50 protein-coding genes, 2 tRNA genes and 1 riboswitch (1 of these 53 only partly in view) are annotated in these 56,724 nt (G+C 58.9%); of the genes, 18 read left to right on the top strand and 34 right to left on the bottom strand.

Annotation, left to right across the window (positions count from 1 at the left end; translation table 11 throughout):
- The 17 genes from KGB14_RS17150 to KGB14_RS17070 all read right to left on the bottom strand — a co-directional run.
- Positions 1–22, bottom strand: partial view of a hypothetical protein gene (locus KGB14_RS17150; protein WP_223487942.1) — the 5' portion only. 218 nt of this gene lie to the left of the window's left edge; the window shows 22 of its 240 coding nt (coding positions 1–22); it begins with the start codon at positions 20–22; its stop codon lies beyond the left edge, outside the window.
- A 390-nt stretch (positions 23–412) separates the two neighbouring features.
- Positions 413–1,276 carry a phage integrase N-terminal domain-containing protein gene (locus KGB14_RS17145; protein ID WP_223487941.1) on the bottom strand — a complete coding sequence of 288 codons (864 nt, stop codon included), beginning with the start codon at positions 1,274–1,276 and terminating at the stop codon, positions 413–415.
- Between the two features lie 913 nt (positions 1,277–2,189).
- A complete protein-coding gene (locus KGB14_RS17140; RefSeq protein WP_223487940.1) occupies positions 2,190–2,549 on the bottom strand; it encodes a DUF6124 family protein in 360 nt (119 codons plus the stop codon).
- Positions 2,550–2,659: 110 nt separating this feature from the next.
- Positions 2,660–3,025 (bottom strand): DUF6124 family protein, encoded by a 366-nt coding sequence (locus KGB14_RS17135; protein ID WP_223487939.1) that lies wholly within the window; start codon positions 3,023–3,025, stop codon positions 2,660–2,662.
- A gap of 505 nt (positions 3,026–3,530) precedes the next feature.
- The gene (locus KGB14_RS17130) at positions 3,531–4,691 is read right to left on the bottom strand and encodes an STY4528 family pathogenicity island replication protein (protein WP_223487938.1); all 1,161 of its coding nucleotides are present in this window, start codon (positions 4,689–4,691) and stop codon (positions 3,531–3,533) included.
- Between the two features lie 106 nt (positions 4,692–4,797).
- Positions 4,798–6,654, bottom strand: coding sequence for a tyrosine-type recombinase/integrase (locus KGB14_RS17125; RefSeq protein ID WP_223487937.1), 1,857 nt, complete (start codon positions 6,652–6,654; stop codon positions 4,798–4,800).
- Between the two features lie 237 nt (positions 6,655–6,891).
- Positions 6,892–6,965, bottom strand: a tRNA-Gly gene (locus KGB14_RS17120).
- A gap of 162 nt (positions 6,966–7,127) precedes the next feature.
- On the bottom strand, positions 7,128–8,012 hold the full coding sequence (locus tag KGB14_RS17115; RefSeq protein ID WP_223487936.1) for an alpha/beta fold hydrolase: 885 nt from the start codon (positions 8,010–8,012) through the stop codon (positions 7,128–7,130).
- A 315-nt stretch (positions 8,013–8,327) separates the two neighbouring features.
- Positions 8,328–9,020, bottom strand: coding sequence for a pseudouridine synthase (locus KGB14_RS17110; protein WP_223487935.1), 693 nt, complete (start codon positions 9,018–9,020; stop codon positions 8,328–8,330).
- A gap of 33 nt (positions 9,021–9,053) precedes the next feature.
- The gene (locus KGB14_RS17105; RefSeq protein ID WP_223487934.1) at positions 9,054–9,272 is read right to left on the bottom strand and encodes a cysteine-rich CWC family protein; all 219 of its coding nucleotides are present in this window, start codon (positions 9,270–9,272) and stop codon (positions 9,054–9,056) included.
- A gap of 92 nt (positions 9,273–9,364) precedes the next feature.
- The gene (atzF, locus tag KGB14_RS17100; RefSeq protein WP_223487933.1) at positions 9,365–11,143 is read right to left on the bottom strand and encodes an allophanate hydrolase; all 1,779 of its coding nucleotides are present in this window, start codon (positions 11,141–11,143) and stop codon (positions 9,365–9,367) included.
- A 15-nt stretch (positions 11,144–11,158) separates the two neighbouring features.
- Complete coding sequence (gene uca / locus KGB14_RS17095) at positions 11,159–14,800, bottom strand: urea carboxylase (protein ID WP_223487932.1); 3,642 nt, start codon at positions 14,798–14,800, stop codon at positions 11,159–11,161.
- A 306-nt stretch (positions 14,801–15,106) separates the two neighbouring features.
- Entirely contained in the window at positions 15,107–15,760 is a 654-nt protein-coding gene (locus KGB14_RS17090; protein WP_223487931.1) for an urea amidolyase associated protein UAAP2, read from the bottom strand.
- An 11-nt stretch (positions 15,761–15,771) separates the two neighbouring features.
- A complete protein-coding gene (locus KGB14_RS17085; protein WP_223487930.1) occupies positions 15,772–16,497 on the bottom strand; it encodes an urea amidolyase associated protein UAAP1 in 726 nt (241 codons plus the stop codon).
- A gap of 12 nt (positions 16,498–16,509) precedes the next feature.
- Entirely contained in the window at positions 16,510–17,298 is a 789-nt protein-coding gene (locus KGB14_RS17080) for an ABC transporter ATP-binding protein (protein ID WP_223487929.1), read from the bottom strand.
- Positions 17,295–18,110 carry an ABC transporter permease gene (locus tag KGB14_RS17075; protein ID WP_223487928.1) on the bottom strand — a complete coding sequence of 272 codons (816 nt, stop codon included), beginning with the start codon at positions 18,108–18,110 and terminating at the stop codon, positions 17,295–17,297. Before KGB14_RS17075 ends, KGB14_RS17080 begins: the two co-directional genes overlap by 4 nt.
- A 17-nt stretch (positions 18,111–18,127) precedes the next feature.
- Positions 18,128–19,195: a putative urea ABC transporter substrate-binding protein gene (locus KGB14_RS17070; protein ID WP_223487927.1), complete on the bottom strand. Its 1,068-nt coding sequence runs from the start codon at positions 19,193–19,195 to the stop codon at positions 18,128–18,130.
- A 62-nt stretch (positions 19,196–19,257) separates the two neighbouring features.
- Positions 19,258–19,358: riboswitch (guanidine-I (ykkC/yxkD leader) on the bottom strand.
- Positions 19,359–20,105: 747 nt separating this feature from the next.
- Here KGB14_RS17070 and KGB14_RS17065 point away from each other — a divergent pair.
- Positions 20,106–20,561: a hypothetical protein gene (locus KGB14_RS17065; RefSeq protein ID WP_223487926.1), complete on the top strand. Its 456-nt coding sequence runs from the start codon at positions 20,106–20,108 to the stop codon at positions 20,559–20,561.
- Positions 20,562–20,613: 52 nt separating this feature from the next.
- Here the strand turns inward: KGB14_RS17065 and KGB14_RS17060 are convergent, their stop codons facing one another.
- Complete coding sequence (locus KGB14_RS17060) at positions 20,614–21,726, bottom strand: enoyl-CoA hydratase/isomerase family protein (protein ID WP_223487925.1); 1,113 nt, start codon at positions 21,724–21,726, stop codon at positions 20,614–20,616.
- Between the two features lie 132 nt (positions 21,727–21,858).
- Here KGB14_RS17060 and ung point away from each other — a divergent pair, with 132 nt between their 5' ends.
- Positions 21,859–22,551: a uracil-DNA glycosylase gene (gene ung / locus KGB14_RS17055; RefSeq protein WP_223487924.1), complete on the top strand. Its 693-nt coding sequence runs from the start codon at positions 21,859–21,861 to the stop codon at positions 22,549–22,551.
- A 115-nt stretch (positions 22,552–22,666) separates the two neighbouring features.
- Here ung and KGB14_RS17050 read toward each other — a convergent pair whose 3' ends face one another.
- Genes KGB14_RS17050 through KGB14_RS17030 form a run of 5 tightly spaced genes read right to left on the bottom strand, consistent with a single transcriptional unit; the run spans position 22,667 to position 28,043 of the window.
- Positions 22,667–23,707: an AbrB family transcriptional regulator gene (locus KGB14_RS17050; RefSeq protein WP_223487923.1), complete on the bottom strand. Its 1,041-nt coding sequence runs from the start codon at positions 23,705–23,707 to the stop codon at positions 22,667–22,669.
- A complete protein-coding gene (locus KGB14_RS17045; RefSeq protein WP_223487922.1) occupies positions 23,700–25,214 on the bottom strand; it encodes a tripartite tricarboxylate transporter permease in 1,515 nt (504 codons plus the stop codon). The genes KGB14_RS17050 and KGB14_RS17045 overlap by 8 nt, the downstream gene beginning before the upstream one ends.
- 1 nt (position 25,215) lies before the next feature.
- Positions 25,216–25,674, bottom strand: coding sequence for a tripartite tricarboxylate transporter TctB family protein (locus KGB14_RS17040; RefSeq protein ID WP_223487921.1), 459 nt, complete (start codon positions 25,672–25,674; stop codon positions 25,216–25,218).
- Positions 25,675–25,732: 58 nt separating this feature from the next.
- Positions 25,733–26,710 (bottom strand): Bug family tripartite tricarboxylate transporter substrate binding protein, encoded by a 978-nt coding sequence (locus KGB14_RS17035; protein WP_223487920.1) that lies wholly within the window; start codon positions 26,708–26,710, stop codon positions 25,733–25,735.
- Between the two features lie 40 nt (positions 26,711–26,750).
- A complete protein-coding gene (locus KGB14_RS17030) occupies positions 26,751–28,043 on the bottom strand; it encodes an OprD family porin (RefSeq protein ID WP_223487919.1) in 1,293 nt (430 codons plus the stop codon).
- Positions 28,044–28,278: 235 nt separating this feature from the next.
- Between KGB14_RS17030 and KGB14_RS17025 the strand changes: the two genes are divergently transcribed.
- Positions 28,279–28,950: a response regulator gene (locus KGB14_RS17025; protein ID WP_007898613.1), complete on the top strand. Its 672-nt coding sequence runs from the start codon at positions 28,279–28,281 to the stop codon at positions 28,948–28,950.
- Positions 28,943–30,331 carry a sensor histidine kinase gene (locus tag KGB14_RS17020; RefSeq protein WP_223487918.1) on the top strand — a complete coding sequence of 463 codons (1,389 nt, stop codon included), beginning with the start codon at positions 28,943–28,945 and terminating at the stop codon, positions 30,329–30,331. Before KGB14_RS17025 ends, KGB14_RS17020 begins: the two co-directional genes overlap by 8 nt.
- A gap of 43 nt (positions 30,332–30,374) precedes the next feature.
- Here KGB14_RS17020 and KGB14_RS17015 read toward each other — a convergent pair whose 3' ends face one another.
- Positions 30,375–31,196, bottom strand: a complete 822-nt coding sequence (locus KGB14_RS17015; protein ID WP_223487917.1) for an HDOD domain-containing protein — start codon at positions 31,194–31,196, stop codon at positions 30,375–30,377.
- A gap of 35 nt (positions 31,197–31,231) precedes the next feature.
- On the bottom strand, positions 31,232–32,173 hold the full coding sequence (locus KGB14_RS17010) for a YgfZ/GcvT domain-containing protein (protein WP_223487916.1): 942 nt from the start codon (positions 32,171–32,173) through the stop codon (positions 31,232–31,234).
- 148 nt (positions 32,174–32,321) lie between these two features.
- Here KGB14_RS17010 and KGB14_RS17005 point away from each other — a divergent pair, with 148 nt between their 5' ends.
- Together KGB14_RS17005 and KGB14_RS17000 are read left to right on the top strand one after the other, a co-directional pair.
- Positions 32,322–32,576, top strand: coding sequence for a succinate dehydrogenase assembly factor 2 (locus KGB14_RS17005; RefSeq protein ID WP_175376188.1), 255 nt, complete (start codon positions 32,322–32,324; stop codon positions 32,574–32,576).
- A complete protein-coding gene (locus KGB14_RS17000) occupies positions 32,560–33,012 on the top strand; it encodes a protein YgfX (protein WP_223487915.1) in 453 nt (150 codons plus the stop codon). Before KGB14_RS17005 ends, KGB14_RS17000 begins: the two co-directional genes overlap by 17 nt.
- Here the strand turns inward: KGB14_RS17000 and nadB are convergent.
- On the bottom strand, positions 32,981–34,597 hold the full coding sequence (gene nadB / locus KGB14_RS16995) for an L-aspartate oxidase (RefSeq protein WP_223487914.1): 1,617 nt from the start codon (positions 34,595–34,597) through the stop codon (positions 32,981–32,983). The genes KGB14_RS17000 and nadB overlap by 32 nt on opposite strands.
- A gap of 557 nt (positions 34,598–35,154) precedes the next feature.
- On the opposite strand from nadB, the gene rpoE reads away from it, so the two are divergent.
- The 4 genes from rpoE to KGB14_RS16975 all read left to right on the top strand — a co-directional run bounded on the left by rpoE (position 35,155) and on the right by KGB14_RS16975 (position 39,001).
- Complete coding sequence (gene rpoE / locus KGB14_RS16990) at positions 35,155–35,736, top strand: RNA polymerase sigma factor RpoE (protein WP_003172477.1); 582 nt, start codon at positions 35,155–35,157, stop codon at positions 35,734–35,736.
- 30 nt (positions 35,737–35,766) lie between these two features.
- Complete coding sequence (locus tag KGB14_RS16985) at positions 35,767–36,354, top strand: sigma-E factor negative regulatory protein (protein WP_223487913.1); 588 nt, start codon at positions 35,767–35,769, stop codon at positions 36,352–36,354.
- A gap of 8 nt (positions 36,355–36,362) precedes the next feature.
- On the top strand, positions 36,363–37,325 hold the full coding sequence (locus tag KGB14_RS16980; RefSeq protein ID WP_223487912.1) for a MucB/RseB C-terminal domain-containing protein: 963 nt from the start codon (positions 36,363–36,365) through the stop codon (positions 37,323–37,325).
- A 248-nt stretch (positions 37,326–37,573) separates the two neighbouring features.
- A complete protein-coding gene (locus KGB14_RS16975) occupies positions 37,574–39,001 on the top strand; it encodes a DegQ family serine endoprotease (protein ID WP_223487911.1) in 1,428 nt (475 codons plus the stop codon).
- Positions 39,002–39,078: 77 nt separating this feature from the next.
- On the opposite strand, the gene KGB14_RS16970 is transcribed toward KGB14_RS16975, so the two are convergent.
- Positions 39,079–40,512, bottom strand: coding sequence for a M48 family metalloprotease (locus tag KGB14_RS16970; RefSeq protein WP_223487910.1), 1,434 nt, complete (start codon positions 40,510–40,512; stop codon positions 39,079–39,081).
- A gap of 98 nt (positions 40,513–40,610) precedes the next feature.
- Here KGB14_RS16970 and KGB14_RS16965 point away from each other — a divergent pair, with 98 nt between their 5' ends.
- Together KGB14_RS16965 and KGB14_RS16960 are read left to right on the top strand one after the other, a co-directional pair.
- Positions 40,611–40,850 carry a sulfurtransferase TusA family protein gene (locus tag KGB14_RS16965; protein ID WP_095630963.1) on the top strand — a complete coding sequence of 80 codons (240 nt, stop codon included), beginning with the start codon at positions 40,611–40,613 and terminating at the stop codon, positions 40,848–40,850.
- A 31-nt stretch (positions 40,851–40,881) separates the two neighbouring features.
- A complete protein-coding gene (locus KGB14_RS16960) occupies positions 40,882–41,952 on the top strand; it encodes an AI-2E family transporter (RefSeq protein ID WP_223487909.1) in 1,071 nt (356 codons plus the stop codon).
- Positions 41,953–42,049: 97 nt separating this feature from the next.
- Here the strand turns inward: KGB14_RS16960 and KGB14_RS16955 are convergent, their stop codons facing one another.
- Entirely contained in the window at positions 42,050–42,523 is a 474-nt protein-coding gene (locus KGB14_RS16955; protein ID WP_223487908.1) for a peroxiredoxin, read from the bottom strand.
- Positions 42,524–42,533: 10 nt separating this feature from the next.
- Positions 42,534–43,094, bottom strand: coding sequence for a glycine cleavage system protein R (locus KGB14_RS16950; protein WP_008034925.1), 561 nt, complete (start codon positions 43,092–43,094; stop codon positions 42,534–42,536).
- Positions 43,095–43,420: 326 nt separating this feature from the next.
- Between KGB14_RS16950 and dapA the strand changes: the two genes are divergently transcribed.
- The 5 genes from dapA (at position 43,421) to KGB14_RS16925 (ending at position 47,110) form a co-directional block, all read left to right on the top strand.
- On the top strand, positions 43,421–44,299 hold the full coding sequence (gene dapA, locus KGB14_RS16945; RefSeq protein WP_007898664.1) for a 4-hydroxy-tetrahydrodipicolinate synthase: 879 nt from the start codon (positions 43,421–43,423) through the stop codon (positions 44,297–44,299).
- 17 nt (positions 44,300–44,316) lie between these two features.
- Complete coding sequence (gene bamC, locus KGB14_RS16940) at positions 44,317–45,432, top strand: outer membrane protein assembly factor BamC (protein WP_223487907.1); 1,116 nt, start codon at positions 44,317–44,319, stop codon at positions 45,430–45,432.
- Positions 45,433–45,436: 4 nt separating this feature from the next.
- Entirely contained in the window at positions 45,437–46,195 is a 759-nt protein-coding gene (locus KGB14_RS16935; RefSeq protein ID WP_223487906.1) for an MBL fold metallo-hydrolase, read from the top strand.
- Between the two features lie 28 nt (positions 46,196–46,223).
- The gene (gene purC / locus KGB14_RS16930) at positions 46,224–46,937 is read left to right on the top strand and encodes a phosphoribosylaminoimidazolesuccinocarboxamide synthase (protein ID WP_095630959.1); all 714 of its coding nucleotides are present in this window, start codon (positions 46,224–46,226) and stop codon (positions 46,935–46,937) included.
- An 83-nt stretch (positions 46,938–47,020) separates the two neighbouring features.
- Positions 47,021–47,110: transfer RNA gene (locus KGB14_RS16925), tRNA-Ser, on the top strand.
- Positions 47,111–47,221: 111 nt separating this feature from the next.
- On the opposite strand, the gene KGB14_RS16920 is transcribed toward KGB14_RS16925, so the two are convergent.
- A complete protein-coding gene (locus KGB14_RS16920; protein WP_263294657.1) occupies positions 47,222–47,881 on the bottom strand; it encodes a tyrosine-type recombinase/integrase in 660 nt (219 codons plus the stop codon).
- 253 nt (positions 47,882–48,134) lie between these two features.
- Here KGB14_RS16920 and KGB14_RS16915 point away from each other — a divergent pair, with 253 nt between their 5' ends.
- Positions 48,135–49,295 carry an IS30 family transposase gene (locus KGB14_RS16915; protein ID WP_223487905.1) on the top strand — a complete coding sequence of 387 codons (1,161 nt, stop codon included), beginning with the start codon at positions 48,135–48,137 and terminating at the stop codon, positions 49,293–49,295.
- Between the two features lie 108 nt (positions 49,296–49,403).
- On the opposite strand, the gene KGB14_RS16910 is transcribed toward KGB14_RS16915, so the two are convergent.
- The 4 genes from KGB14_RS16910 to tssI all read right to left on the bottom strand — a co-directional run.
- Positions 49,404–49,625: a hypothetical protein gene (locus KGB14_RS16910; RefSeq protein ID WP_095131298.1), complete on the bottom strand. Its 222-nt coding sequence runs from the start codon at positions 49,623–49,625 to the stop codon at positions 49,404–49,406.
- Between the two features lie 2 nt (positions 49,626–49,627).
- Positions 49,628–54,502: an RHS repeat-associated core domain-containing protein gene (locus KGB14_RS16905; protein WP_223487904.1), complete on the bottom strand. Its 4,875-nt coding sequence runs from the start codon at positions 54,500–54,502 to the stop codon at positions 49,628–49,630.
- Complete coding sequence (locus KGB14_RS16900; protein ID WP_263294658.1) at positions 54,502–55,224, bottom strand: DUF4123 domain-containing protein; 723 nt, start codon at positions 55,222–55,224, stop codon at positions 54,502–54,504. The genes KGB14_RS16905 and KGB14_RS16900 overlap by 1 nt, the downstream gene beginning before the upstream one ends.
- Before the next feature lie 4 nt (positions 55,225–55,228).
- The coding region (gene tssI / locus KGB14_RS16895; RefSeq protein WP_223487902.1) for a type VI secretion system tip protein TssI/VgrG at positions 55,229–56,724 on the bottom strand (1,496 nt) is incomplete at its 5' end.

Below are 56,724 nucleotides of genomic sequence, written 5' to 3'. Positions count from 1 at the left end.
CCAGCCAAAGTTCATGCTTCATATTCATAGCTCGTTTTTGCCCGGCTTTACGGTGCCCGAAAAGTAGATCGAGTGGTCACTCTTGGCCGGTAGTTGCGCGTCGGATTGAAAGGCCGCTCTTGGCCGATTCTGTTGAAAAAGTCGGCCATGGTTTCCACGGTAGAAAAGTACGCGCTTGAGATAGAAATCTTTACATTGAGCAGGGGATTCCGGGCTCAGATTTCGCGTAGCGGCGCGCAAAAAACGCATTTTCAGCGGTCAGTATGTGGACGGTCTGGAAGAACCGACTTTTTCAACAGAATCGGCCGATTGCTGCCTGTCGCGAAAAGCAGCTAACGACTGTGGATTCAACCGGGTATTGCCACGAAGCGTTTGTGGGATTGCAAGAAATTCGTCTCTCTCACAGCCTGAACTATCTGCCAAGATACGTTGCAGTGATTTGTGTCCTCTCGTGCCCAAGCTCGCGGCTGATAGTCTGTCGAGCATGGGCGTCTTCAATTCGCTGCGCTGCACTCAATTCCCTGGCTGATAAACCACCTGCTGCTGGTGCCTTCCAACCGGTCAAAGCCTCATACCGGTTTTGCGCATACCGGCGACGTAGCCCGTGCATATGGCTAAAACCCGCCGCCTTGCATTGGCCATCGTAGACGTTGCGTTGCTGGATGTAGTTTTTGTGTGCTGGGATCAACGATCCGACTCCCGCCAGGCGATGCGCTGCTTGTAGCACCTCGCGTTGTTCCGATGTAGTAATCGGCACAGACCTTTCTCGCCCGCCTTTCGTCCACGAGCCCTTGAGAAGAATGTAATCCCCTCGATCCGCATACCCAGGTTGGAATTTTATCGCTTCCTCCCGACGTAACCCGAATGCAGACTGCAGCTGAAGACTCATGCGCACGTAGGAGTCGGTAATCTGGTCAAGGCCTGATCCCAGTTCCCGGGCTTTGTTGATGTTCGTAATGTAGCGCCGGTCAGCCACGCCAAGTTGCGTATTGTCCGCTGGGAGAATGCCGGCCTTGCCGATCTTCTCGGCCCACCACCGAAGATGAGAAAGCCGATTTTTGATGGTGCCAGTTGACAGGCCTTCGCTTTGCCAACAGTCCAGCAATGCAAGGGCGTGCTTGCCCTTAAGCGAGGAGGCCCTCATCTGCCGGAAGCCGGCCTCGCGCAGTTGTCGCGCGGACAATGCCAGTGAGCGCATACGGTCGGCCTGTGTGGTATGGCTGCCATCGCGATTTCGCCGGCAAAGCTGCTGCAGGGTGTAGGTCAAGTCGTCCATATTCCACCATCGGGGCATTAGCCGATGCTTGTTGCGTTGTCCTGAGTTTCATTGGTTAGTGTTGATGCCAACTCGCTAGGCGAGATCCCGTGAGGGCAAGGGCGTGGTGTTCAGGAGACACCAGTGTCTCGAATGAGGCGTCCGTCTTGCTTCCTGCTGGAAGGCCGAACGGAGTTCGTGCGAGATGAACGGGCTTATAGCGTCGATGAGTTCTCCAATTAAGTGAGTGGGATTGGGCAGGTTGCGGCAGTCCTGTGCATTGCACACAGGACCGCCACTTGGGACAGAGCGCCAGCGGCGCATAGAGGAGTGAATCCGAGAGACAAAGTTGGCTCCGCCCCATGGGTAGGGGTCGGTATGCTGAGGGAGCCTGGCATACCTGGGATGGGACCCATCCATCCTTTCGGGTGGATCAGCCGCTTGCAGGGTCCTGCGCTGTTGGGATGACGACACACGATGCCTGTCGTCGTTGGCGTTACCAGGTGAGTGTAAGGCGACCATCATCATGTACGTCGCACCCAATGGGATCTTACGGTTGCCCGTATTGTTGGGGGCGTGCGTGGGGCCGTCACTGCGGCTTGCAGTGACGGCCTATCTCAGACATCCGTGCCGGGCGACAGCTATGGGCGCTGTGTCAGGTAGGTATTTGCCCGCGGCTTGGGGCACTGACGCGGCCTTCGGCCTTGTCGGCTGCCTGCGCAGAAGCGGCATGGTCCCCATGCCACGCCTGCCCAGGCAGCTTGTGTGCAAAGCGGATCTTTCGTGGACAGAGTGGGGATGGCGCGACTCTAAAGACTTTGACGCTGTATGGCGCTATTCCGAACCCCTTTCTTGATAATTAAAAGGCGGTCAGCTACGCGAGCTGATCGCCTTTTATCTCACTGCAGAGCATTCCCGCAGACGGATGCGACAACTACTCTTTTAGCTCGACGTTATCCAACGCCTGGTTAACCGCCAACTCCCCCAACATGATCAGCTGCGCAATGCCAATAGCGGTTTTGCGGTGTGAGGTGTCGAGTGACGCGGCGAAATTGTTGAGCATGATGGATGCGCAACCCAGTGTTTCGCAGGCGTTGGCCAGCAGTGATTCGGTGTCGTACACCGGGTTAGCCAAATACATCGGCTCGGGTTTATTGGTACTGGCCATGATTAAAGCCGCCGGATTGAGGTAGTGATCGAGGGCGCGGTTAGCCGCGTCGTTGAGCTTCTTCGAATTGATCGATTCGTACGGGGAGGTCGGGTCTGTGACTGGTGGTTCAGGTATCTTGGGCATCAGCTGAAACTCCGAGTAAGAGCCAGAAGGATTGAAGCGTCACGGTCGCGACCGTTAACGGCTTCTGCGCAGTGAGTGGGGCAAGCCCCCCTCACTCAACTGTCTGGCAACTAACGCGGGACGCGGTAGTTATCCAGAACGCGATTAACCACTAGCTCACTCAACATGATCACCTGTTGCAGCATCAGCATCGCTTTGCGCTGTGAGTCGTCCGCAGAACCGGCGATATCGCGCGCCATGTCACTGGCGGACGACAGCGATTCGCAGGCCTCGACGAGCAGCGTTTCATCATCAACGGTGGGATCGACGAGAAAGATTCTGCCGGGCTTACGCGAAGGTGTAGACGTCTTCTGTGCCCCAGGGGTGAGGTAGAAGTTGATCGCACGGTCTTTCGCCGTTTTTATATTCTGGGCTTCAAGAGCAGCGTCATAGGGGATCGGATCGGTATCCGGTGGGTTGGGCGTAACTTTGAACATAGATGAACTCCTACTGCAGATTTTAAGGAGCCATCACTCTCGCTACCAAACGAGGGTGGCGGCCATACGCGGGTTGGTAGACCGGCTGCAATAGGAAACCCGGCGCTCGCAAAGGAGCCCCACGCATGACCACCATATAAAGCTGAGTCCCCAAAAATAGAGACTGCATAAGGTGTTGCCATACGGCTATTACAGACGGGCTACCAAACCCGATCACTGTTTTTCAGTGACAGGTAAAACGATATAGGCCGCCCCATAGCCGTACAAGCCGGCGGATTCTGTCTCAGTCGTAGGCATTGGCACAAGGTTTCGTAGGCTATTTGAGGTAACAGCGGGTGTTTTTAAACGCGCAATTCCAAGCATGTTTACTTCTGACAAGTCATTGAGGAATCAACTGACGGTCTTCTGTGTTTTGGCTGGGTAGTCGGCTCTATGGGGCGATGTTGGTGTTAATTTTCTCTTGAAGCATTAGCAAGTGTTCGCCCTGTTTAAAAGACGCGCCTCGCTAGGCAGGACAGGCCCGCCATCCCTTAGCTTCCATCATCTTCGTAGCCAGCTCTCCAGCGTTCGTCGGACCCGCCAAGATCTTGCGCATGTTAGCGATGTGCGGCCGGCCAATTTCGCGCCATGCCGGTTCCACGGGCGGCTTCTCGCAGACCTCTGCGCGCAAAGGAGACGCGGGCCGAATCGCTTCAGGTTCGTTAGCGGGTTGCGCCTTTTTGCGACCTGCCCACAAGCGAAACTCGCCTGCCAATACGCGCTTCACCAAGGCGAAGAAATAGGCGACGACATTACGCACCGTGCCGCCCTGACTGCGTGCCTGCAGTTCGTCCAGCACATCCTGGCGATGTTGTGACGGCAATCGCCTCAAGGCTGCTAGCACGTCTCTTTGCTGATCGGCTTTGGCGTTGTTCAGGCATGCTGGCAATGCCATTGACGCCGATGGTGAGTCGCTTTCCTCACACGTGCGCGCGCGGTACGTACGTTCTTTTTTATACAAATACGTCTTATACGTACTGTCTGGCTTAGGAGGCATTTGAGGGGCTTGTTTGGTCTGCTGCGTGACGGTCGCGCTACTCATGGAATTGTTGGATACGGGTGTTTGGTTTGCAGGAGGGCGTTTTTTCGATGGCGTCGAGGGTGGCGGATCATCGTCTTCGTTACATTGCACCTCGGTAGAAACGGGGGCGGCTTTGGACGTTTGCTCAAGCGTTGCCAGGATGTGCTTGGAAAGACGATCGAGATGGCTGTTTTTGTGGCCGGTGCAGGTCTGTAAAAGCTCTGGCAGGCTAGGGTCAAGAGCACAGGCCTCCTGGAAGTTGAGCGCACTCTCGTTGACCTGATACAGCGCGTTGAGAACATTGCCAGTCATGGGGTCGCAATGCTGCCCCACCAGGCTGATCCAGCCCGTGAGGCGCAGCACGGCAACCGCGCGCCAAGCTGTGTCGAACCCGGCGCGCTTTGCTAAAGGGGTGCACGTGAGGTAGCTGCGCAACTGCCCCATTCCCGCCAGTGGGTAGAGGCCTCCCGCGGAGCGCAGCATGCGCATAACTTGCCAGCAATGACGGTCCACGGGTGTGAGGCGGATATCGAGCGTGAGCGTATGTCTCGTGGTGCACGGTGCATCTTGATCTTGCGAGTTCTGGTGGGTGTGTTGGTGTGCCATGAGATGTCTCCGAGGTATGGGGCACGATGGCCCGTTCCCCTACATCTCATCGCGGTTCACTCAGCCGGACAGCCAACAACCCGATCAGCAGCACAACCTTATTTGTTCAGCCTTCGTACGGTCGTGGTCGATGGTCATTCGCCGACAGCGATGCATCGCACCGAGCTACCAACCGGCTGGCAATCTCTTTCATATTTTGTGGCGTCACGGCATCCAGAGATGATCTCCCTCCCAGAGATTTATTCGGGCGATGCAGTGCATGGTAGATGTCCCAGGCATCCACTCCGCGGGGTGTCTGTCGCAGGACCGTTTGAACCAGTTGCCGCTTCAAAGGCTCAAGTTGCCACACCGGCACGCGTTGTCCTTTGTTGCCCAACTGGATCGCCAGCAAGTTGCCCGCTTGTATCTCGTAAGTGATCCATCGGCGAGATTTTCCTGCGAGCTTCGCGTAATCGGCCACGACCACGTTTTCGGGTCCCTCAAAAATCTCCATGAGCTCCAAGCGATCTCGTTGGATTTTCGGCAATGTGGGTTTGGCGTAGTGGGGCATCTCTACAGAGGACAGTCGATGGCTCAGCGGCATTGTTGCTGGCGGGTTCTGCTCGGGGGACGTCACCAGCATGGTGGGGACATGCTGGCTTGGGGCTGGAAGGGCAGGGAAGTGTTGGCCCGTAATTGTCGGAACGCCTTGCAAATGGATGGTCAAATGGGTGCTGGCGGCCTGGACTTGACCTTGTTCGAACAGATCCAGTCGGTCGGCCCAATCCTGAATCATCAACCTGCGCTGTTCGACGTACTCGGCGTGGTTGTAGGTGGCGCTGATGCGGTTGGGATCAGAGTGCGACAACTGCGCATCAACCCAAACTTTCGGATAACCCAGTTCGTTGAGCGCGGTCGACATTGTGGCGCGGATGCCGTGTGCGGTGAGCCGGCCATCGTAGCCCAGGCGCTTGAGGGCGGTATTGACGGTGTTCTCGCTCATGCGGTTACTGATTCGCGTGACGCCGGGAAACAGGTAGATCTGCGCTGTCTTGACCCTTCCAAGCATGTAGCGAACGATTTCCAATGCTTGTACGCAAAGCGGAACGATATAGGGCGGAACATCAGTGGCGCGCTTGCGTTTCTTGGCGGTGAGCATCTTGCGCTGCTTCAGCGAGGCTACCGGGATAAGCCATAGCCCTCGATCCAGATCGAACTGATCTGGCGTGGCGAGGCGCAGCTCACCGGTGCGCACACCTGTCAGCAACAACAGTCGAATCGCCAGCTGAGTTGTGCGCCGGCCTTGATACTTGCGCAGGGTCTGCAGGAAGGGCGGTAGCTCGGTCATGCGCAGAAACGGATTGTGCTCAACAGGCGGCAGGGGGACGGCTACAACGTGCAGGTCAGTAGCCGGGTGATTCTCCATTCCCTGAATCATGACCATTGCATAGTCGAACAGCTGCTTTAACCATGAGCGCAGTTTTTCGGCGACCGACAGTGCCCCGCGTTTTTCGACGCGTCCGATGACTTCCAACAGCATCGGCCGAGTGATTTCGTAGATGGACAGGCGCTTGAGCTGGGGGAAAACGTCCTTTTTGAAAACCCGAGGGATGATCGAGAGCGAAGTCTGGCGTCCCTCTTCGAGGGTTAGACTGCGGTGGTTCAGCCACTTCTCGTAGACCGTCATGAAGGTGTTTTCACCTTCCATCTTGATGGCGTTGAGTTTCTGCTTGCGTTCAATACGAGGATTGATGTGTTTGGCTACCATCGCCCGAGCCTGATCGCGCAATTCGCGGGCGTCTTTCAACGAAAGTTCGGGATAACTGCCCAGCGAGAAGCGGGTTCGCTTTCCGAGCCATGAGTAGCGAAAGTGCCACAGCTTGGAACCACCACGCGAGACGAACAGAGAGAGCCCGTCGGAATCGCTGAGCGTGTAGTTTTTTCCAGTGGCTTTGGCCTGACGGACTTTGAAATCGGTGAGCATGTGTCCAACCCTCAGAATTAGAGTTGGATGCGATGGTCATGCCCTGGAGATGGCTCCTCCAGCAACAATGCGGAACGGGAAAGGCCGCAAAGATGTACCACTTTATGTACCAAAAAGGACCGGTAGTCAGTGGATTACGCTGGATGTCACTGGAATGAAGCTAGGGAAAAAACCGTATCAGCTCAGTGACTTGCATTCGTTCCGTGGACTTGTATAGACGACCATGGAAAGGAAATGTGGAGCGGGTGAAGGGAATCGAACCCTCGTTATCAGCTTGGGAAGCTGGAGTAATGCCATTATACGACACCCGCTCAGAGCGGCTGACTTTGTACCAGATGTGGGCGCGAATTTGAAGTTTTTCTTTATGCGCGATGGCTTTAGCGCCGGTTGGAACGCACGCAGGGACCGCGTAACGGTCATTCGCGGGCAAGCCTCGCTCCTACAGGGCTGGGCTTGCTCGCGATGACTCTGTTTCAAATTGCCAATGCATGGTGGTCCTGGACGTAGTGGTAACGCGGTCGGCTATCGTGTTGCGCCGGTTTCAGGAAGCCCAGCAGTGCGTTGCGGCTGTCTCGGCAGGCGGCTTTGTGCTCCATGTCGAGAAAGTGGCCGGTGGCCTGCAGGGTGCTGAAGGTGCTGTGCTGCACATGGCCGGCGAACAGCCTGGCATCTTCGGCGGCGGTGTACTCGTCCCATTCGCCGTTCATGAACAGCACCGGCACGTTGATTTTCTTCGCCGCGTTCAGGTAGCACTGACGGTCGCTGTTGAGCACGTCGCTGATGTGAAAATGCATCTGCCCGTATTCATGTTCGGCCAGCGAGCTGACGTGACGGTAGTTGAAGCGCTTGAACAGCGAGGGCAGGTGTTTGCCGATGGTGCTGTTCACCAAGTCACCGACCCGATTACCGTCCCGGCTGCCGAGATAATCGACGCCGCGCTCAAGGTAGTCGAGCATGTGCTCGTTGACCACCGGCGAGAACGAGCTGATCACCGCCTTTTCGATGCGCCGTGGCTGTTGGGCGAGGGCGACCAGAGTGGCGGCGCCACCAAAGGAAAACGACAGCACGTGCTCGGCGGCGAAGTGGTCGATCAGCTCAAGGAGGATCTGCCCTTCGATTTCCTTGGTGAGCATTTTCTCATGCCGGTTGTGCGCCTTGGACTTGCCCGCGTAGGGCTGGTCGTAGCACACCACATTGAACTGCGGATAAAGGTTTTTCACGGTCTGTGCAAACGACGCAGTCGTGGACATCGAGCCGTTGACCAGAATAATGGTCTTCTCTGCGGCGTCTGCGCGATAAAACTCCGTGTAAACCCGATACTGACCCTGTATATCCAGCACAGCGATTTCTGGCCTCATGTCAAAGACTCCTGGCAAGCGGGTATGCGCGCAAATCAGATTGCACGAGCTTTGTGACAGGTAGGCATACGCCTGGAATTTTTGAAGGCCCATGTCGATCCATTGAAGGCAGGTCGACGGGTATTGTTATAAGCGGGCAGTTTGCCGGGGGAATGCGGAACCTGAGGGTTCTCTGCCGGCAAAAAGTTTCTTAGAGTAGTTTTGGTGACTCGTCGGTCACATTTCGCGCCGACGTCCTGATTCAAGCAGGGGTCACGTCATCGCGCAAGTATCTTTCGTAAAATTTTCAGCAGCTTCTGCTGAGCGGTCGCCTGCTTAGATCAATCGGATCTCATCACTGCTCAACAGCCGGTATTCGCCGGGCTTCAACGCGTCGTCGAGCACCAGCGGGCCCATGCATTCGCGGTGCAGGCGCAACACCTTGTTGTCGAAGTGGCCGAACATCCGTTTGACCTGATGATAGCGGCCCTCGACGATGCTCAGGCGCGCGGATTTTGGCCCGAGGATGACCAGTTCGGCAGGTTGTGTGGTGAGGTCTTCGAAGGCGAAATACAGCCCGTTGGCGAAGGTGATCGCGTATTCGGCAGTGATGTCCTGCTCGGTCTCGACGTAGTAAACCTTGGGCAGTTTGGTCTGCGGTTGGGTCAGGCGTCGCGACCAGCTGCCATCGTTGGTGATCAGCATCAGGCCGGTGGTGTTGAAGTCCAGGCGACCGGCGATGTGCAGGTCTTCCTTGTCCGGCTCATGGATCAGGTCGAGCACCGTCGGGTGTTGCGGATCGCGGGTGGCACTGACGCAACCGGGCGGTTTGTGCAGCATGAAGTAGCGGGCCGGCTTACCGACCTGCAGTACCTCGTCGTCGACTTCCACGCGGCTGAACTCGAGCACCTCGGCGTGGGGGTCGCTGACGACCTCTCCGTCGACCCTGACACGCTTTTCCACCAGCAACAGGCGTACCTGCTTACGGTTGAAGCGGGGCAGGTTGCTGAGAAAGCGGTCAACGCGCATGACTAGGGATCGGTGGGAAAAGGGGGGCGCATCTTACGTGATCGCCCAGGCGACTGCTTGCAACTGCATCTCGACCCGGGCGCAGGCCGGGCACAGGCAGGACTTGTCGCGCAGCTCGGCGGGCAGCGCCTGGAGCACCGCCGGATCGATGCTGACGCCGTAGCACCAGCAGGCACGATCGACGGTTCGCGGGTCAGCCAGGGTGCAGTCGTTGGAAGCGCCGCAAGCCGGGCAGAGGTCAGGTTTATTCATGAAGGGGCATTCGATTACGGCCGGTTTGTCTGGCCCGAGACCGCGCATGATCGGCCGGCAAGCACTCGTGCGCAAGCCGGCGATCCTGGAAATCAACGCCGATCGTTCAGATACGCCCGCCACCCGCCCAAATGACTGATATCCACCGCCCCCTCCAGGCCGTAGGGCTCACAGATAAACCCGCTCTCCCACCGCCCGTCCGCCAGTTGCACCTTGCCCAACCCCAGCGGCGCCGGAATTGCGGTCAGGAACGAGCCCAACTCACTGCTTGGCAACTCCCATACTTCTACCGCAATTGCCGCGCCACCTTCCTTCACTCGGACCATGCCCGGGCGATAGGGTGGGCCACCGGCCAAGGCATACAGCTGATAGTCGGGGGAACTGTGAGTGGCTTCGAGCAAACGGGCTCCACGCTGCTTGAGCTGCCAGTTCAGCGCCAGCCCATCCAGGTGCGCGCCGCAGACCACCAGCCGTGCGCGATCATTGCGCGCAACATTCGTCGGCGCAGGCACGGCCAACCCTTGCTGACGTTGCAAGGCATCCGCCACGCTCAACAGATACTGATCGGTAAACGCGCGGCCGAACAATGTCACGCCCCATGGCAAACCATTGCCCATGAATCCGCTGGGCACTGCGACGGCGGCGTAATCGAGCAGGTTCATGAAGTTGGTGTAGTAGCCCAGTTCCGAGTTGCGCAGCACCGGTTCGGCCGCAAGCTGGGCCAGTGTCACCGCGCGGCCGATGGTTGGCGTGACCACGCAATCAAGGCCTTCCAGGGCTTTGTCGCACAGCACTTTCAAGGCCTGCAGACGGTATTGGGCACGGAAGGTCTGCACGCCGGTCACCGCTGGGGCCTTGGCCAATACGGCGCGAATCACCGGCAGCACGGCTTGAGGGTGTTGCTCCAGTAACTCGCCGGCCACGCTGTAACGCTCCGCTACCCACGGCCCTTCGTAGAGCAACCGCGCGGCTTCGAGAAATGGAGACAAATCCAGTTCGACCGCTTCGCCGCCCATGGCTTTGAGCTGGTCGATGGCGTCGCCGAACAGCAACGGGCCTTCAGGACAGCCGAAGAACGCCAGATCCTGCGCACGGGGTACACCGAAACGGAATGGACGCGGTGTGCCGAAGGCCGAGCCGTCATTCCACAGCGGATTACGGCGACTGTATTCGTCCCGTGGATCGAGATGAGCGGTGAGGGCGAGCAACTGACTGGCTTCCCGGGCCGTGGCGGTGAAGGTCGTGACGCAATCGAGCGTTCGACAGGCCGGAACCACACCGGCAGTGGAGATCAGCCCTTTGCTGGCTTTCAAACCGACCAGATTATTCAGTGCCGCCGGCACGCGACCGGAGCCTGCCGTGTCCGTGCCCAGTGAAAAACTCGCCACGCCGAGCGCCACCGCCAGGGAAGACCCGGCGCTGGAACCGCCCGACGGATACTCCGGCAACACGCTGTTCGGGCAAGCGCCGTACGGCGAGCGGCTGCCATTGAGGCCAGTGGCGAACTGGTCGAGATTGGTCTTGCCCAACGGAATCGCACCCAGCGCCAGCAGTTGCTCGACGATGGTTGCCGAGCGTTCCGGCACATAGGCAAACGCAGGACACGCTGCCGTGGTGGGAATACCCGCCAGGTCGATGTTGTCCTTGATCGCGAACGGCACGCCGTACAGCGGCAGGCTGCCTGGGTCGCGACCGTCGAGTGCGGCGAAGTACGGTTCCAGTTCCAGGGCACTGAGCAAATGGATGAACAGGTGATAGTCCGGGTTCAGTGCCGCGGCTTTTTCCCGCAGGCTCAGCAGCAGTTGCCGAGGCGTAGTGCTGCCGTCACGGTAAGCGTTGCGCAGGGCGTCGAGTTGCAGATTGATGTTCATGGCGATAATCCTTTTTTAATGGCTTGAGTCGAGTTCCAGCACCACCACACGTTGCCCGGCGCGCACCGCCGAACCCGGTTGCACGCGAATCTCGCGCACCACGCCCGCCATGGGCGCGAGCAGCGGGATTTCCATCTTCATCGACTCCAGAATCACCAGCACATCCCCAGCAGCGACCCGGCTGCCAGCCTGCACCTGAACCTGCCAGAGGTTGCCGGCAATGTGGCTGTCGACGCTCTGTTGACCGTCGGCTAACGGTGCCTCTTCGGTCACTTCCGGAGCCAGTTCTTCACTGTCGAAATGCGCTTGGCCGCTGGCGATCCAGCGCTCACGCTCGGCGTTGAACGCGCTTTTTTGCTGATCCCGAAATGCCGCGATGCTCTGGGCTTCTTTGGCCAGAAACGCCTGGTAATCCGCCAGATTCAGCTGACTGTGTTCGATGTTCAGATCAAAGCGCCCAAGCGGGAAATCCCGGCGAATGCGCAGCAGTTCATCGGCGCTCACCGGGTAGAACCGGATCTGGTCGAAGAAGCGCAGCAGCCACGGCTTGCCGTCGAACGCTGCAACCTCACGGTAGCGGTTCCACATCTGCAAGGTGCGGCCGACGAACTGATAACCGCCGGGGCCTTCCATGCCGTACACGCACATGTAGGCGCCGCCGATGCCCACCGAGTTTTCCGCGGTCCAGGTGCGGGCCGGGTTGTACTTGGTCGTTACCAGGCGATGCCGAGGATCGAGCGGGGTGGCGACCGGTGCGCCGAGGTAAACATCGCCCAGGCCCATCACCAGATAACTGGCGTCGAACACCGTGCGCTGCACTTCGTCGAGGTTCGGCAGGTCGTTGATGCGGCGGATGAACTCCAGATTGCTCGGGCACCAGGGCGCGTCCTTGCGCACCGTGGTCATGTATTTTTCGATCGCCAACTGGCAGGCCGGGTCATCCCAGGACAGGGGCAGATGGACGATGCGCGAGGGCACTTGCAGGTCCTTGGCGGCGCACACGGCGTCCCATTCACCGGCAACAATGCCCAGCAGATCGGCCAGCGGCAGTTGTTCGGGTTGGTAGTGAACTTGCAGCGAGCGGATGCCCGGTGTCAGGTCGATCACGCCGTGCAGATGTTTGCTTTCCAATGCCTGCATCAACGCGTGAGCGCGAAAGCGCAGGACCAGATCCAGTTCGGGGGCACCGATTTCCAATAACAAATGAGTGTCGCCCGACAATCTTGCAACCAGTCTCGTGTCGTCCTGACCCAAATCCAACACCACAGGCGACGCAACCCCCTGTGGGAGCGAGCCTGCTCGCGATGGGGCCAGATCAGACACGGCATCAACTTCATCGCGAGCAGGCTCGCTCCCACAGGAATCCCATTTCAAGGCGAGTTGGCGGGCGGTTTTCAGGTCGACTGGGTGAAACTGAACCTTGTCCCCAGCCTTGAGCTGCCCCAGCTGCCAAAGGTCCGCCTCGATCACCGTCACCGGGCAGACAAACCCACCGAGGCTCGGGCCATCGGGGCCGAGGATCACTGGCATGTCACCGGTGAAATCCACCGCGCCAATCGCGTACGGATTGTCATGAATGTTCGACGGATGCAGCCCGGCCTCGCCACCATCGGCTCGCACCCATTCAGGCTTGGGCCCGATCAACCGCACGCCGGTTCGGCTGGAATTGAAATGCACTTCCCACTGGGTCGCGAAGAAGGTGCCGATGTAGTTTTCGCTGAAGTATTCCGGTGCGCCATGTGGACCGTAGATCACCCTGATCTGGCGTATGGCAGGCAATTCGGTGACCTGTTCTTCAGCCAGTTGCTGACCGTTGCTGCGGTCGATCAAAGCAGGCACATGCAACACGTCACCCGCTCGCAACGCACGACCGCCATGCCCGCCAAACTGACCCAGCGTGAACGTACTTTTGCTACCCAGATAATCCGGCACTTGCAGGCCGCCGCGCAGGCACAGATAGCTGCGTGCGCCTGCACCGCCAAGGGTGCCGAAGCTCAAAGCGGCCCCGGCGGGGATCAGCAATGCGGTATTCATCGGCACTGCTTCACCGTTCAGCATCACCGCAATCACCGCCCCCGTGACAGCCACCACCGCATCACAATTGAAGCGCAACAACGGCCCGCTCATGGTGATTTCCAGCGCCGCTGCACCTTCATCGTTACCCAGCAAGCGATTGCCCAGACGCAGCGCCCGACTGTCCATCGGCCCCGACGGCGGCACGCCCACCGCCCAGTAACCGAGGCGTCCCGGAAAGTCCTGAATGCTGGTCTGCGTGCCGGCGCTGAGCACTTCAAAGGTGTTGGCTTGATAGATCAGAGCTTCCAGGCAACGGGTCCACGGCTGGCCGCTGGCAAACGGCGTATCGAGCAGAATCTGCCGCAAGTAATCGCGGTTGGTTTCCACCCCGTACAGCAGGCTGTCGCCCAGAGCCTGATGCAGATCGACGCGGGCTTCTTCGCGAGTCGGCGCCCAGCTGATGACCTTGGCGATCATCGGATCGAAGTACGGCGGGATCTCGCAACCGGCCTCGACCCACGTGTCGATGCGCAGGTGTTGGCCATCGGCAACGGGAAAATTGACGGCAGTGAGCAGACCTGGACTCGGTTGGAAATCCCGGCCCGGATCTTCGGCATAGAGGCGTGCCTGAATCGCATGACCGTTGGCTTTCAATCCCTGACTCAACTCGCGCAACGGCGGCAAATCACCGGCCGCCAACTCCACCATCCAGCGCACCAGGTCCACGCCCCACACTTGTTCAGTGACGCCGTGTTCCACCTGCAAGCGGGTATTCACTTCCAGAAAATAGAAGCGCTGGGCATCGCTGTCGAAGACGAACTCCACAGTGCCCGCGCTGCGGTAATTCACCGCTTTGGCCAGTTTGATTGCCGCTGTACAGAGTTCTTCGGCCATGCCCTCGGGCAGGTTAGGGGCCGGGGTTTCTTCAAGGACTTTCTGGTTGCGTCGCTGCACCGAACAGTCACGCACGCCGAGGGCAAGCACCTCGCCCTGGCCATCGCCGAACACCTGCACTTCCAGATGTCGGGCGCGCTGGATGTACTTCTCGATGAACACGCCAGCGTCGCTGAAATTGTTCTGCCCGAGGCGTTTGACGGCGTCGAAGGATTCGCTCAATTCGCCGGCGTTGCGGCACACGCGCATCCCGATGCCGCCACCGCCGGCGGTGCTTTTGAGCATCACCGGGTAGCCGACCTGTTCGCCTGCGATCAACGCTGCGTCGAGGCTATCGAGCAGCTCGGTGCCTTCGAGCATCGGCACGCCGTGTTGCCTGGCCAATGCGCGAGCGGTGTGCTTGAGGCCGAACACCCGCAGCTGCTCCGGTGTGGGGCCGATGAAGGCGATGTTGGCGGCTTCGCAGGCTTGGGCGAATGCGGCGTTTTCCGAGAGAAAGCCGTAGCCGGGATGGATCGCAGTGGCGCCAGTGGCTTTTGCGATGGCAAGGATTTTGTCGACCGCCAGATAAGTGCCAGCGGCGGCGCCTTCACCGAGGCTGTGGGACTCAAAGGCTTGCAGGATGTGCAGGCTGGCGGCATCGGCTTCGGAGTAAACGGCAACACCCTTGACCTGCAATTCACCCAAGGTACGCAAGATGCGACAGGCAATGGCGCCACGGTTGGCAATGAGGACTTTTTCGAACATGGCATAACCCCTGGAGGCGATAACGCATCAGCCTCGACTTGGGATGCGGGCCGTCCCGCAGTTTTTCGATAGGCGCCGAGGTCGTCCCCGGCGGCAGAATCAGTTCACGTCAAAACGCCACCGAACCCCTGTGGGAGCGAGCCTGCTCGCGATAGCGGTGTATCAGTCGACATCAATGGTGAATGTGCTGACGCCATCGCGAGCAGGCTCGCTCCCACATTGGATTGAGGGTGTTCTTCTATTTGATGCACTGCCCGGAGCGGGCCTGGCACAGGGCAAACAACCACCGCCGCAAACGCGCGAGTTTCAGTTCCATACCAGTAGCTCCGCAGGGGTGGGGTTGTAGGCGTTGCATGGGTTGTTCAGTTGCGGGCAGTTGGAGATCAGCACGATCACGTCCATCTCGGCCCGCAGGTCGACGTATTTGCCCGGCGCCGAAATCCCGTCTTCGAAGGTCAGGCCGCCGTCGGCCGTCACTGGCACGTTCATGAAGAAATTGATGTTCGGCCCGATGTCTACCTTGCTCAGCCGACCATCGTGGACACAGGCGCGCAGGTAGTTATCGCGACAGCTGTGCATGTAGCGTTTCTCCAGCGCATAACGCACGGTGTTGCTCTCCTGCGCGCAGGCCCCGCCGAGGGTGTCGTGACGCCCGCAAGTGTCGGCGACGATGGTCAGCATCGGTTTGCCGAGGTTGGAATAGAGCACGCTGCCGGTGCTCAGGTAGACGCTGTTCTGCCGACGCAACGTGCGCTGCACGTCATAGCGCTCCTTGGGATTGGCGAGGCTGTAGAACAAAGTGTCGACGGCCTGATTGCCTTCCAGGTCGAGGATGCGCAACGTCTGGCCGGCCTTGACCTCCATCAGCCACGGTTCGCCGGCGGGGATGGTAGCGCGGTAGATCGCGGTTTCTGGTTGCCTGTTTGTAGTAACGGCAGCGGTGGTGATAGCGAGTGACATGGCAGCGATCCTCAGGCGAACAGACGGTCGGTGTTGATGAAGCCGCGCTCGTTTTCCGGGCGCGAGGTGCGGCAGTGCTCGGCGACACTCGCATCGGCGTTCATCCAGCTGAGCTTCAGCGGTTTGGGGGCGTACTCAGGTGCCGGATCCATCGGATGTTGCAGCGCGGTGAGCACCACCAGGGTGTCCATCGGCGCGTACAACTCGATGTAATCACCGGCCTTGGAATTGCCTTCGACGAAGTGGAAACGCCCGACTTCATCGACGTTCACCCGGCTGAACAGGTTGAGGGTCATCAACAGGTCGGACAGGCCCAACCCCCACTTGCCTAACTCCACCAACAGGTTGTCGGTGCCGTTGCGGAAGAAGCCGTTGCGCAGTTCCTGATAGCGGCCCGCGCCGTACTTTTGCGCGACCTCTTCAGCACACAACACGCCGCCGAGGCTGTCGCTCCAGCCGCAGGTGTCGGCGGTGATGGCGGCCAATACCCGGCCCATGTCCGAGTACAGGCAATGGCCGGTGGTGAGCTTGGCGGTGTGTTGGCATTTGAGGCTGTCGGGCAGGTTCAGGCGTTCGGTTTTTTCATGGGCGTTGAGCAGCGTCAGGCTGACGTTGGCACCGCCGCGCAGGTCGGTCAGGCGCAGCAACTGGCCGCGTTTCAGTACAAAGGAACGATGGCCGCCACCGGGGAGCATTTCTTCGGCGAAGGGCGGAAATAGTCGGGTCGAATCCGTCATGTGTAAATTCCTCTAAGCGATGCGAAGCGAACCTGCCAACTGAGCCGGCAGGGCGTCGACGGCGGCGCGATTGGCGCGGCGGTCGCTGTTCAAAGGGATGTCGTAGGTGATGCGTGCGCCATAGGCACCGGGGGCGTGCGGGTCGAGGCGGACTTTGTCGAACACCAGCAAGCGGGTGCCGAGGCTGAAACCTTCGGACAGGTCATGGGTGACCATGAACACGGTCAGTTGCGTCTCGCGCCACAGCTCCAGCAGCAGGCCGTGCATGTCCTTGCGGATGCCCGGATCGAGGGCGCCGAACGGTTCGTCGAGCAGCAACACTCGCGGTTTCATGATCAATGCCTGAGCGATTGCCAGCCGTTGTTGCATACCGCCGGAGAGCTGCGCCGGGTACTTGTCCAGCGAGTGTCCGAGGCCGACTTTATGCAGCAAGACCGAGGCTTGTTCTTGCGCGTCTTTTTTTGAGCTGCCGAACAACCGGCCCAGCAACGGGGAGCAGGGCAGTTCGAGACCCAGGGCGACGTTGTCCAGAGCCGTCAGGTGCGGGAACACCGAGTAGCGCTGGAATACCACGCCACGGCTGGCATCCGGTTCGCTGGCCAGGGCCTGGCCATCCAACAGAATCTCGCCGCGACTGGCCCGTTCCTGGCCCAGCAGTAGCCGCAGGAAAGTCGATTTGCCGCAACCTGAAGCACCGACGAGCGTGCAGAACTCACCTTCGTTGACGTTCAGGTTCAGACCCTCGAGCACTACCTGATCGGCGTATTGCTGCCAGACGTTTTTTACCGTGATGAAGCTCATGCGCGTGCCCCCTCGTACCAGGGGAAGGCCCGTTGGGTCAGGCGCTTGAGGCCCCAGTCCATCAGCCAGGCGAGCAAGGTGATCCAGACCACATACGGCAGGATCACGTCCATCGCCAAATAGCGACGTACCAGAAAAATCCGGTAGCCGAGACCATCGGTGGAGGCGATGGCTTCGGCAGCGATCAGGAACAACCACGCCGAACCGAGCATCAGTCGCAGCGAGATCAACAGGCGCGGCAGCAATTGCGGCAGCACCACGCGCAGCATCAAGGTCCAGGTCGAAGCGCCGAGCGTCTGCGCCTTGATCAGCAACTCGACCGGGATTTCCCGGGCGCGCTGTTCCAGGTCCCGGGCCAGGCACGGGGTGATACCAATCACGATCAGCATCACTTTCGACAACTCCCCCAGCCCGAACACGATGAACAGAATGGGCAGGATCGCCAGCGGCGGCACCATCGACAGCACGGTGAGTACCGGCGACAACGGTGTGCCGAACAGCGGCAGGGTCCCGGCGGCGATGCCCAGGCACAGCCCGGCCAATGCACTGATGCCGAGGCCGATGGCCAGCCGTCGCAGGCTGGCGGCGCTGTCTTGCCAGAGCAGGTATTCACCGGTGCGGGTGTCGGCGGTGAAGGCCAGGCGTTTCACTGCGTCAGTCATCTGCACGGCACTGGGCAGCAGTTTGTCGTTGGGGTTGTCCATCAGCCGATCGGCCGAGCCCATGAAGTAGGCGAACAGCACCAGGGCGAACGGCAGGATCACCAACAGCAGGCGACTCGGGCGATCCGGGTGGCGATTGATCAGGCGCATGGCCTAGTCCTCCGTTGTTACAACTTGGAGTCGGCAGCCATCTGCACGTAGCTCGGGTCAAAGCGCAGCTTGAGGTTGGCCTTGTCGCCGCTGGTCACGCCATTGGCGAAGGCCATGCCGATAGCACTGGTGTCCTTGGCGCCTTCACCCAGCAAGCCGTGCTGAAAGGAGAACTCGGCGACCTTGCGCATGGTGTCGGGCAGTTGCTTGCTGGTGGAGAACTCCAACGCTTCTTTGGGTGTGGTGAACAATTTGGTGGTGTCGAGTTGCGCCTGGAAACCCGCCAGATCGGTGCCCGAGGCTTTGGCCATGTGTTCGAGGGCGGCTTTGCTCGTGGCGTTTTTGGCGTTCATCAACTCGACCACTTCGAACCAGGCGCCGGTCAGGGCTTTGCCCAAGGCCGGGTTGTCTTTGAGAGTGGCGCTGTTGACCACCATCATGTCCATGATTTCCCCGGGGATCTGGCTGGAGTTGAACACTTCGGTCACGCCTGGCTTGGCCTTGATGTCCGAGAGCATCGGGTTCCAGGTGGTGACGGCATTGACCTGGGCGGTGTTGAAGGCGGCCGAAATGTCGGCGTCGGAGGTGTTGACCACTTTCAGGTCTTTCTCGGTGAGGTCCACCGAATCGAGTGCCCGTGCCAATAGGTAGTGGGATACAGAAAGCTCCACCAGATTGACGTCCATGCCCTTGAGGTCGGCGACTTTCTTGCCTTCGCCTTTGAGCACGATGCCGTCGTTGCCATTGGAGAAGTCGCTGACGATCAGCGCCGTACTGTCGACGCCACCGGCAGCCGGAATGGTCAGCGCATCCATGTTGGTCATGGTGCAGCCGTCGAACTGGCCGGCGGTGTATTGGTTGATGGATTCGACGTAATCGTTGAGCTGCACCACATCGATTTTGATGCCGTATTTTTTCGCCCATTTGTCGACGATGCCTTGGCTGCCAGCGTATTCCCACGGCATCCATCCGGCATAAATAGTCCAGCAAACGCTGAAATGGTCTTTCTGTGCGGCCTGGGACGAGACGCTCACGAGGGCTGCAAAAGCAGTGGCGAGCAGGGCGGGTAAACGAAGTCGGGACATGGGATGGTTCTCCAGTTGATCAAGGGCGGACAGGAAGGCAGCGGCACCGCGAACGGTGGCTTGTCTCCCGGGCTTTTGTCCCGCCGTGTAACCTCAACTGGAGGTCGCCAACTCTCGGACCAGCCACTCGCGATTGCGAGCCGGAACCCTAGTCAGCCATTGCAAATTGTGGTGCCGCGAACCTGTGATGACTCCTGCACGTCTTTGTCTAAGCGAGAGCCGTGCCAAGTCGGCTTGAGCGCTCTGGCTGGGGGCATGGAGGAAAGAGGAGAGATAAACGAGCGGCATCTGCTGCCTTGTCATGGTGCATAGGCACCTGTCTATGCACCGTAGATGAACGGCCGCTGATCTGAGAGGCCGGCGACTCTGGCACTCGGGGCCGGTTTGAAAGTCAAAACAGGTGTCGGTCGGTCTATGCCGGCTGCTGCGGGTCTTCCAGGAGGCCGCCATGCTCTGTCGAAAAAAGCTCCGCCAAATACTGCTCAGTGTGTGTTTTGGTTTGGGTCTGTCCGGGTGTTACTACTACGTAGGTCCTGCCGATGTTTACCCGGCACCTTATTACTACCCCGGCTACTACTCGCCTTACTACTACGGTGGCTATTACGGCCCGCGTTACTACGGTGGCTATCGCTACCATTACTATGATGGACATGGACCCAGTCATTACCGCGGTGGATACAATCGCGGGCACCATTAATCAGCTCATGAATGCAGCGGCGCGTCCGGTTTACGGACGCGTCGTTTTCTTATGGGATAGATGAAAAACCTTTCATCGGCTACTTGTTTCAACGTGTTGCAGGAACGCACCAGATTCCGATTTCACTGTCTGATCTTTCGACAGTCGCCGAAACAATTGACTGTCGCCTGCCAGCGTCGCTGGTGTGGCTCACTCGCGGTCCAGGAGGCCGCCATGCTCTGTCGAAAACAGATCCACCGAATTCTTCTGCTTGCTGTATTGGGATTGTCTCTTGGTGCATGCGTGCCCTATTCCGATGGAGGAGCCAGCTACTACCGTTCCGAGGTCTACACGTCCCCAGCGCCGTATTACTCCGGCGGCGGGTCCTACTACTCCGATGGTGGTTACTACACAGCGCCGCGCAGGTATTACTCACCGCCTGCACGGTATTACCAGCCAACGCCGCGTTATTACTCCCAGCCACGGGTTTATCAACCGGCACCGCGCTATTACGACTACCGCGGCTACCAGAATCGCGGATGGGACCGTCATGACCGCGGCGGCTGGGATGGCCATAACCGAGGCGGCCGCAATGATGACTATCGAGGCCACAGTGGGCGGGATGACCGTGGCGGAAGGGACGGTCACCATGATCGCGGCGATTTCGATGGGCGAGGCGGCCGCCGCTAAACCACTCAATAAAAAGCGGCGCATGAAGCGCCGCTTTTTTTGTGCCTGAATTTCAGTATTCCGACAGATCGGCCAAAGGGTGCCGACCCTCCCAGACCTTGTGGAAATGCGCCTCCACCGCCGCTTCCGGCACAGTGTTGACGTCCGGCCAGTGCCAGTGAGGTTTCTGGTCCTTGTCGATCAACCGCGCTCGCACGCCTTCGCTGAACTCTGGATGACGGCAGCAGTTGAGGCTCATGGTGTATTCCATCTGAAAGACTTGAGCCAACGATAAATGCCGGGCGCGAACGATCTGTTCCCACACCAGATGAGCGGTCAGGGGCGAGCCTTCAGTCATGGTTTTGGCGGCACGATCGAGCAACGGGTCGGCATGATCGCGTAGCGCGCTGATGGCCTTCCAGGCGCAACGAATGTCGCTGACATCCAGCAGTTCGTCGATCTGTTCGCGTCGAGGCAGCCACTGCGCTTCGGGCATCTGCGCGAGTGCTTCCTGCTGCAAAGCCTTGAGCAGGCTGTTGAGCTGCATGGCTGTCTGTTCCTGCCAGTTCAATTGCAGCAAGCCTTCGATCAGCTCATGCTGTTGATCATCGCGCAGGAAGCGATCGGCCAGGTCCAGATCGATCGCATCGCGACCGTTCATCTGGGCGCCGGTCAGGCCAAGAAACAATCCGAGCTTGCCGGGCAACCGCGACAGAAACCAACTGGCGCCGACGTCCGGGTACAAGCCGATGCTGATCTCCGGCATCGCCAGCCGGCTGCTTGGCGTGACAATCCGAATGCTCGCCCCTTGCAGCAGCCCCAGGCCACCGCCCAGCACGTAACCATGACCCCAGCAAATCAGCGGTTTGGGGTAGGTGTGCAGGTTGAAGTCGAGGCGATATTCTGCCGCAAAGAAGTGGGCAGCCAAGGGCGGTACTTCTCCGGGATTGTCGCGACACGCCTCCACCAGACTGCGTACTTCACCGCCGGCGCAAAAAGCCTTGGCGCCATTGCCGCGCAGTAGCACGCAAACGATCTGTGGTTCCTTGGCCCAGGCGTCCAGTTGATCGCGCAAGGCGTTGATCATCGGCAAGGAGAGGGCGTTGAGAGACTTTTCGGCATCCAGGCTGGCGATGCCGATGCGTGCGCCGTCGGTGCCGGTGAGTTCTTCGAAGTGCAGATTCATCGTGACCTCGATCGGGAATTTGAGCGTTCAGTATGATCGCTCTATAGGAAAGTGCCGGATCTGTGTCAGATCAATTGACAAGGGGGATAGGGTTTCCTAGGGTTCGCCCCATTGTTTTTGCCGGATGTAACCATGACTGCTGACGACCGTATCAAACTCGAACCGAGCTGGAAGGAGGCGCTGCGTGCCGAATTTGACCAGCCCTACATGGCAGAGTTGCGCACATTCCTGCAACAGGAGCGCGCGGCGGGCAAGGAGATCTATCCGCCGGGACCGTTGATTTTCAACGCGCTCAACTCCACGCCGCTGGACAAGGTCAAGGTGGTCATCCTCGGTCAGGACCCTTACCACGGCCCGGGCCAGGCCCATGGGTTGTGCTTCTCGGTGCAACCGGGCGTGCCGGCGCCGCCCTCGCTGGTGAACATCTATAAAGAGTTGAAACGCGACCTGAACATCGACATTCCCAACCATGGCTACCTGCAGAGTTGGGCAGAGCAGGGCGTGTTGATGCTCAACACCACCATGACCGTGGAGCGTGCGAATGCCAACGCCCATGCGGGCAAGGGCTGGCAGCATTTTACCGACCGGATTATCGAAGTGGTCAGCGAACACCAGCCACATCTGGTGTTCCTGCTGTGGGGGGCGCATGCCCAGAGCAAGCAGAAACTCATCGACGCCACCAAGCACCTGGTACTGACGTCGGTCCACCCCTCGCCGCTGTCCGCCTATCGCGGCTTTCTCGGTTGCGGGCACTTCAGCCGGGCGAACAAGTTTCTGGAGCAGAATGGCGAGACGCCGATCGAGTGGCGGTTGCCGTCGGTCTGAAGAATGCCTTCGCGGGCAAGCCTCGCTCCTACAGGATTGCGGTTGGTCGCGGGTTTGCGTCCGGCACAAAATCTGTAGGAGCGAGGCTTGCCCGCGAAGCAGGCGACTCGGTCTATCAGGGAGAATCCGGCTCCCGGTTCCAATACCGAAACAACGGTTCCGCCAAAAACAACACAAACAACAGCCGCATCACCTGCATCGCCGTCACCAACGGTACCGACAATTGCAGGGTCTCCGCCGTCAGGCTCATTTCGGCAATTCCGCCGGGCATCATGCCCAAGGTCAGCGAACGCAGATCCAGATGGGTCAGCGCGCTCAAACCCAACGCCGCCAGCGTGGCGATCAACATGGTCAACACCGTGCCAAGCAGCGTTCGGCCCATGAAGGACGGTGCCCGCCGGAAGAACTGCCGATTGAAGTGACACCCCAATCCGCTGCCGATCAACCACTGGCCGATCTGACTGCCGCCGTTGGGCAGTCCGATGTGCAGGTCCCAACCCATGCTCACCGTCGCACTCACCAGCAGGGGGCCGAACAGCCAGGGGTTGGGTTGACGCAGGCGCTCCCAGATCCAGGCGGCAAGGGCGCCCGCCGGGAACAGAATGGCCAGCCACCACCCGTCCACGGTCGTGGGATGCAAGACCGGCGCACCGTCGCCCAACAGATACTTGAACGCCGCCGGCACACACAGCACCACCACCAGCACCCGCAAACTCTGCCCCGCCGCGACACGGCTGAGCACCGCGCCGTTGCGGGCGCCGAGGTTGACCATCTCCCCGGAGCCGCCGGGCATGCTGGAAAAGAATGCGGTGGCGCGATCCTCACCGGTACGCCGCATCAACCAGACTCCCACCACAGCGGACAGGCTGGTGACCAACGCACCGAAGAAGATCAGACCGAAGTGGCTCAGCACCTGCTCCATCACCACCGGAGTGAAGTGCAGGCCGATGCCGATGCCGACGATCCACTGGCCGCATTTGCGGCCGCCAGGGATTTCCGCCAGTTGCCATGGAGTCAGGCACCGCACGAGGATGATCGCCAGCAACGAGCCGACCATCCACGGCAGCGGCCAGCCGATCTGGCTGGCGAGGTAACCGCCCAGCAGACCGACCAGCGGTGTTCCCCACCAGGTTTTGAAGGGGGGGCGATCAGACATCGGCGATAGCGCGCCGGGCGACCGAACGTTTGCGCCAGATCCGCAGCAGTGGCATCAGCAACATGATTGCAGTCAGCACCCAGCAACCGAACGTGATCGGGCTCGACCAGAGGATTTCCAGCGCACCGTTGGAAATCGACAGGGCGCGACGCAGGTTTTGCTCCATCAGACCTCCAAGGATGAAGCCCAGCAGCACCGGCGACAACGGGAAGTCCAGCTTGCGCAGGATGTAGCCGAAGATACCGATGCCGATCATCAGGAACAGGTCAAACGTGGTGGCATGCACCGCGTAGACGCCGATCCCGGTGATGATCGCGATCACTGGCACCAGCGCCCAGTTCGGCACGGCGAGGATGCGGGTAAAGATGCGGATCATCGGAATGTTGAGGATCACCAGCATCACGTTGGCGACGAACAACGACGCGATCAGGCCCCAGACGATGTCCGGTTGCTGTTGAAACAGCAGCGGGCCGGGGGTGATGTTGTACAGCGACAGTGCGCCGATCATCACCGCCGTGGTACCCGAACCGGGAACGCCGAGGGTCAGCATCGGCACCAGTGCGCCGCAGGCTGCACCACCGATGGCGGTTTCCGGTGCCGCGAGGCCACGCATATCGCCTTGTCCGAACGTGCCCTTGGCGCCGGCGATACGTTTTTCGGTCATGTAGGCCACGGCGCTCGCCAGCGTTGCGCCAGCACCCGGCAGCACGCCCATGATGAAGCCCAGCAAACCGCAACGGATGTTCACCACGAACACCGCCGAGGCTTCCTTGAAGTTGAACATCATGCGCCCGGTGGCTTTCACGGCTTCCTGGCCATGGTGGGTTTTTTCCAGCAGCAGGAGGATTTCGCTGATGGAGAACAGACCCAATACCAGCACGACGAACTGAATGCCGTCAGTCAGATGAATGTTGTCCCCGGTGAAACGGTACACGCCGCTGTTGGCGTCGATCCCGACGCTCGACAGAAACAGACCGATCAGCGCGGCGATAAAGGTCTTGAGCGGTCGATCACCGGCCATGCCGCCGAGACAGACAATCGCAAACACCATCAACACGAAGTATTCCGCCGGTCCGAAGGCAATCGCCCATTTCGCCAGCAGCGGTGCGAACAACACCATGCCGCAAGTCGCAATGAATGCACCGATGAACGAGCTCCACGCCGACAACGACAGCGCTACACCGGCCAGGCCCTTGCGGGCCATCGGGTAACCGTCGAGGGTGGTCATCACGGTGGAGGCTTCGCCTGGAATGTTCAGCAGGATCGAGCTGATCCGGCCGCCGTATTCGCAACCCAGGTACACCGCCGCCAGCAGGATCAGCGCCGACTCCGGTGGCAGGCCGAGGGCGAACGCAATCGGAATCAGCAACGCCACGCCGTTGATCGGGCCCAGGCCCGGCAGCAGGCCAACCACCGTGCCGATGAGGGTGCCGCACAGTGCGGTCACCAGGTTGTACGGGCTCAACGCGACGCCGAAGCCCTGACCCAAATAGCCAAGAGTATCCATATCAGTTCTCCAGAACGTCGAGCACGCCCAGCGGCAGTGGCACGTCCATCACTTTGTCGAACAGCAGATAAAGACCGATGGCCATCACGCTGATAATCACTGCACTGGGCAGCCAGCGACCGCCATACAGGCGTGCCATGGGGACTCCGATCAGAATGCTGGCGGCGATGAAACCAAGGGGTTCGAAGGTCCCGGCGAACACCAGCAGCAGCACGACACAAATGCCGATTTTGGTCAGGGTTTCGCGATCCAGTTTCGGGTCATCGTCGCTGTGCACGATCGGCGCGGGTCGAAACACCATGTACAGCAAGGCCAGGCCCATCAGGCCGAGCATCAGCAGAGGGAAGGCCCGAGGCCCGACCGGTTCGTAGGAAAAAGGCGCCTGATACGGCCACGCCATCAGTGCCAGGCCGACACAGGCCAACAACAGCACCGAAGCGAAAATGCGTTGTAAGAGCATGAGAAACTCCTGGGCCACGACCCCGAGAACCGGGGCCGCAGCCGCTAGACAGAGGCGATCACTGGATCAGGCCGAACTCTTTGGCCAGCACTTTGTAGTCCGCGACCTGCTTCTTCACGTAGGTGTCCAGCTCCGGGCCGGTCATGGCGAACGGGAACAGTTCACGCTGATCGCGCAGCTTGGCGAAATCCTCGGAGGCCAGCAGTTTGTCGAAAGCGGCTTTCCACCAGGCGTAATCTTCATCACTGACCTTCGGCCCGAGGTAGAAGCCACGAACCACCGGCCAGACAATGTCGTAGCCCTGCTCTTTAGCGGTCGGAATGTCTTTCATTTCCGGCTCGTCCAGACGCTTCTCGGAGAACACCGCCAGCAGACGCATGTCGCCGCTCAGGATGTGTGGCATGGAGTCGGAGATGTCGGTGCTGCCCACCTGGATGTGGCCACCGAGCAGGGCGGTGGCGATTTCACCGCCGCCTTCGAGGGCGACATAACGTAGGTCGCGCGGGTTGATCCCGGCCGCCTTGGCGATCAGTGCGGTCTGCATCCAGTCCTGGCTGCCGACGGTGCCGCCAGAACCGATCACCACGGAGCTCGGATCTTTCTTCAGGGCTTTGACCAGATCGTCCAGGGTCTTGTAAGGCGAATCGCTTTTCACCGCGATGGCACCATAGCTTGTGCCGACGGCCGCCAACCAGCGCACCGCGCTTTCATCGAAACGACCGAACTTGCCCTGGGCCAGGTTCAGCAGCGAACCGCTGGACCACGCCACCAGCGTGCCCGCATCGGCCGGGCGCTGCGCGACGACCGCGTTGTACGCTACCGCGCCGACACCGCCGGGCATGTAGGTCACGCGCATCGGTTTGGTCAGCAGTTTTTCGTTCACCAGCGCGCTTTGCGCCAATTTGCAGGTCAGGTCGAAACCGCCGCCTGGCGACGCCGGAGCGATGCATTCCGGGCGTTTCGGTTCGGCCATCAATTGGCCGGCAAACAGCACACAGCTGGCGGCGAGAGCAACTTTACGCAGTGATAGGTTCATTTGAGTCTCCACGGGTATTCATTATTGTTATTGAACGTGTTTACCAAAGGGCAACGCTATAGCTCACCAGCAGACGCACTTCATCGGCATCGCGAGCGGAGTAGTTGGAGCGGTAGGTGGCATTGCGCAAGCGTACGGCGACATCTTTCAGGGCGCCGCTTTGTACGACGTATTTGATCTCGGTGTTGCGCTCCCATTCTTTGCCTTCGTCACCGTTCTTGAGCTTGATGTTGTCACCGCTCACGTAACGGCTCATGAAGCTCAGGCCGGGAATGCCGAGTTTGGCGAAGTCATAGTCGTAGCGCGCCTGCCAGGAGTGTTCTTCGGCGCCGGCAAAGTCATTGATCTGCACGAAGTTGACCAGGTACGGGTCGCTGCCATCGACGTAGGGGAAGGCACTGTCGCCGGACATATGCTGATAACCGGCGCTGAATTTATGCCCGCTCAAGGCATAGCTCACCAGGCCGTTCAGGGATTTGTTGTCGATCTCGCCGCCCCGGGCCGCGCCCTGGTCGTCACTGATGGCCAGTCGCAGGTCGGTGCCGAACGTGCCGGGGCCGAACGGCTGCGAGGCGACCACGCCAAGGAAGTGCTGGTTATAGACTTCATCGAGTTGCGCGAAGTGATAGCTGCCGGTGATCTTGTCGGTGAACTTATAGTCCACGCCGCCAAAGTCGAAGTGCTTGCCGGCCGCGGTGCCGGCGAAGCGGCTGTTCTTGTTGTTGAGGGCGATGTCCTCGAAGTCGGTGCTGTCGCGATCCTTGGCTTTCTCCAGACGCCCGCCGGTGAAGGTCAGGTTCTTGATCTCTTTGGAGGTCAGCATCCCACCTTCAAAAGTCTGCGGCAGAATCCGCCCGTCGTTGGGTTTGAGGATTGGCAGTTCCGGAATCAGGCTGCCGATTTTCAGTTCCGTGGCGGAGATTTTCACTTTGCCGGTCAGGCCGAGCTTGGAATACTCATCTGCCGCGCGACCGTCGTCATGGGTCGGCAACAGGCCGGTGCCGGTGCGGTCAGGACTCGAATCAAGTTTTACCCCCAGCATGCCCAGTGCATCGACACCGAACCCCACGGTGCCGTCGGTGTAACCCGATTGCAGATTGAGCATGAACCCCTGGGCCCATTCGTCCCGCTTGGATTGCTGGGCGCTGGTGCCGTCGCGAAAGTCGCGGTTGAAATACATGTTGCGGGTTTCGAAGGTTGCCTTACTGTCTTCAAAGAAGGCAGCCTGACTCAATGGCGAAAAGCCGGCGAGGGCGGCGGCACTGACAAGGGCGGTGTGGCTGAGGCGGGAAAAGCGAGCAGGCGCGCAAGCCTGAAGCTGCATGGACAGCATGGTGACGTACTCCGTTTATTGTTCTTATTGGCGAAAACGCTTCGAGGCGTTTCTCGTATCGCTATGTGCGGTAGCGCACGGCAGTCGAAACTGTCCGTGGCAGGACTCTAACCGGCCAACCTTTCGCTAACCTTTCAGCTGACTTTCACGGTTTTCGGGCTTCACAGCGGCGGATGCGGCTGTAAACTCCGCGCCAAAGAATGGCGTCGACCATCCCTGAATGAGGTAAAGATCCATGCGTGTTCTGCTCGTCGAAGACCACCTGCAGCTTGCCGAAAGCGTCGCCCAGGCGCTCAAGAGCACCGGGCTGACCGTGGATGTGCTGCACGACGGCGTGGCGGCCGACCTGGCTTTGAGCAGCGAGGAATACGCTGTGGCGATCCTCGACGTCGGCCTGCCGCGCATGGATGGCTTCGAAGTGTTGGCGCGCCTGCGGGCACGGGGCAAGAACCTGCCGGTGCTGATGCTGACCGCTCGCAGCGACGTCAAGGATCGGGTCCATGGCCTGAACCTCGGGGCGGACGATTACCTGGCCAAACCCTTCGAACTGACCGAGCTCGAAGCCCGGGTCAAAGCCTTGCTGCGCCGCAGCGTGCTTGGCGGTGAGCGCCAGCAGCGTTGTGGCGTGCTGGCCTATGACCTGGACACCCGGCGCTTCACCCTTGGCGAAGAATTGCTGACCCTGACCTCTCGCGAACAGGCAGTGCTCGAAGCGCTGATCGCCCGTCCCGGTCGGGTGATGAGCAAGGAGCAACTGGCCGCCCAGGTGTTTGGTCTGGACGAAGAGGCCAGTCCCGATGCCATCGAGATCTACGTCCACCGCTTGCGCAAGAAACTCGACGGCCAACCGGTGGCCATCGTGACCTTCCGCGGCCTTGGCTATCTGCTGGAAAGCCGTGATGCATAAGTTCAGCAGCCTGCGTTGGCGGTTGCTGTGGAACCTCGCGCTGCTGCTGGTGGTGTTGATGCTCGCCAGTGGTTTGAGCGCGTACTGGAACGGTCGCGAAGCCGCCGACACCGCTTATGACCGGACCTTGCTGGCCTCGGCCCGGACCATCGCCGCCGGCCTGTCCCAGCGCGACGGCAGCCTCAGCGCCAACGTGCCTTACGTGGCCCTCGATACGTTCGCCTATGACAGCGCCGGGCGGATTTTTTACCTGGTCAACGACATCAATCAGAAGCTGATCTCGGGCTACGAAAACCTGCCGGCACCGCCGCCGGGAACACCGCGCACCGATGACTATCCGGCGCTGGCGCGTTTCTATAACGCCACTTATCAAGGGCAGAACGTGCGAGTGGTCAGCCTGCTCAAAGCGGTCAGCGAGCCGAACATGAACGGCATGGCGGAAATTCGCGTGGCGGAAACCGATGAAGCGCGTGTCCGCATGGCTCGCAGCTTGATGGCCGACACATTGTTGCGGCTGGGCATGCTGGCGATCGGTGCGCTGCTGTTGGTGTGGTTTGCGGTCAGTGCGGCGCTGCGTCCGTTGGAGCGCTTGCGCACGGCGGTGGAAGAGCGTCAGCCCGATGACTTGCGGCCCTTGCCGCTGGTGGAAGTTCAGCACGAGTTGGGGCCGCTGGTGCGTGCGCTCAATCACTTTACCGAGCGTTTGCGGGGGCAGTTCGAGCGTCAGGCACAGTTCATCGCCGATGCCGCCCATGAGTTGCGTACCCCGTTGGCGGCGCTCAAGGCACGACTCGAACTGGGCTTGCGCTCTAGCGAACCCGAAATCTGGCGCAGCACCCTGGAAACCGCCGCCCAGAGCACGGATCGCCTGACCCATCTGGCCAATCAATTGCTCTCGCTGGCACGGGTCGAGAATGGCGCCCGGGCAATCGCCGAGGGCGGTGCGCAGTTGCTCGACCTCAGTCAGTTGGCCCGTGAACTGGGCATGGCCATGGCACCGCTGGCCCATGCACGTGGCGTGGCACTGGCGCTGGAAGCCGACGAGCCGGTATGGCTGCGCGGCGAGCCGACGCTGTTGAACGAACTGTTGAGCAATCTGGTGGACAACGCCCTGGCTCACACGCCGCCGGGCGGCAATGTGATCTTGCGGGTCACGGCACCGGCGGTGCTGGAAGTCGAGGACGATGGGCCGGGAATCCCGCTTGAAGAGCGGGAACGGGTATTCGAGCGTTTTTACCGGCGTAACGAACAGGTGGCCGGGTCGGGGTTGGGATTGGCCATCGTCGGCGAGATCTGCCGCGCTCACCTGGCGCAGATCAGCCTGCACGATGGCGAGCGGGCGGGGTTGAAGGTGCGGGTGAGTTTTATCGCGGGAGAGTGAGCGCACACCTGTGGCGAGGGAGCCTGCTCCCTCGCCACAGAAATCAGTAAAACATCGACCGCGACTCTTCCAGATCCTTGCACATCGCCTCGTTATCCAGATCGATCCCCAGTTTCTTGAAGGCTGGCACGCTGGGTAAATCGATACGGGCCAGTGGATGATCGGTGTCCTTGTGGCAGTACAGGCTGGCCACTTGCACCAGATCGACATAATCGACCCGTTCCGATTGCCGATTGAAATCCAGGTACAAACCCGGCAGTTGCACCAGCATTTCCGGAAACTCCCAGACCCGGAGCAATTTATCGCCAAGCAGTGGATGAATGCGGTCGATCACATGGTTGAGGCTGACCGGATCGGACAGCAATTCATAGTGATCTTCGGCATAAGTCAGGATCGGCAGCACACCAATCTGATGCACGAGCCCGCCGAGCGCAGCCTGATCAGGCTTGAGTTGCGTATAACTGCGGCACAACGCGTAACTGACGCCGGCGATTTCCAGGCTTTTGCGCCAGACCTCGCGCATTTTCTGTTCCACCACTTCGGAACGGGCATTGAAGATCTGTTCCATCACCAGGCCGATGGCCAGGTTGCTGCTGTAATTGACGCCCAGCCGGGTGATGGCCGTGTGCAGATCAGTCACTTCCTGGGTCGCGCGCAGCAATGGACTATTGACCACTTTGATCAGTCGCGCCGACAGCGCCGTATCGCGGCCAATCACTTTGCTCAGGGTACTGACACTGATTTCCGGGTCTTCGGCGGCCTTGCGAATCTGCAGGGCCACTTCCGGTAACGTTGGCAGAACCAGGTCATCGTTATCGATGGCCTCAACCAAATCCTGTTGGACCTTATCCGCCAGCTCGCTCATTTCTTTTCTCTAGGGTCTTGCGACAAGTACTGCTGTTAACGCTGGATTTCGCGATCACGGTCCAGTTGGTAAGGCAGGTCGAGCAGATGCAGGCCCGGACCTTCTGGTGCGCCAAGGTGCAGGTTGCCATCTTCTGCAGCTTCGGCTTGTAGCACGGCCAGGAGTTCAATGTTTTGCCCGGCGCGGGCGGCCAGCACCACTTCACCGATCGAACTGCCGTGGGTCGGGGAGAACAGTTGGGTGCCGGGCTCCGGTAATTCGCTGGTGTCCAGCTGCAGGCGATACAGACGGCGCTTGAGTTTGCCCAGGTATTGCATGCGCGCGACGATTTCCTGGCCGGTATAGCAACCCTTCTTGAAGCTCACGCCACCAACGGCTTGCAGATTGAGCATCTGCGGGATGAACAGCTCGCGGGTGCTCGGCATGACTTGACCGATCCCGGCGCGGATCTGGCCCAGCAGCCATTGATTCAGATCGCCTTCGGCCAACAGGGCGGACAGTTTGCCCTTGATGGTGTCGGCCTGGTCGGCGCGAACCCAGAGTTCCGCGCGCTCAGGCGAGACGCGAAGGGCGATCAGGCCGTCATTGCGCACAACGCTGTCGGTTTCTGCCGGCAGCTCCAGGCCCAGACTGGCCAGTGCCGCATCGCCATGCTCGAGGCCAAAGCGAACCCAGCTGGTACTTTCATCGGTCAGTTTCGACTTGGAGAACACCGCGTACTTTTTCAGGTCCGCCAGTTGCGGCTCCAGCAGTTCGCTGGCCATCGCCATCAACACTCCGTCGCCTTCCAGCAGAATGCGGAAACTCGACTGCATCCGGCCTTTCTGCGTGCAGCGCGCGCCAAGGCTGGCCTGGGTGTCGCTCAGGTAATTGAGGTTGCAAGTCAATTGGCCTTGCAGGAATTTGCTGGCATCCGCGCCGCGTACCGCGAGAACGCCTTCGTGAGACAGGGTGCAGAAAAAAGCAGAATCGGCCATGGGTCATCGCAGGGTAAAGAGTCCGAGGGACATCATAAGGGGGCGCCCGTGAAATGGGTAGTTCACAAAGGATCGTCGGGGGCGACCAAAGCCGACTGTTCGAGCGAGCCTGGGGCTGTATACTTGCGGCCTATTTGAGGAGCGCTCCATGGTCGAAGATGTTGAACTGAATCGCCTCTACTGGCACAGCCGCCGCGGCATGCTTGAGCTTGACGTGCTGCTGGTGCCGTTTGTGAAAGAGGTTTACCCGCACCTCAACGAGGTTGATCGCGCATGCTACGTCAGGCTGCTCGAATGCGAGGATCAAGACATGTTCGGCTGGTTCATGGAGCGCACCGAATCGGAAGATCCGGAGCTTCAGCGCATGGTTCGCATGATCCTGGATCGTGTCCAGCCCAAGTAACGCGTTCGAATGCCGCTGGCATGCCTCACGGCAATTGCTGGCGGCCTATCTTTTGGCCCAGCTGTTCGCGCTGGGTTCGCTGCTTCTTCTCTCTATACCGCTCTGGGCCAGTTTGCTCGGCGCTTTTTGCTGTCTGGCTCATGGCGTCTGGGCGTTGCCGCGACAGATTTTGCTGACACACGCACAAGCCTTTCGCGGCTTGCGTCGCGATGCCGATGGCTGGCAGTTGTGGAGTGAGGCGCAGGGCTGGCAACCCGTGCAGCTACGACCGGACAGCCTGGCGTTGCCGCTGGTGGTGGTGCTGCGTTTTCGTCTGAGGGGAGAGCGATGTGCCAGGGCTATCTGCGTGCCGCGGGATTCGCAGGCGGCGGATGTGCACCGGCGCCTGCGGGTTCGGCTCAAGTTCAGTCGGCGTAGGTGGGCGGCACCAGAATAGTATCCAGAGCGACCGGCAGCATATTCGGATAGTCGAGGGTGTAATGCAGCCCGCGACTTTCCTTGCGCTCCATGGCCGACCGGATCATCAGGTCTGCTACCTGAGCCAGGTTCCTCAGCTCGATCAAGTCTCGGCTCACTTTATAGTTGCTATAGAACTCGTCGATTTCGTCCAGCAACAACTGCACTCGGTGCTGGGCTCGTTGCAGACGCTTGTTGGTGCGCACGATGCCCACGTAGTCCCACATGAATCGCCGCAGTTCGTCCCAGTTGTGCGCAATGATCACGTCTTCGTCAGAATCGGTGACCTGGCTTGCATCCCATTCGGGCAGGGCGATCGGAATCGAAACCTGTGGCAACTGCTCAAGAATGTCCGCCGCTGCCGAACGGGCGTAAACGAAACATTCCAGCAGCGAGTTGCTGGCCATGCGGTTGGCGCCATGCAGCCCGGTGAAGCTGGTTTCGCCAATCGCATACAGCCCCGGCACATCGGTGCGCCCCCGCTGATCGACCATCACGCCACCACAGGTGTAGTGCGCCGCCGGCACCACCGGGATCGGTTGTCTGGTGATGTCGATGGAGAATTCCAGGCAGCGTTCATAGACCGTTGGGAAATGTGTCTTGATGAAGTCTTCGGACTTGTGGCTGATGTCCAGGTAGACGCAATCGATACCCAAACGCTTCATCTCATGGTCGATGGCACGGGCGACGATGTCCCGTGGTGCCAGTTCGGCCCGTGGGTCAAAGCGCTGCATGAAGCGTTCACCGTTGGGCAGCTTCAGGTGGGCGCCTTCGCCGCGCAGGGCTTCGGTGATCAGAAAGCTCTTGGCTTGCGGGTGATAAAGGCAGGTGGGATGGAACTGGTTGAACTCCAGGTTCGCCACCCGGCAGCCCGAACGCCAGGCCATGGCGATGCCATCACCGCAAGCGCCGTCTGGGTTGCTGGTATAGAGGTAGACCTTTGCCGCGCCGCCCGAGGCGAGGATTACAAAGCGCGCGCCGTAGGTGTCGACTTCACCGGTGCCGCGGTTGAGCACATAGGCGCCGAGGCAACGGTCGCCCTCAAGGCCCAGGCGCTTTTCAGTGATCAGGTCGATCGCGACCCGCTGTTCCAGGAGTTCGATGTTGGGTCGCTGCCTGGCCTGGTCGAGCAGGGTTCTGAAGATCGCTGCGCCCGTCGCATCGGCTGCGTGGATGATGCGGCGATGGCTGTGACCGCCTTCACGCGTCAGATGAAACTCGAAACCACCGTCTTCGGTGCCGGACTGTTCATCACGGGTAAAAGGTACGCCTTGGTCGATCAGCCATTGAATCGCCTCTTTGCTGTGCTCGACGGTAAAGCGCACAGCATCCTCATGGCATAGGCCACCGCCAGCATTGAGGGTGTCGTCGACGTGGGATTGGACAGTATCGGCATCATCCAGAACGGCAGCGACACCGCCCTGGGCCCAGAAAGTCGAGCCATTGGCGAGGTCACCTTTGCTCAATACGGCAATACGCAAATGACCGGGCAAGGTCAGCGCAAGGCTCAAGCCGGCAGCACCGCTGCCAATTACCAGAACATCGTGTTGGAACTGTTGGCTCATTTCAGGATTCCGCTCATAGCGACCCGGGTCGGGGTTGGCGCAAGACAGCTGGATTGGCGAGTCAAGACAGCCACACAGCCCACTAGTATATAGAGGGGGGGAGCGGCACAATAGCCGGGCTCACATGGCATTGTGAGACTACCGGGGCAGAAAAGACTGGACACTTCGTCGGATGTTATTTTGCCTGCCAAGGCAAGAAGGCGACTGTATCGTGGATTTAACAGTATTTTTCTCTTCACGGTTGCACAATGCCGGTGCCGGGCATCTATAAATATGGAACTTTTGCCAAAGGCTCAAGATCAATAGACGGTGCCTGAAAACAAAGGACAGTATCGGCTTCGGTGCGGGATTTGTGGTTTGGTCCTTGTCGACGAATCCGATGACAAGATTATTCGCGCAGCCGGGTTATTCCGCGCTGCGCTTTTCGTGCGTGCCAAATCAGAGCGCGCAGGAAACTTGCTTGGAGGGGGAGAACTTTTGCGAAAAGCCCGAGTCTATGTTTGCAAGCCTGATCGTTCAGTTATGCAAGTCTCCTCCGAGCTTATCGAGGAGTGTTCATGCTAACCCAGGAAGAGGATCAGCAGCTGGTCGAGCGCGTTCAACGCGGCGACAAGCGAGCTTTCGATCTGCTAGTGCTGAAATACCAGCACAAAATTCTCGGGTTGATCGTGCGTTTCGTGCACGACACCCATGAAGCCCAGGATGTCGCACAAGAAGCCTTTATCAAGGCGTACCGTGCACTTGGCAATTTTCGCGGAGACAGCGCGTTTTATACGTGGCTTTACCGCATCGCCATCAACACGGCGAAAAACTATCTGGTTTCACGCGGCCGCCGGCCGCCGGATAGCGATGTCAGTTCCGAGGATGCAGAGTTCTACGACGGCGATCATGGCCTCAAGGATCTCGAGTCGCCAGAACGTGCATTGCTGCGGGATGAGATCGAAGGCACCGTCCATCGAACCATTCAGCAACTGCCAGAAGATTTGCGTACGGCTTTAACTTTACGTGAATTCGATGGTCTGAGTTACGAGGACATTGCCAGCGTCATGCAGTGTCCGGTGGGTACCGTGCGCTCCCGGATTTTCCGCGCTCGGGAGGCCATCGATAAAGCCCTGCAGCCGTTGTTGCAGGAAAACTGAGACAGCGGCGATAGCCAAGAGAGGAACGCCATGAGTCGTGAAGCCCTGCAGGAATCGCTGTCCGCAGTGATGGATAACGAAGCGGACGAACTGGAATTGCGTCGGGTGTTGAATGCCTTCGACGATGTTGAAACCCGTGAAACCTGGGCTCGTTACCAGATCGCTCGGGCAGTCATGCACAAGGACCTGCTGCTTCCTCGTCTGGACATCGCTGCGGCAGTTTCTGCTGCGCTGGCTGACGAAGCCGTACCGGCAAAAGCCTCCCGCGGTCCATGGCGCAGCCTGGGTCGTCTGGCAGTCGCCGCTTCGGTGACCATTGCCGTACTGGCAGGTGTTCGTCTCTACAACCAGGACGAGATCGCTGGTGTCGAACTGGCTCAGCAATCCAGTCAACCGGGTCTGGCCGCTCCTCAGGTCAAGGGCCCCGCTGTATTGGCAGGCTACAATGAGAGTTCGGATGCCACTGGCCCTATGGCCAACGGCGTGTTGCAAGGTCAACCAGGCTGGCACGATCAGCGTTTGCCAGGTTACTTGCGCCAACATGCTCAACAGGCTGCACTGAAAGGTACTGAGAGCGCTCTGCCTTACGCTCGTGCAGCAAGCCTGGAAAACCGTTAAGGAGGATCATGCGCGCCATACCTCTACTTACGCTTCTGCTCAGTGGCTGGTTTGTTGTTCCAGCCCACGCCGATGAAGCCCAGGACTGGCTGAAGCGTCTGGGACAGGCCGAGCAAACGCAGAGCTTTCACGGTACTTTCGTCTACGAGCGTAACGGTAGTTTTTCTACCCATAACATCTGGCACCGCGTCCAGGATGGCAAAGTCCGCGAGCGTTTACTCCAGCTCGACGGCTCGGCACAGGAAGTCGTGCGCATTGATGGGCATACTCAATGCGTCAGTGGCAACCTGATAGCAGGGCTGGGGGATTCACCCAACTCCACCGCTCGTGCACTCGATCCACAAAAGCTGAAGAATTGGTATGACCTTGCCGTCATCGGCAAGTCGCGTGTGGCCGGGCGTGCGGCAGTGATTGTGTCGTTGACGCCTCGCGATCAGCACCGCTACGGTTTTGAGCTGCATCTGGACAAGGAAACCGGCCTGCCGTTGAAGTCATTGCTACTCAATGACAAAGGGCAATTGCTGGAGCGGTTCCAGTTCACCCGTCTGGATACAGCCGATGCGCTTTCCGACAGTGATTTGCAGGCAGGTTCTGATTGCAAACCCATCACCCTCGACAGCGATAAGGCTTCTGCTGTCAAAACTGCGCAAGTCTGGCATTCGGACTGGTTACCGCCAGGCTTCGAGCTGGTCAGCAGTACTTCTCACAAGGACCCGGAGACCAAAGTCCAGGTCAGCAGTCTGATGTTTGACGACGGTCTGGCCCGATTCTCGGTGTTCCTTGAACCGTTGAATGGCGCAACGGTCACCGACACTCGCACCCAGCTGGGGCCAACAGTTGCCGTCTCCCGACGCCTGACTACCCCGCAAGGCGAGATGATGGTGACCGTGGTCGGTGAAATTCCTATCGGCACCGCCGAACGGATTGCGCTGTCCATGCGCAACGATGCCGCGGCTACCAGCAAGCAATGAGCTGATCAGCCATGCTCACCAATCGAGGTCTGGATGATGCGGGGAGGTCGGCAATGGCTGCCCTGCCGTTGATGCCTCGAAATGTTTTGCCGAGCATTTTCATTTGCAAAAAAACCGAAAATTTTTTATAGGTCAAAGTCCCTCGGCTCTGGCCTTGTTTGTTGTTCCCGGAACAAAAATACCGGCGTATCGTTCCCGGTGTTCCTTGCTCCATATCGCTTAACCATGCTCGTCGTAACGGGAGCCGTATGTCGATACCACGCTTGAAATCGTATCTTTCCATTTTTGCCACCGTGCTGGTGCTCGGTCAGGCGGTCGCTGCGCAAGCGGTCGAGTTGCCTGACTTCACACAGCTGGTCGAGCAGGCCTCGCCTGCGGTGGTAAACATCAGTACCACGCAGAAGCTGCCAGACCGCAAAGTGTCCGACGAGCAAATGCCTGATCTTGAAGGCTTGCCGCCCATGCTGCGCGAGTTCTTCGAACGTGGCATGCCGCAGCCGCGCACGCCTCGTGGTGATCGCCAGCGTGAAGCCCAGTCCCTGGGCTCGGGCTTTATCATTTCGTCTGACGGCTACATCCTGACCAACAACCATGTGATCGCCGATGCCGACGAGATTCTCGTGCGTCTCGCCGATCGCAGTGAATTGAAGGCCAAGCTGGTCGGTACCGATCCGCGTTCCGACGTAGCCTTGCTGAAAATCGAAGGCAAAGACCTGCCGGTTCTGAAGCTGGGCAAATCGCAAGACCTGAAAGCCGGTCAGTGGGTCGTGGCCATCGGTTCGCCGTTCGGTTTCGACCATACCGTGACTCAAGGCATCGTCAGTGCCATCGGTCGCAGCCTGCCGAACGAAAACTATGTGCCGTTCATCCAGACCGACGTGCCGATCAATCCGGGCAACTCCGGCGGTCCGTTGTTCAACCTTGCGGGTGAGGTGGTCGGCATCAACTCGCAGATCTACACCCGCTCCGGTGGCTTCATGGGCGTGTCGTTCGCAATCCCTATCGATGTGGCAATGGACGTGTCCAATCAGCTGAAAAACGGCGGTAAAGTCAGCCGTGGCTGGTTGGGTGTGGTGATCCAGGAAGTGAGCAAGGATCTGGCCGAGTCGTTCGGTCTCGAGAAGCCGGCCGGTGCGCTGGTGGCTCAGATCCAGGATGACGGTCCGGCTGCCAAGGGTGGCCTGCAAGTGGGCGATGTGATTCTCAGCATGAACGGTCAACCGATCGTCATGTCTGCCGATCTGCCGCACTTGGTGGGCGCGCTGAAGGCTGGCTCGAAAGCCAATCTGGAGGTGATCCGCGAAGGCAAGCGCAAGAATGTCGAGCTGACCGTCGGCGCCATCCCTGAAGAAGGCAAGGAGCTGGCGGCACAGTCCAAAGCCAGCGCCGAGCGCAGCAGCAATCGCCTGGGTGTTTCCGTGGCCGAGCTGACTGATGAACAGAAGAAAGCCTACGACCTCAAAGGCGGCGTGGTTATCAAGGAAGTTCAGGACGGTCCTGCTGCGCTGATCGGTCTCCAGCCAGGCGACGTGATTACTCACCTGAACAACCAGGCAATCGGTTCCAGCAAGGAGTTCACGGATATTGCCAAGGCACTGCCGAAGAATCGCTCGGTGTCGATGCGGGTTCTGCGTCAAGGTCGCGCCAGCTTCATCACCTTCAAACTGGCTGAATAATCCGGTTGTCGGCTGAATAAAAAACCGCCTCGAAAGAGGCGGTTTTTTTGTGGCTGAAATTTTTGTTTCTGAAGCAATCAGCCCATCATGTCCTTGATCATGCGTTCTTGCTCCATCAACTCACGTTGTCGTGCATCGATCCGCGATGACAGCGGGAAATTGCTGCCAGCCTTGCGCTTGGCGAAGTCCAGTTGCTGGATCGCCTGACGGTAGTCGCCGACCAGCGCAAAGTATTCCGCGCGAGCCTGGTGCAGGCCGATGATGTTGCCCGACAGGCCGCGAGTTTCGGCCACCATGTACCAGACGTCTGGATCATCAGGACGAGTCTTGAGCAGGTTCTCCAGCGCTTTTTCCGCATCACCCGCTCGATTCTGCTTGAGCAGCAGGTCGACCCGCACCTGATTCAATGGATAGTTGCCGGGATACTGGGTGAGCATCCGGTCGACCCGTGATTGAGCATCGGGCAGACGATTATTGGTGATGTCCAGATCGACCTGCGCCAGGTTGTAGATGATCTCGTTCGGCGATGTGGCCAGCAGCAACTTGAGGTTCTCGCGAGCCTCATTCAGCTGACCGCCCTTGATCTGGGCGATCGCCAAGCCATAACGTGCGACCTCATTTTTCGGGTTTTCATCGAGTTGGGCACGAAAGCGTTTGGCGCCCAGCCCCGGAGTTTCTTCGTAAATCAGCTGGACGCGGGCGCGAATCAGTTGATAGCGCATGCTGTCTTCGATACCGCCCGGTTTGGCCTGTTCGGCGCGGTTGCGGGTATCGGCGATCCGCGATTCGGTCACCGGGTGAGTCAGCAGGAATTCCGGTGGTTTGGCATCGAAGCGATACTGGCGCATCAGGCGTTCGAACATGGTCGGCATCGAGCGCGGATCGTAACCGGCCTTTTCCAGATTCATGATGCCGATACGGTCGGCTTCCTGTTCGTTCTGGCGAGAGAAACGTCGTTGTTCCTGGATCGCCGCCGCCTGAGTGCCCGCAATGGCCGCGATGCCGGCATCACCGGCGCCAGCCGCGGCAATCACGATGCCGGCCAGCAGGGCGGCCATCATGGGCACTTGCATGCGTTGAGACGCTTCGACACCGCGGGCAAAGTGACGCTGCGACAAGTGAGCCAGTTCGTGGGCCAGTACTGAGGCATATTCGCCTTCGGTCTGGGCATTGAGGAACAAGCCGCCGTTAACGCCGACGATCCCGCCCGGCGCGGCAAAGGCGTTGAGCTGCGGGCTATTGATCAGGATGAACTCCAGGCGCCGGTCATTGACCTGGCTGGTCTCTACCAGCCGATAGACGCTGGATTCGACGTAATCCTTGAGTTGCGGATCGTTGAGTTGCGACACCTGGCTGCGCAACAGCGCCAGCCATGCACGGCCCAATTGATGTTCCTGTTGCGGCGAGACGATGGCAGAACTGGCGTCGCCGAGTGACGGCAGGTCGTCGGCAAAGCCCGGTGAGGCAAGCAGGCAAGCGAGCGTCAGCAGGGTAGGGCGCAAAAAAGTCATGCACAAAGCCTTAGTCGACAAAGACCTTACTGTAGCCGGACACTACGCTTGGGACCAGATATTCTAAGTCGCTCAACCCCTTGCCCCGGAGTAATTCGATGACTGACGCTGTAACCCACGACGTGGAACTGGATGCAAGCGGCCTGAATTGTCCATTGCCGTTGCTCAAGGCCAAGCTGGAACTCAATCGACTGGCCAGCGGCGCGGTGCTCAAGGTGATCGCCACCGATGCGGGTTCCCAGCGCGACTTTCGCACCTTTGCCCGATTGGCCGGTCATACGCTGCTTCGTGAAGAAGATGAGGCGGGTGTTTACCGCTATTGGTTGAAAAAAGCCTGAAACCTGCTGCGTTCGTTTCTAAGGATTATTGATGTTCAAAGTGTTACGCGACTGGATTCAGCGCTATTTCTCGGATGAAGAAGCCGTGGTGCTGGCGGTGCTGTTGTTTCTGGCATTTACCGCTGTGCTTACCCTGGGTGGAATGCTCGCGCCAGTATTGGCCGGCATGGTGCTGGCGTACCTGATGCAGGGGCTGGTGGTAACCCTCGAGCGCCTTCGTGTGCCCGGTGGCGTGGCGGTGGGGTTGGTCTTCGCGTTGTTCATGGGCTTGTTGCTGGTATTTATCATCATAGTGGTACCGCTGCTATGGCATCAGCTGATCACGCTATTCAACGAATTGCCCGGCATGCTGGCCAAGTGGCAGTCGCTGTTGTTGTTGCTGCCCGAGCGCTATCCGCATCTGGTGTCGGACGAGCAAGTGCTGCAAGCCATTGAAGTGGCCCGGGGCGAGATCGGCAAGTTCGGCCAATGGGCGCTGACGTTCTCGCTGTCGAGTCTGCCACTGCTGGTGAACATCATGATCTACCTGGTGCTGGTGCCGATCCTGGTGTTCTTCTTTCTCAAGGACCGGGAGATGATCGGCCAGTGGGTGCGCGGTTATCTGCCGCGCGAGCGGGCGCTGATCACCCGGGTCGCCCAGGAAATGAACCGGCAGATCGCCAATTACATTCGCGGCAAGGTCATCGAGATTTTCATTTGCGGTGGCGTGACTTACATCGCGTTCGTCGCGCTGGGGCTCAATTACGCGGCATTGCTGGCGTTGCTGGTGGGGGTGTCGGTGGTGGTGCCCTACGTCGGGGCGGTGGTGGTGACCGTGCCGGTGCTGCTGATTGCGCTGTTCCAATGGGGCTGGAGCGATCAGTTCATTTACTTGATGGCGGTCTACGGGATCATCCAGACGCTGGACGGCAACGTGCTGGTGCCGCTGCTGTTCTCGGAAGCGGTCAACCTGCACCCGGTGGCGATCATCTGCGCGGTGCTGCTGTTTGGCGGGTTGTGGGGGTTTTGGGGGGTGTTCTTTGCGATTCCGCTGGCAACCCTGTTCAAGGCTGTGCTGGATGCCTGGCCGCGCAAGGAGCCGATAGTGGCGCCACTGCTTTAAATCGGTGGAGATGCAAAAAGATCGCAGCCTGCGGCAGCTCCTACAGAGGCACCTCGATCGGCGTAGGAGCTGCCGAAGGCTGCGATCTTTTTTGGTATCAGACCTTGTTCAGCGCCTGAGCTGCAGCCAAAACCGCATCCACATGCCCCGGTACCTTCACGCCACGCCATTCCTGACGCAGCACACCTTCTTTATCGATCAGGAAAGTGCTGCGATCGACGCCCATATATTCCTTGCCATACAGCTTCTTCAACTTGATCACGTCGAACAGCTGGCAGAGCGCTTCTTCCTTGTCGCTGATCAGTTCGAAGGTGAACGCCTGCTTGGCCTTGAAGTTTTCGTGGGATTTCAGGCTGTCGCGAGACACGCCGAAAACTTCGGTATTGGCGGCCTTAAAGGCGTCAAGCTGATCACGAAAACCCTGACCCTGCGTGGTGCAACCCGGTGTGCTGTCCTTGGGATAGAAGTAAATCACCACTTGCTTGCCTTTGAGGCTCGCGAGGCTGACGGTCTGCCCGCTGGTGGCGGGGGCTTCGAAGTCGGCAACCGGTTGGTCGATGGCAACGGCCATGAAAGTTTCCTTACATTGGGTTTTGTGGGCGCCACGGTTCGATCAGGGCATCCAGGTTCAGCGCATCGGCGAAATCCAGGAACTGATCGCGCAGCCAGCTGATCTGCACACCGGCCGGCAACGTCACGGTAAACGTGGCATTGAGCATGGTGCCGCCGGTTTGTGGGGCCTGATAGGTGTCGCAGGTCAGGTTTTCCAGCTCGACGTTGTGGTCCATGAAAAACTGGCACAGTTCGTTGATGATGTCCGAGCGATAGGCTGAGCTGACGTAGGCGACATACGGCAGGGCCTGGGGACGATTCTCCAGGGCCGCGCTGCGCACCACGTTGACGGTGAATGCGTGCTTCTTGGCGAGGCTCGGCAGGCTGCCTTCCAGGCGCGCCAGGGCGTCCCAGCTGCCGGAGATCTCGAGGATCAGCGCACTGCATTCGCCATGACGCGTCAGGCGAGAAGTGACCACGGCGCAGCGGTTTTCATGGCTGGCGCGGCACAGGACGTTAGTCAGCTCCATGGGGTTGGCGCCGAGGGCACTGATGACAAGGAATTGTTCGCGAACTGTGGGGGTGGACATGCAGCATTCCTAAAGCGATGAGCGGTCGATACCTTTATGGGCTTTTTTTACCGGGACGAGCCTGCGGATGCGAATTCAGAAAACCCGGCCGAAGGTTGCAACGTGCTCCTGAGTGGCGAGAGCGAGGGGTGGCAACGCTGGATCGGGGCTTGTGATGCCGAAAATGGAGGCTGGAACCCGGCGTACGAGCTTATCAGTACCGATCAAAGTCTGAAGGGTAGCGAAAAGCGGCGCCAAGGGGAATGGCAGCAGCGCAGTACTTCGCTTGTACAAGCATCTTGGCGCCAGTACCATTACCGCTCTCTTTTTCCGGCAGGAGCGGTTGCATGATTGCGGGCAGTATGGTGGCACTGGTCACACCTATGGATGCACAGGGTCGTCTCGACTGGGACAGCCTGAGCAAACTGGTCGACTTCCACCTGCAAGAGGGCACCAACGCCATCGTGGCAGTCGGCACTACCGGTGAGTCGGCCACGCTTGACGTGAACGAGCACATCGAAGTGATTCGTCGCGTGGTTGCCCAGGTTGCAGGGCGTATTCCGGTGATCGCCGGTACGGGCGCCAATTCGACGCGCGAAGCGATCGAACTGACGACCAACGCGAAGAACGCTGGCGCCGACGCGTGCCTGCTGGTAACCCCTTACTACAACAAGCCGACGCAAGAAGGCCTGTACCAGCACTTCAAGGCAATCGCCGAAGCCGTCGACATCCCGCAGATTCTCTACAACGTGCCGGGCCGTACCGCATGCGACATGCAGGCCGAGACGGTGATCCGCCTGTCGACCGTGAAGAACATCATCGGCATCAAGGAAGCCACGGGCGACCTGCAGCGCGCCAAGGACATCCTGGCTGGCGTGAGCAGCGACTTCCTGGTTTATTCCGGTGACGACGCGACCGCAGTCGAGTTGATGCTGCTCGGCGGCAAGGGCAATATTTCGGTGACCGCCAACGTCGCACCGCGCGCGATGAGCGAGTTGTGCGCCGCGGCCATGGCTGGCGATGCCGTCAAAGCCCGGGCGATCCACGAAAAGCTGATGCCGCTCAATAAAACCCTGTTTATCGAATCCAACCCTATCCCCGTGAAATGGGCATTGCATGAAATGGGCTTGATGCCGGACGGTATCCGTCTGCCGCTCACCTGGCTCAGCGCTGCCTGTCACGAACCGCTGCGGCAGGCCATGCGCCAGTCCGGCGTCCTGGTTTAATTGAGGAAGTACTACGCATGAAGCGAATGGCCGGACTTTCCGCACTTGCCTTGATTATCTCCAGCACCAGTGGCTGCGGATGGATCTGGGGCCCGGAAGGTTATTTCCGTGACCGTGGTAGCGATTACCTGGAAGCGCAACAGACTGCACCGATGCAATTGCCGCCGCAGGTCAGCACCTCCAAGCGTCTGGATCCGCTGTTGCCGATCCCGCGCAACGTGGCCGACGACACCGCCAAGGGCGAATACGTCGTGCCTCGTCCGCAGCCTTTGTCGGCAGCGGCTGACGCTAGCGCCTATTCCCTGCAGAAGAGCGGCGACTCGCGTTCGATCCTGGCTCAGAACCCGCCGGCCGAAGTCTGGCCAGTGGCCGTGCAGTTCTTCCAGGACAATGGTTTCCGTCTGGACGAACAACGCCCGCAAACCGGCGAATTCACCACCACCTGGCAGCATTCCGACGAACTGTCCGCGGCAATGGCCAAGCGCCTGAGCGCGGCCGGTGTCGGCGCCGACAGCGAAACCCGCGTGCGGGTACGTATCGAGCCAGGCGTGCAGCGCAACACCAGTGAAGTCTATGTGGTCAGCGCCGAGCGTCCTGCCGGTAGCACCGCCAACGTGGATTTCACCAATCGTTCGGTCAACACTGGCCTGGACGCTGCGCTGGTCGACGACATGCTCGCGAGCATGAGCCGTTCCTCGGAAAAGGGCGGTTCGGTCTCCATGCTGGCGTCCCGTGATTTCGATACACCAAGTCGTGTCAGCCTGACCGAAGATGGTAGCGGTAACCCGGTGCTCAACGTCGGTTCCGACCTGGACCGTGCCTGGTCGAGCGTCGGTCGTGCGCTGGAACAGGGCGAATGGCGTGTTGAAGACATCAACCGCAGCCTGGGTCTGTACTACATCAACCTCGCCGAAAAAGCCGAGAAGAAAGACGAGAAGCCAGGTTTCTTCAGCAGCCTGTTCGGCAGCACGCCGAAGAAGGAAGAAATTGAAGCCCGCGCCGAACGCTATCAGGTTCGCCTGAGCAAGGTTGGCGAGAACGTACAAGTTACCGTCGAGAAAAACATCAACACCGTGGCGCCAGCAGACGTGGCGCGTAAAGTGTTGAGCGTGATTCAGGACAACCTGGGCTGATCACATGCGTTTTGCCGTTCTCGGCAGCGGTAGCCAAGGGAACGGCACGCTGATAGCCAGCGATGACACGTATGTATTGGTGGATTGTGGTTTCTCCCTGCGGGAAACCGAAAAACGCCTGCTGCGACTGGGTGTGAACCCTGCACAGCTGAGCGCGATACTTGTGACCCACGAACATGCCGACCATGTGCATGGCGTGGGTTTGCTGTCTCGGCGTTACAATCTGCCTGTCTACCTCAGTCGCGGGACCCTGCGCGGGATGCGCAAACCGATTGAACCCGCAGGCTTTCTGGCTGGCGGCGAGCAACTGCAAATCGGCAATCTGAGCATCGGTGTCATTGCCGTGGCCCATGATGCACAGGAGCCGACGCAATATGTCTTCAGCGATGGTCAGCGGCGTTTCGGCCTGTTGACCGACCTGGGCTCGTATTGCAACACGGTACTGGACGGCTATCGGGACCTCGATGCCTTGATGATCGAGTCCAACCATTGCCGTGACATGCTGGCTCGTGGTCACTACCCGTACTTTCTCAAGCAGCGGGTGGGCGGTGAATTGGGACATTTGAACAACCATCAGGCGGCATTCCTGGTGGCCGAGTTGGGCTGGCAAGGCCTGCAACACCTGGTCCTGGCCCATCTGAGCAGCAAGAACAACCTGCCGCAGCTGGCCCGGCAATGTTTTGTCGACACCCTCGGGTGCGACCCGGACTGGCTGCAACTGGCCGATCAAGATTCAGGGCTCGACTGGCGACACATCGCCTAGCCCACCTACTTAGCAAGCGGAGCCCATCATGGAAAAACGTGAAGAACTCTACCGCGGCAAAGCCAAATCGGTTTACAAGACCGACGACGCTGACCGCTTGATCCTGCTGTTTCGCAACGACACTTCGGCGTTCGACGGCAAGCGCATCGAGCAGCTCGACCGCAAAGGCATGGTGAACAACAAGTTCAACGCCTTCATCATGCAGAAACTCGAAGCAGCCGGCGTGCCGACTCAATTCGACAAACTGCTGGGCGACAACGAATGCCTGGTGAAGAAGCTCGACATGATCCCGGTCGAGTGCGTCGTGCGTAACTACGCCGCTGGCAGCCTGGTCAAGCGTCTGGGCGTGGAAGAGGGCATGAAGCTCAACCCTTACACCTTCGAACTGTTCCTGAAGGACGACGCCAAGGGCGACCCGTTCATCAACGAATCCCATGTCGTGGCATTCGGTTGGGGCACCGCCGAGCAACTGGTTCGCATGAAAGAACTGTCGCTCAAGGTCAACGAAGTCCTGAGCAAACTGTTCGACGACGCGGGCCTGCTGCTGGTCGACTTCAAACTTGAGTTCGGCGTTTTCTCCGACGGTACCATCGTCCTGGGCGACGAATTCAGCCCGGACGGCTGCCGTCTGTGGGACAAGGCCACCGGCAAGAAAATGGACAAGGACCGCTTCCGTCAGGGCCTCGGTGACGTTATCGAAGCCTACGAAGAAGTCGCCAATCGTCTGGGCGTACCGCTGTAATCGACGCAAGCATCTGATAGCACGGAAAAATTTCGCTTAGGGGGTTCGCTTCCGGCAAAAGTGTTGTTATGATGCGCGCCGTTGGAGAGATGCCAGAGTGGCCGAATGGGACGGATTCGAAATCCGTTGTACCTTCACCGGTACCTAGGGTTCGAATCCCTATCTCTCCGCCATTATTGAATAAGACTAAGCCCCTGAAATGGTTAAAGATTTCAGGGGCTTTTTCGTTTCTGTCATATTATTTAGGGCATTTTTAGGGCATAAATCGTGCCCTGCATGCCGCTCTAGTCCGCTCTAAACCCCAGCATTTTCGACACGATACCCGCCATGCTCTTGGTATCCTTAGGTATCCATTTACCGCAGTGTTTTCTCACCATCGTTGTATCTGCATGCCCAAGTTGTCGTGCCACCCATTCAACTGGGACATAGCTCGAGAGCATCTGGCTGGCGAATGTGTGACGGCATTGGTTGGCACCTCTGTGTCGGACTTCTGCCTTTTTCAGATGCGCGGTGAACCAGTTGCTCAATGTTCTGCTGTTCCAGAGCAAGCCGCTGGTGGAGCTTCGGAAAAGAAACCTGACCTTCTGGCTTTTTGAGGTGATGTTGTCGCGCTGGATCACTTTGATCTCAACGGTGGGTGCCTCTATGGCCGCAGCGACAATCTCTCGCATCAGCTCAAGCGCGGGGTCGATAAGTTCCACTGAGCGCACCCTGGAGCGTTCTTTGGGTACCTTGAATTCACCAACCACTAATGCCCGGCGTACGTGCACGATACCGGCATCTATGTCGACATCCTCCACGGCAAGCGCAATGATCTCGGACAGGGAAAGTCCGACCCAGCAGTTGAACATGATCATCCTGGAATCAGGCAGACGTGTTGGATCGGCTTTGCCAATCAGCTCGATTTCGTCTCGGCTGAAGGGGTCGGCATGCTCCAGGTCCAAATCCGATTCAACGTTGCTAATCCTGTCCAGTGGATTGGTCTTTAGGATTCCGTCGCCGAAAGCGTCGGCCCAAACCCCGCCTACCACAGTGAAGATATCGTTTACGGTCTTGGGGGCTAGGTGTTGTTTAAGCAGTTGCGCTTGAAACAGCTCAATGTCGCTTTTGGGAAAGCTGTAAGGCAGCTCAGGGTTGTGGATTCAACGGGTCGACGCAACACAACTAAATTCTGTGTAAGCAGAAGGAGTGTTGCAGATGAAGCAGAGACCTCGGATCTATTACACCGAAAGCCAGAAAAAGCTGATGTGGGATCACTGGCAAAAAGGCGACTCTCTCCAGCACATCGCCCAACTATTTGAACGAAACCACTCATCGATACAGCGCATCTTGGCCGAGACAGGAGGGATCAGACCCGCTGTACGCCACAGGTCCAGGTTGGCGCTGACGTTGGCTGAACGCGAAGAGATTTCGCGTGCAGTGGTGGCAGGTAACTCGATCCGTTCCATAGCCGCGCAGCTAGGGCGAGCGGCCTCTACGATCAGTCGTGAGATCAGACGCAACGGTGGCCAAGGATGCTACCGGGCTAATCGAGCTGATCAGGCTGCCTGGGATCGCGCCCATCGACCTAAGGTCTGCAAACTTGTTGAGAACCGAGCGGTGGCGCAAATTGTTGCAGACAAGCTTCAATTGCAGTGGTCACCGGAACAAATTGCAGGTTGGCTGAAGCGTACCTACCCGGACGATACGAGCTATCAGGTGTCACACGAGACGATCTATCGCACCCTCTTCATACAAGCTCGCGGGGCTCTGAAGAAGGAGTTGCTTGAGCATTTACGGCGGACGCGGGCCATGCGGCGCTCGCGCCATCACACGCAGAAGAAAGAAAATCACGGTCGAATCACAGACGCGGTATCGATCCGCGAACGCCCGGCTACGGTTAAAGATCGGGCGGTGCCAGGTCAATGGGAGGGGGACCTGCTGTGCGGTAGCAGGAACAGCCAGATTGCCACTCTTGTGGAGCGTCATACCCGTTACGTAATGCTGGTGAAGTTGGTCGGTAAGGATAGCGAGACGGTCATCAGCGCCCTGATCGAAAACGCCCGCGAGCTACCCCAGGAACTCTACAAATCGCTGACGTGGGATCGCGGCAAAGAGATGGCTGACCATAAGCGCTTTACGGTGGCTACCGACATCAAGGTCTACTTCTGCGATCCTCATCGTCCCTGGCAACGGGGATCGAATGAGAACACCAACGGGCTGTTGAGGCAGTACTTCCCGAAAGGGACTGACCTTGCGGATCACTCGCAAGCGACGCTCAATGAAGTGGCAAGGCAGCTAAATAGCCGTCCTCGGAAAACACTAAACTACGAAACGCCCGCTGAACGATTTAGCCAATCTGTTGCGTCGACCGGTTGAATCCACAACCAATAGCAGACACCCCGTTCTCTCGCCGAGCCTGACCAGATAGCAACCGGAGAAAATTGGCGCCGAAAGGACAAGCTCGGGTGCTAACGTGTAAGCGAGTTACCCATACATGTATAAAAGGTCATCGATCAGCTCAAGTTCTTGTTGCGTGTACTGGACCTTGTTGTACCGTCGAATGTCCTCAAGCACACCTCTGATCGGTACTTGCCGCGAAGGATCTTGAACGATTTCGATCAAACGGTCGTAATCGGGATCTCTTCCCTTGAGGTATTTTTCGATTAATTCTTTGAGCGCTACGCGCGCCTCTAGATCGGTTAGCACTGTTACTTCTCCGGCAAAATTGTGACTTCATCCACTTTGATTACAGTGGGATTACCCGGTTTTGGGATGAGTTGCTGCGCACCACCCGTACCGTATTCAGGATACGCTTTGGTGAATGGCTCCAGGTTCGGACCTTTACCACCAAGCTCCTTCGGCACTGTAGCGTTAGGCATGCCGTCTTTGTAGAGTTGCAGCGTGTCGAACTTCAAACGCAGACGCCCATCGCTCCACGCTGGCTCCGGGTCAGCGGCGGTAACGTGCTTCGGTGCTCGTACTTGGAAAGCTTCCGTCGCGGCGTCTCCAGTCTCGAATTTTTCAAAACCAAAATACGACAGTCGAGCTTCCTGAGTATTGATCGTGTTCTGTGCGTGAGTGTTTACGGTTCCATCAGCATTCTTGTAGCCCATGTATCGGTAACCCGTCGCAGGCAAAGTCGAGTCCGGCCCGGATGGTCCGACATAGAAGTCAGGCTTCGACTCGATGACTGCCGGTGGAGTGACGTCTCCAGTCTTTACGCTGGAGTCTGCGAGGGTAGGGGTGGTGTTTGGAGACGATGCCGCCCCAGGCTTGGGGCAGTTCGCAGAGGGTTTCAGTGGTGTCTTTTTGGCGACACCGGACGCGGCCCTGGTAATCGCTCTAAACATCAGGCCAAGCGGGTCTACCCACCCAGTAGGATTGGGGGCGTACTGGTAGTTATTTAAGCCGCCCGCAAGCTTAACTGGGTCAGGGGTCAGAAACCGACCTGTACTAGGGCTGTAGAAGCGATGGCGGTTGTAATGAAGTCCCGTCTCCGCATCGAAATACTGGCCTTGAAAACGCAGCGGGTTATCGACCTCCGCGACATCCAATACAGCCAGGTTGCCATAGGCTCGATACTTGGCCGACCACATGATCGCACCGCTGAAATCAGTGAGCTCCTGCGGTGTGCCCAAATGATCGAGCTGGTAGTAGAACGGCATGGCTTTCAGCGGGCCTTCGCCGTCGAGCATCGCCAACGGCCGGAAGCTGTCCGGCTCATAGACATAGGTGCGATACCGATTGTCACCACTTTCTACGACCAGACGTTCGCCTTGCCAGAGGAATTGGGTCGTATGTCCATCGACCGTCTTCTCGATGCGTCGACCGAATGCGTCGTACTTGTATGTCGCGATACAACCGCCCGGTAGGCTGACGCCTACCAAGCGATGCTGGCAGTCATAGCGGTACTCAGTGATGAGTTTCTGTCCGGTACCTCGGCGCTCGCGAATCAAATTTCCGTAGGCGTCGTAGTCGTAGTGGCGGTCACCCTGCATCAGCAGGCGGTTGCCTTTGACGTTGGCAAAGTTGGCGGTGCCTTCGTGGTTCTGGCCTAGCAGATTGCCGGCTGGATCGTGCGCGAAGCTTTCTGGGGTAGCTCCCCGAACGCTGATCAGGCGATCGAGCGGATCGTAGTGAAAATTACGGGCACCTTTAAGGCTGTCATTAATGCCTGTAAGATTGCCAGCCACGTCGTAGTTATATCGGCGTTGGAGCAGGACGCTATCGCGTTGGCTGATGCTATGGGCCTGCAGGCGACCCTGATCGTCGTATTGATACTGACTCAACAGTAAGCCCTGCTGGCGCTGCTGTTCACGACCAGCTTTGAACTGGTGAGATGTGAGGCGAGAACCGTTGAGCTCAATGCTGCTGAGATTGCCGCCGGGCAATCGGCGATAGTCGAGCTTGCTACCGTCAGGTAGACGGCAATGCTTGAGTTGGCCGACGCTGTCGTACTCGTAGCGCAGTGTGCCCCAGCCCTGATGTTCGGTGATCAGCCGATCTTGGGTGTCGTATTCGTAGGCCAGCGGCCAGTGGCCGTCATCGACGTTGACCAAACGCCCGAGAGCGTCATAGCTGTAGTGAATTTCTTCACCTTCAGCCAACGTCTTCACGAGTAAGCGACCAGCGGAGTCGCGCTGGTATTCAGTGACCAGTTCGCTACCGTCGTCGCCGCACTCGGTTTTTTTCAGCAGATTGCCGTTCAGGTCATATTCGTAGGCAGTACGCCGACCATCGAATCCCGTTTCCTGCTGTATCAACCCGTTTGAGTAGTAGTCGAGCTGATAATGTTCGCCGCGCTCGTTTTCGATCTGAGTCAGCAGCAGGCGTGAGTTGTCGTAGCGATAGCGCAGCTCACTGCCGTCTGGGTTGATGCGGCGGCTGACAAGTTGCAGGTTGTCGGCGTATTCGTAGCGGGTGACACGGCCCAGTTCATCGCGTTCGGCTGTAACCTGGCCGTAGGCGTTATAGGTGTAAGTGCGGGTCGCGCCGCCAGGCTGCGTAGTCTGCGTCAAGTGGCCAGCCGCATCCCATTGGTATTGGGTGATGGTGCCGTGTTCGTCTTGGCGGGTGATCTGACGACCCAGTGCGTCGTAGCGGTATTTACGCCGCCCCCCATCAGGCAGTGCTTCTTCGAGCAACTGACCCAGTCCATTCCAGGCGAGCTGATGCCGTCCGCCGTCTGGATGAACGATCTCCAGCACACGACCTTGGGCATCGTAGCTGTAGTGTGTTTCGTTGCCGTCAGGATCGGTCTGGCGGGTGATATCGCCTTGGCTATTTCGCTGGTATTTCCACCTCGCTTTGCCGCGATGAATCTCACTCACAAAACCATGTCGATATTCGTAGAATGTCGGCGCATCTTCAGGAGGAATAACAGCGGCAAGCATACCGGCGTCGTTGTAACGGTATTCAGTGATTGCGCCGAGAGGATCCTTCTCTTCGATCAGACGACCTTTGTCGTCATAGACCTTTTGTGTTTCGGCGCCGTCTGCAGCGGTCTCACTGATGAGTCGCGCATTTTCGTCATGCACATAAATTTGCTCGCTGCCATCCGCGTTCGTAACGGTGACTTTGCCGGCATCGTCCCAAGCGTAATGCGAGTCCATCTGCGAAAAACTGGCCCAGTGATGGACGCTGCGTGAAGATTTACCTTCGTTTTCCCACTCCCAAAAGAAGCTCGCGCCGCCGGCCAGCTGCCGCTCTAAAATGACGTGTTGGTCGTTGTAACGGTACTGCTCAGTCTCACCGACAGCGTTGGTGGCACTGACCAGTTCGCCTTGTCGGTTGTACCGATAGGTCACCAACGTTTGTACGGTGACCCAAGGTTCCTGTCGTTCACCCTGATCCGTGTATTCGGCGCGACGCTGCTGATAATCCACAGCGACGATATGACGATCTTCGTAACGGATGAGCAAGGAGCGACCGGCGCCGTTGTCGATACGCTGGATACGGTCAACAAAGTCGTAGCTCAACAGCAACTGGTTGTCGTACGCGTCGCTGATGGTGATCAAGCGGCCCGCACGGAAATGGTAAAAGCGCGGACTTTGTCCTGCCTGCGTCAGGATGAGTTCTCCGGGAGTGGAACCCAGATAGATGGCAGCTTTTGACAGGCTGTTGGTGATGGCGGGGCGCTGCTGTGTCGGCATCGGAAAGCGAGTTTTTCGGTTCTCGTTATCCGTCCACAGCACCCCTTCATCATCCAGATCCAGGCGATGGGAAAGAGCATGGCTCCAGCCATATCCAAGACGGTTGTCGATCTCGACCGCGCTGGTGCGGTACAAACGCGTCCATTCAAAAGGCAGCAGGCCATCGAGCTGGCCATCGGTAAGGGTCAGTAACTCTTCACCCGTGACCATCGAGACCGGGCAGCCGTTAGTGCAGGTGTCTTGTGCGGGCGCCGCGCTTTTGTCGTCGGGGGTCTTTGATTGTTTCGACGCATCGTCAGGACGTTTTCCGTGTTCAACAGTCGCATTACGTTTGCCATCAAATCGTAGCTGCGCGATTCCTTTTTCTACCCGAGTCGCCACACCGCGAGCGGCAACAGCAACGTATTTTCCTACGTAGCCCATGAAGCCTTTGATGATGTTGAACAACGACTTCACAAATCCGGTAACAGCCTTGACGATGATCTGGCCGTATTTAGCTAAACGCGCGGCAAGGTAAAACAGCCCGGCACCTTCAGCCGCGACGGTCAGCACGACTGAAATCACGATGTCGATGAGAATTCCGATGACGGCGGCCGATGTCATCTTCGCCGCTTGGCCCGCCGCTTGTGTAGGCGGTAATCCTGCAACCCAGATTGACGCGCAGTGCACCATCAAAAACAGTGCCGCCTCATCGCTCGCGAGCAACATGGCCTGTTTCATGACGTCTGGCGCTTCTTTGGCCAGCTTGATCAGTTCCTCGGCACCGGCACCCAAATCCTCTGCGAACTGTTTAGGGTTTTGAAGGATGTCCAGCGCTTTTGAGATGCCATCCCAGACGCCCTTGATGGCTTCCCATCCGCCTTCGAGAATGCCGCTCCCAATCGCCATCGCTTTGGCTGAAGCACTTTGATTCGACCATTGTGGTTTAAAACCTGCCCATTCCTTGCGCAGGAACCCTTCCAGATCGGCAGCTAAGCCGTCGTAGGATTTGAAAAGGGCGTCGATCTGCGCTGGCGTCACCTGATCGTGGACGTGGATTTTGTAAGCTTTCCCGGGCTCTCCCTGAAAGCTGCCTTTACCTTGTTTATCCAGGGTAATCGTCGACTTGGCGCCTCCATCAACTGCAATGATGTCGACCTTGATCTCGCCGATAGGAATGTCGAAAAGCGATTCGAATTTGCTTTCAATCAGCAGCGGACCTACAAGCGGGCACTTCGCGACGTATGAAAAATCACCATCAGTCATGCTGACTGATTTGCTTGAGTCGCCAGCCTTAATCACGCGTTCCATGCCGAGAAGGGAGGGCATGTCTGCGGCTCGGCTGGCCTTGTCAGCAAGCTGCGCGTACCAGCTCTTGGTTTCTTCACGGTACAACTTCAGGCTGTTTTTGAAGGAGTCCAGTTGTGCTTCGATAGTGGCAACGCGATCCATCAGCCTTGCTCCAGAATCAGGTGGTTTAACAGTGCTTCTTTAAGATTTTTCGGAGCATCCGGCCGGCGCACGAAACGGGTGACTTTCAGCTTCAGGTTGTTTTCGGGCCAGGTGGTGTAAATGTCGGGACGTTCTTCTTCCAGCCATTGCATGAGATTGCCAATCAGTGTCGTTGGATTTTCTTTGGTCAATCCATCCAGCAAATCCTTCGGCACCTCCCACCACGGCCAGTCCTTCACCGGTGGCACGGCCCTCGGCCCCACTTCCAGGCTCTTCCCATTGATCAGGTACCGATCAAACACCGGCAGCACTTCACCGGCGGCATCGCCGAGTCCTGCCAGAATCGGGTAAATATGCCGCCCGTCCCAGAACCGGAAAAACACTTCGGTCCCATCGGGCATGCGCACCTGAGTCAGGCTGCGCAGGTGCTCGAACACCACGTCCGGTGTGCTGGTGGACACCGCCAACCAGCCCCAGTCCTGAGCGTCGGTCTCGGCGATCCACTGCAGAAAACCGGCATTGGGCTTCAGCTCGGCGAGGTAGGGCATGACGGCCTGCCAATCGGCGTAAGGCGTGCCGCTCCAGATCGGGATCAATTCCGGCGCCATGTCTTGCTGGTAGAAGGCCTTGAGTGGCTCGGCATCGCTGGCCGCGCTAACGATCAAGTACAACCGCTCACCCGTCTGCAACGGCCGTTCAGCCAGCCACGCCTGTGGAATCATCAGATCAGATCGCACAAGCACCTGCCTTGCACTTCTCGCACTCTTCACAGAACGGCGCGTTGCGCTTCAGCGTATTAATCTGCGCCGGGGTCAACACCGCGCCAGCCTTATCCGCATCCGCCTGCTTCAACGCCCCGGGCATCAGCGGTGCCGCGCCGGTGCCGCTGCCCGGGCTGCCGCCGGAGTTCATGTTGATCGCCGGGCCGCTCAGGGTGACGCCGCTGGCGTCGATCTTGATGAAGCTGCCGCCGCCCTTGAGGGTGAGTTCGCTGCCGGCTTCGAGTACGACTTTCATGCCGCTGCTCAGGTGGATTTCCTGGCCGGCCTCGATGAACTGGCCGGTGCCGACCTTGATGTGCTGGTTCACGCCCACGGTCAGGTGGTCGTTGGCGCGGGTTTCGACTTTGCGGTCGGCGTAGACGGTGTGGTGTTCTTCGGCCTTGAATTCGCTGTAGCTGTTTTGCTCGACGGTGTCGTGGCGTTCGTTGCCGACGCGGATTTTCTGGTCGTGCTCGACGTTTTCGTCCCAGTCGCGCTGGGCGTGCAGGAAGATCTGTTCCTGGCCCTTTTTGTCTTCGATGCGCAGTTCGTTGTAACCGCCGCCGCCCGGAGAGCTCAGGGTTTTGAAGGTGCTGCGGGTCTTGTTCGCCGGCAGGGCGTACGGGACGACGTTTTCCTTGTGGTACAGGCAGCCGCTGATCAGCGGTTGGTCGGGGTCGCCTTCAAGGAAGCTGACCAGCACTTCCATGCCGATGCGCGGAATGGCGATGCCGCCGTAATGGGCGCCGGCCCAGGCGGAGGAAACGCGCAGCCAGCAGCTGGTCTTGTCGTCGGCCGCACCGATGCGGTCCCAGTGGAATTGCACTTTGACGCGGCCGTATTGGTCGCAGTGGATCTCTTCACCCTTGGGCCCGGTGACCACGGCGCTCTGGCTGCCGAGGATCCGTGGTTTGGGGTGGTTCAGCGGCGGGCGGTTCGGCACGTCCCAGGGGGTGGCCTGGAAGCGGTTGCGGTAGCCCTGGTGGAAGTCGTCCTTGAGGTTAGTCGTGTCGCTGGTGACCGACTCTTCCAGCACTTGCGGCTGTTTGCCTTCGTGAAGGATTTCGGTCAGCAGCCACAGGTCGTTCCATTTGGCTTTCGGGTGTTGGGTCAGGGCCAGGAAGTGGCCGCTGACCAGCAACGGCTGATCGCTTTTGCCTTCGGCCAGCTGGAAGTCGCTGCGGTGACGCTCGAGGGCACGTTTGGCCAGGTGCTTGCCGCGTTCGCGGTCGATGAAGCGGCCAGGGTAGTCGTAGTCTTCAAGGTCGGGCAGGGCGCCGCCACGGTTTTCGCTTTCCAGGGTCAGGCGCGGTTTTTCGAAATCGTAGTCGCGGCGGGTGGTGCGGCTGGTGCGGGTTTCCAGGCGCAGGTCGAAGCGCTTGATCACCGGGTCGTTGGCGACCATGCCGGAGTCTTGCTGGTAGGCCACGGGCGCGAGTTTCGGGAACACCGTCTGGTCAT

The sequence above is a fragment of the Pseudomonas sp. A-RE-19 genome (assembly GCF_019956555.1).
In the GTDB taxonomy this organism is placed as follows: domain Bacteria; phylum Pseudomonadota; class Gammaproteobacteria; order Pseudomonadales; family Pseudomonadaceae; genus Aquipseudomonas.
This window is presented reverse-complemented; position numbering and strand designations above follow the sequence as displayed.

Excerpts from the sequence above, each read along its gene's own strand:
- KGB14_RS17145 (WP_223487941.1), bottom strand. The coding sequence starts at position 1,276 with ATGGACGACTTGACCTACACCCTGCAGCAGCTTTGCCGGCGAAATCGC.
- KGB14_RS17140 (WP_223487940.1), bottom strand. The coding sequence starts at position 2,549 with ATGCCCAAGATACCTGAACCACCAGTCACAGACCCGACCTCCCCGTAC.
- KGB14_RS17135 (WP_223487939.1), bottom strand. The coding sequence starts at position 3,025 with ATGTTCAAAGTTACGCCCAACCCACCGGATACCGATCCGATCCCCTAT.
- KGB14_RS17130 (WP_223487938.1), bottom strand. The coding sequence starts at position 4,691 with ATGGCACACCAACACACCCACCAGAACTCGCAAGATCAAGATGCACCG.
- KGB14_RS17125 (WP_223487937.1), bottom strand. The coding sequence starts at position 6,654 with ATGCTCACCGATTTCAAAGTCCGTCAGGCCAAAGCCACTGGAAAAAAC.
- KGB14_RS17115 (WP_223487936.1), bottom strand. The coding sequence starts at position 8,012 with ATGAGGCCAGAAATCGCTGTGCTGGATATACAGGGTCAGTATCGGGTT.
- KGB14_RS17110 (WP_223487935.1), bottom strand. The coding sequence starts at position 9,020 with ATGCGCGTTGACCGCTTTCTCAGCAACCTGCCCCGCTTCAACCGTAAG.
- KGB14_RS17105 (WP_223487934.1), bottom strand. The coding sequence starts at position 9,272 with ATGAATAAACCTGACCTCTGCCCGGCTTGCGGCGCTTCCAACGACTGC.
- atzF (WP_223487933.1), bottom strand. The coding sequence starts at position 11,143 with ATGAACATCAATCTGCAACTCGACGCCCTGCGCAACGCTTACCGTGAC.
- uca (WP_223487932.1), bottom strand. The coding sequence starts at position 14,800 with ATGTTCGAAAAAGTCCTCATTGCCAACCGTGGCGCCATTGCCTGTCGC.
- KGB14_RS17090 (WP_223487931.1), bottom strand. The coding sequence starts at position 15,760 with ATGTCACTCGCTATCACCACCGCTGCCGTTACTACAAACAGGCAACCA.
- KGB14_RS17085 (WP_223487930.1), bottom strand. The coding sequence starts at position 16,497 with ATGACGGATTCGACCCGACTATTTCCGCCCTTCGCCGAAGAAATGCTC.
- KGB14_RS17080 (WP_223487929.1), bottom strand. The coding sequence starts at position 17,298 with ATGAGCTTCATCACGGTAAAAAACGTCTGGCAGCAATACGCCGATCAG.
- KGB14_RS17075 (WP_223487928.1), bottom strand. The coding sequence starts at position 18,110 with ATGCGCCTGATCAATCGCCACCCGGATCGCCCGAGTCGCCTGCTGTTG.
- KGB14_RS17070 (WP_223487927.1), bottom strand. The coding sequence starts at position 19,195 with ATGTCCCGACTTCGTTTACCCGCCCTGCTCGCCACTGCTTTTGCAGCC.
- KGB14_RS17065 (WP_223487926.1), top strand. The coding sequence starts at position 20,106 with ATGCTCTGTCGAAAACAGATCCACCGAATTCTTCTGCTTGCTGTATTG.
- KGB14_RS17060 (WP_223487925.1), bottom strand. The coding sequence starts at position 21,726 with ATGAATCTGCACTTCGAAGAACTCACCGGCACCGACGGCGCACGCATC.
- ung (WP_223487924.1), top strand. The coding sequence starts at position 21,859 with ATGACTGCTGACGACCGTATCAAACTCGAACCGAGCTGGAAGGAGGCG.
- KGB14_RS17050 (WP_223487923.1), bottom strand. The coding sequence starts at position 23,707 with ATGTCTGATCGCCCCCCCTTCAAAACCTGGTGGGGAACACCGCTGGTC.
- KGB14_RS17045 (WP_223487922.1), bottom strand. The coding sequence starts at position 25,214 with ATGGATACTCTTGGCTATTTGGGTCAGGGCTTCGGCGTCGCGTTGAGC.
- KGB14_RS17040 (WP_223487921.1), bottom strand. The coding sequence starts at position 25,674 with ATGCTCTTACAACGCATTTTCGCTTCGGTGCTGTTGTTGGCCTGTGTC.
- KGB14_RS17035 (WP_223487920.1), bottom strand. The coding sequence starts at position 26,710 with ATGAACCTATCACTGCGTAAAGTTGCTCTCGCCGCCAGCTGTGTGCTG.
- KGB14_RS17030 (WP_223487919.1), bottom strand. The coding sequence starts at position 28,043 with ATGCTGTCCATGCAGCTTCAGGCTTGCGCGCCTGCTCGCTTTTCCCGC.
- KGB14_RS17025 (WP_007898613.1), top strand. The coding sequence starts at position 28,279 with ATGCGTGTTCTGCTCGTCGAAGACCACCTGCAGCTTGCCGAAAGCGTC.
- KGB14_RS17020 (WP_223487918.1), top strand. The coding sequence starts at position 28,943 with ATGCATAAGTTCAGCAGCCTGCGTTGGCGGTTGCTGTGGAACCTCGCG.
- KGB14_RS17015 (WP_223487917.1), bottom strand. The coding sequence starts at position 31,196 with ATGAGCGAGCTGGCGGATAAGGTCCAACAGGATTTGGTTGAGGCCATC.
- KGB14_RS17010 (WP_223487916.1), bottom strand. The coding sequence starts at position 32,173 with ATGGCCGATTCTGCTTTTTTCTGCACCCTGTCTCACGAAGGCGTTCTC.
- KGB14_RS17005 (WP_175376188.1), top strand. The coding sequence starts at position 32,322 with ATGGTCGAAGATGTTGAACTGAATCGCCTCTACTGGCACAGCCGCCGC.
- nadB (WP_223487914.1), bottom strand. The coding sequence starts at position 34,597 with ATGAGCCAACAGTTCCAACACGATGTTCTGGTAATTGGCAGCGGTGCT.
- rpoE (WP_003172477.1), top strand. The coding sequence starts at position 35,155 with ATGCTAACCCAGGAAGAGGATCAGCAGCTGGTCGAGCGCGTTCAACGC.
- KGB14_RS16985 (WP_223487913.1), top strand. The coding sequence starts at position 35,767 with ATGAGTCGTGAAGCCCTGCAGGAATCGCTGTCCGCAGTGATGGATAAC.
- KGB14_RS16980 (WP_223487912.1), top strand. The coding sequence starts at position 36,363 with ATGCGCGCCATACCTCTACTTACGCTTCTGCTCAGTGGCTGGTTTGTT.
- KGB14_RS16975 (WP_223487911.1), top strand. The coding sequence starts at position 37,574 with ATGTCGATACCACGCTTGAAATCGTATCTTTCCATTTTTGCCACCGTG.
- KGB14_RS16970 (WP_223487910.1), bottom strand. The coding sequence starts at position 40,512 with ATGACTTTTTTGCGCCCTACCCTGCTGACGCTCGCTTGCCTGCTTGCC.
- KGB14_RS16965 (WP_095630963.1), top strand. The coding sequence starts at position 40,611 with ATGACTGACGCTGTAACCCACGACGTGGAACTGGATGCAAGCGGCCTG.
- KGB14_RS16960 (WP_223487909.1), top strand. The coding sequence starts at position 40,882 with ATGTTCAAAGTGTTACGCGACTGGATTCAGCGCTATTTCTCGGATGAA.
- KGB14_RS16955 (WP_223487908.1), bottom strand. The coding sequence starts at position 42,523 with ATGGCCGTTGCCATCGACCAACCGGTTGCCGACTTCGAAGCCCCCGCC.
- KGB14_RS16950 (WP_008034925.1), bottom strand. The coding sequence starts at position 43,094 with ATGTCCACCCCCACAGTTCGCGAACAATTCCTTGTCATCAGTGCCCTC.
- dapA (WP_007898664.1), top strand. The coding sequence starts at position 43,421 with ATGATTGCGGGCAGTATGGTGGCACTGGTCACACCTATGGATGCACAG.
- bamC (WP_223487907.1), top strand. The coding sequence starts at position 44,317 with ATGAAGCGAATGGCCGGACTTTCCGCACTTGCCTTGATTATCTCCAGC.
- KGB14_RS16935 (WP_223487906.1), top strand. The coding sequence starts at position 45,437 with ATGCGTTTTGCCGTTCTCGGCAGCGGTAGCCAAGGGAACGGCACGCTG.
- purC (WP_095630959.1), top strand. The coding sequence starts at position 46,224 with ATGGAAAAACGTGAAGAACTCTACCGCGGCAAAGCCAAATCGGTTTAC.
- KGB14_RS16915 (WP_223487905.1), top strand. The coding sequence starts at position 48,135 with ATGAAGCAGAGACCTCGGATCTATTACACCGAAAGCCAGAAAAAGCTG.
- KGB14_RS16905 (WP_223487904.1), bottom strand. The coding sequence starts at position 54,502 with ATGGATCGCGTTGCCACTATCGAAGCACAACTGGACTCCTTCAAAAAC.
- KGB14_RS16900 (WP_263294658.1), bottom strand. The coding sequence starts at position 55,224 with ATGATTCCACAGGCGTGGCTGGCTGAACGGCCGTTGCAGACGGGTGAG.